Source organism: Winogradskya humida, from assembly GCF_016862215.1.
GTDB lineage: Bacteria > Actinomycetota > Actinomycetes > Mycobacteriales > Micromonosporaceae > Actinoplanes > Actinoplanes humidus.
The window spans coordinates 1-57,406 of the sequence record NZ_BOMN01000130.1 but is presented as its reverse complement, the minus strand read 5'-3'; the positions used below and the strand labels follow the sequence as shown (position 1 = coordinate 57,406).

Sequence of the window (57,406 nt, the reverse complement as noted above, 5' to 3'; positions counted from 1 at the left end):
CGTCGCGGCGGACGGGTCGTCGTCGCGATCAGCCAGCGCCATGCCACCGAGTCCGGCACCTACCAGTGCGGCCAGAACGATGGTAATTGTCAGAATTGGGCGTCCGAAGAGGGCCCGACGGTGCTGCGGGGGGTGGGCATTCATCGATCGGGACGATACCGTCGGGCAGCAAGCTCGACGACCGTCGAATGACTGACTTTCGCTCACCGAGAGCGACAGTTTTCGGCCACCGATGGGCGTAATAGTTACGCTGCGAGATCCAGATCGAGGGGTGCCCGCCCGTTTGTGGCCCGCGTACGCCTAGACTGATGTTGCGCGGCTGAAGCGCGTAGTCGGAGGTACAGCGATGGATGAGGTACTGGCTCGCAGCGGGATCTTCCAGGGCGTTGACCCGGAGGCTGCCGAGGCGCTCGCCAAGGAGATGGAGACGATCGAGTTCCGAAAGGGCGACATCGTCTTCAATGAGGGCGAGGCGGGCGACAGCCTTTACATCGTTCTCTCCGGAAAGATCAAGCTTGGCCGCCGCGCCGCGGACGGCCGGCAGAACCTTGTCTCGATCATGGGTCCGTCGGACATGCTCGGCGAGTTGGCTCTGTTCGACCCGGGCCCGCGGACGGCCACGGCCACCGCGGTGACCGACACGCGGCTCGCACGGCTGAAGAAGTCGTCGCTGCGCCCGTGGCTGAACAACCGGCCGGAGATCGCGGAGCAACTGCTGCGCGTGCTCGCTCGCAGGCTGCGCCGGACGAACGACGCGCTCGCGGACCTGATCTTCACCGACGTGCCCGGCCGGGTGGCGAAGAACCTGCTGCAGATGGCGGGCCGCTTCGGCACTCGTGACGGTGGCGTGCTGCGCGTGACGCACGACCTCACGCAGGAGGAGCTGGCGCAACTCGTCGGCGCTTCCCGCGAGACGGTCAACAAGGCGCTCGCGGACTTCGCGTCCCGGGCCTGGCTGCGGCTCGACGGCAAGAGCGTGATCATCCTCGACCCCGAGCGTCTGGCACGCCGGGCTCGAGTCTGAGCACAGCGGACATACCCGCAAAAAAGAGAATAAGAACACCCGCGAAGGGCCGTCCACACGGACGGCCCTTTAGCGTGCCCGGATAACGGACAAATGCATGATCCGGGTACGAAGCCCGCCCGCAAAGATCCGTGTCGCACCCGGTTCGCCGTTCGTTACGGAGGTGGTCGAGAGGCACTACACGGGCGGAAGGGCGCGGTCTTGAACGAGGTGGCGGGCGTGCAGCACAGCGGGGTGACGACATGACCGTGCTGGACACCGCGATCGACCCGCGTACGCCCTCGTACCTGGCGAACCGCAGCGCGATGCTGGAGCGGCTCGCGGAGCTCGAGGCGGCCCTGGAGGCGGCGCGGGCCGGTGGCGGCGAGAAGTGGGTCACCCGGCACCACGCGCGCGGCAAACTGCTGCCGCGGGAACGGGTCGAGATGCTGCTCGACCAGGACAGTCCGTTCCTGGAGCTCTCCCCCGTCGCGGCGTGGGGCTCGGAGTTCCCTATCGGTGCGAGTGTTGTCACGGGCATCGGCGTGGTCGAGGGCGTGGAGTGTGTCGTGGTCGCCAACGACCCGACCGTCGACGGTGGCGCCGTGAACCCGTACACCGTGGAGAAGATCCGGCGGGCGGCCCGGATCGCCGCGGTCAACCGGCTGCCCCTGGTGAACCTGGTGGAGTCCACCGGCGCCGCGGCACCGGCCGGGCCACCACCGGGCGGGGCGATCGCGCGGGACCTGAGCCAGCTCACCGCCGACCGGGTGCCGACCGTCTGCGTCGTCTTCGGCGCGACGACCGGGGACGCGGCCTACCTCCCGGCGCTCTCCGACTACACGATCATGGTGCGCGGGCACGCCAAGATGCTCACCATCCACCCGCAGCCGGTCCGGGCGTCCGGCGCGAACGGCCGGCCCGCCCCCGAGGTACGCAGCGCGCCCACGGTCCCCGCCGGGGTGACCGGCCCGGCCGACCAGCTGGCCGAGGACGAGCGCGACGGGCTGCGCCTGGCCCGGCAGTGCGTACGCCGTTTCAACTGGCGCAAACGCGGCCCGTTCCCCCGCTCGTTCCCCCCGGCCCCGCCCCGGCACGACGCCGAGGACCTGCTGACGATGGCCGGCACCGGCCCGGGATCGCAGTTCGAACCGCGCGAGGTGCTCGCGCGGATCCTCGACGGCAGCGACTTCGACGAGTTCAAGCCCGCCCAGGGCACCGCGCTGGTGACCGGCTGGGGCGAGCTGCACGGCTACCCGATCGGCGTGCTGGCCAACCTGGGCGGCGCGTTCTCCCCGGCGGAGACGCAGAAGGCGGTGCACTTCATCCAGCTCGCCAACGCGACGTCGACCACGCTGCTGTTCGTGCAGTACACCGGGGCACCCACGGCCGAGCAGCACGAGGCGGCCGACGTACGCCACGGCGCCCCGCTCGTGCACGCCGTCGCCAAGTCCACCGTCCCGCACCTCACACTGATGATCGGCGCGACCCCGGGTGAGGAGGCGGGCGGCATCTACGGGCGCGCGTACGAACCCCGGTTCCTCTTCAGCTGGCCGGCGGAGCGCGCCTCGGACGCCCCGCTCGGCAAGCTCCCGGACGACGGCATCATCGACCCACGCGACACCCGTACGGTCCTCGGCCTCTGCCTGTCCGCGGTTCACAGCGCGGCCGTGGAAGGCGCCGAACACGTCGGCGTCTTCCGCCCCTGACGGCCTGAAAAGTTTCCGGAAAGGTAGAGCAGAGCAGTGATCCGACGTCTTCTGGTGGCCGACCGTGGGGAGATCGCCCGCCGGGTCTTCGCCACGTGCCGCCTCGTCGGCATCGAGACGGTCGCCGTCTACTCCGATGCCGACGCAGATGCCCCCCACGTCACGGAGGCGGACTACGCGGTCCGGCTCAGCGGTGGCTCCGCACCGGCCAACACCTACCTCCGGGGTGACCTGATCCTCGCCGCGGCCAAACGTGCCGGCGCGAACGCCATCCATCCCGGCAACGGGCCGCTCTCCGAGGATCCCGAGTTCGCCGCCGAGGTGGCCGCCGCGGGCATGATCTGGGTCGGTGCGCCGGCCAAGACCCTGGGCACGCTGCACAGCAAGGTTCACACCAAGGCGATCGTCGCCGAGGCGGGCGTACCCGTGCTGGCCACCGCGACCGACCCCACCGAGGTCACCCTCTTCCCGGTGCTGATCAAACCGGCCGGCGGCTCCGGCGGGCAGGGCATGCGGGTCGTCCGCGACCCGGTCACGCTCGCCGAGGCGGTCGCCTCGACCCGGCAGGAGACCGGCGACGACGTCTTCTGCGAGCCCTACCTGGAGAACGTGCGGCACATCGAGGTGCCGATCATCGCCGACACCCACGGCGCGGTCGTGCCGTTCGGCGAGCGCGAGTGCTCGGTCCAGCGGCGCTACCAGAAGATCATCGAAGAGACTCCCTCTCCGGCCGTCGACCCCGCCCTGCGTGAGCAGCTCTGCCGCGCCGCGATTCTCGCTGTACGAGCAGTGGGGTACGTCGGCGTCGGCGCCGTCGAGTTCCTGCTGGACGATCACGGCGATTTCTGGTTCATCGAGCTGACCCCGAGCCTGCAGGTCGAACACGCGGTGACCGAGTGCGTCTCCGGGTACGACCTCGTCCGGCTCCAGCTGCTCGTCTCCGAGGGCGGGACGCTGCCGATGCCCGGCCCGCCGCCGATCCGCGGGCACGCCATCGAGGTGCGGATCTGCGCGGAGGATCCGGCGTACGCGTGGCTGCCCGCCTCCGGCACCCTGCACCGCTTCAAGGTCCCCGACGTGGCAGGCTCGTTCCGGCCCCTGCCCCAGCCCGGACTGCGCCTGGACTCGGGTGTGGTCGACGGCTCGGTGGTGGGCGCGCACCACGACTCGATGCTCGCCAAGCTGGTCGCGTGGGCGCCGACCCGGCAGGAGGCGGCACGGATGCTCGCCTCCGCGCTGACGCGTACCGAACTGCACGGGGTCGTCGCGAACCGTGACCTGCTCGTCCGGGTCCTGCGGCACGGGGCTTTCCGCGCCGGGGACGTCGACACCGGTTTCCTGGACCGGCATCCCGAGGTGTTCGCGCCGCTGCTGTCCTCGGTGGACGCCGTCCGCATCTCCTGCCTCGCCGCTGCCCTCGCCGGCGCCGCTGCCCGCCGGGCGAGTGCCCCGGTGCTGCGGTCGCTGCCGTCGGGGTGGCGCAACGTACCTTCCGGATCACAGACCGCCGTGTACGACGGCCCGGCCGGCCCGGTCGAGGTCGGCTATCGGATGAACCGGCACGGCGAGCTGTCGGGCTGGTGGGTCCGCGCGGTCGACCCGGAGGAGCTGGACCTGGCAGGGCTGGGTCAGGCGCCCACGCTGGACGACCATCCGCCGACGGTGGTCGTGCACGCCGACGGCAGCCGGGTGGATCTGGACGTCAACGGCATCCGGCTGACGCTGAAGGTGCACCGGGTCGGCGAGGTGTCGTACGTGGACAGCCCCGAGGGTTCAGTCGCGCTGCGGGAGCTGTCACGCTTCCCGCTGCCCGCGCCGGAGGCCGCCGAGGGCTCCCTGATCGCGCCGCTGCCGGGTGCCGTGCGCCGTGTGCTGGTCGTGCCGGGTCAGCGGGTACGCGCGGGCGAGCTCCTGCTCACCCTCGAGGCGATGAAGCTGGAGCACCCCGTCCACGCGCCGTCCGCCGGCGTGGTCGCCTCCCTGCCGGTGCATCCGGGCGCCGAGGTCGACACCGGCGAACTGCTCGCGGTGCTCGACCCCGAATAGGCGGGGCCGATTCCGAAGCGGTGCGAGACCCTGAACAGGCGGGGCCGATTCCGAAGCGGTGCGAGACCCCGAACAGTCAGCCCGCCAGCACCGCACCGCTGAGACCGTGCTGACCGGCGAGGCAGCGGAACGTCCTGTTTCCGGTGGTCGGCGGGAGCACCGACAGTGCCCACGCGGCGCTGTCGGTGCGGGTGGTGGTCCGCGTGAACATCGCCGGGCTGCAGACACGCTGCACCCTGGGGTCACTCGTCACCGCCGCGCGGTCAGCCGGGTCGAGACCTGCGGGCAGCGAGCCCACCGCGAAGACCTCCCAGCTGTGCTCCCCCGTGCAGGTGATCTTGTGAGCGGTCCCGCCCTGCGGCGTGTAGCACTCCACCTCACTCGGACAATGCGCCTCCGCATCACCACATCCCGGCAAAAGGGACGCGCTTTGTGATGCCTTCACCCGGGCCGCCAGCGTCCGCACATTCGGCGCCTGGTCCTTGGCGAGCAGGACGCCGCCGGCGGCGATGGCGAGCATCAGGAAGACGCTGAAGCCGCCGAAGAGCCACTTCCGCTTGCCACGTTTCTGATCTCCGGTGTGCACGGTCGGCGTCTCGTCCGCGGTGTCCCTGGTCGGGGTCACCGGCGGAATCGGACGCGGCTGCGGCGAGGGCGCAGGCGGCGTTGACACCGGCCGCGGCGCGGGCGGCACGAAGGTCGACGCGCGGTAGACAGCCGGTGCCGTGCCCGCCGGCGGGTCGATGCGCAGGTCGGCAAGCAGGTCGTGCAGCTGTTCCGCGTTGGGCCGGGCGCGCGGCTCGTTGTGCATGCCGTAGCGCAACACCTCGATGAGCGCCCGCGGGATGTCCGGCAGGTCCGGGATCGGTCGGTTGAACAGGTCCATCAGCGTGATCAGGCTGGGGCTGCGGTCGCTCTCCCAGCGCGGCGGCCGGCCCGCCATCACCGCGTAGAGGGTGGCGCAGAGCGCGTAGACGTCGACGGCCCCGGACGGGTCGGCGTGGGAGAACATCTCCGGTGGCGCGTACGCCGGGGTCAGCACCTCGAGCGTCACCGAGGAGTCACGCATCTCGCCGAGCACCGCCAGCCCGAAGTCCGCCAGCACCGCCGGGTTGAAGTGCGAATACAGGATGTTGGCCGGCTTGACGTCGCGGTGCAGCACCCCGTTGGCGTGCGAGTGCACCAGCGCGTCCGCGATCTTCACACCCAGGTCGCGGGTCTCGGCGGCATTCAGCGGGGAGACCCGCATCCGGTCCAGGTATGACCCGTCGCACAGCTCCATGATGAGGTACGGGTGCTGGTCGACGGTCACGCCGACGTCGAACAGGTCGACGACGTGCGGGTGCGACGACATGCGCCCGGCGGCCTTCGCCTCCCGCAGGAAGCGCGCCTGATCACGAGGGCTGTCCAGGGTCCTGTTCTCGACTTTGATCGCCACGTCACGGCCGACGGAGTCCTGCGTGGCCCGGTAGACGGTGGCGTAACCACCCCGGGCCATGACAGACAAGCCGGACATGCCTGGCACGTAGGGCACGGGCAGTCGGTTCGGCGGGGTATCCGTCACGGGTTAGAAAATACGCGACCGGCGGACCAGATCATCCCGGCACGTCAGACGCGTACGCGACAGATTCCGGACGTTCCACGATGGAGAGAGCCAGAGCGTCCCTGACCTCCTCCGCGGCGACCCGTTCGCTGGACTGTTCCGTAGAGTACGCGAGCAGCACAGCCTCCTCGGCCGAGTCCCGCGCAGCGGCTAGGTCACCACCCGCCGCGTCCACCCTGGCCTGCACCAATGCGACGACCACCGAGCTGCGGACGTCCTCGGCCTTGACCTCGCGCGCCCGCCGGATCCAGACGCCCGCGGACTCCGCCTGACCGTCGGCGAGCAACGCCGAGGCGTACGAAGCGAGCGCCTGCCGCCGCGAGAAAAGCAGCGACGCGCCGGTGTCACCGGCGATCGGGGCGAGCAGCCCCACCGCCGTGGCCGGATCCCCGGCCCGAAGCCGCGCCTCGGCGAGCAGCACCCGCGGTCCGACCTGTGCCGGTGCGAGCGGATTGTGCGGTTCGACCGCCGTCATCACTCTGCGCGCGTCGGCCTCGGCGGCGTCCACCTCGCCGCGCTGCAGCGCCACGAACCCGCGCAAGGTGCCGGCCATGCCGAGCAGCAACGGGTGACCCGTGCGGTCCGCGTAGTCGAGCGCGTCGGTGAGCAGATCGTGCGCGTGGTCGTATTCGCCCAGGCTGCGGGCGATGCCACCCCGCACGACCAGTGCGAGCCCGCGGCCCCAGTCGTCGGCGACCGCGTCGAAGTCCCGGAACGCCCGGCGCGCCTCGCGGTCCGCCTCGGCCAGGTCGCCCAGCTCGGCGGATGCGTACGCCTCGACGGCCCGCAGCGTTCCCACCGCCCAGCCCTCGCCGACCCGGTCACCGAACGGCAGGAAGATCCGGGCCAGCCGGCGTGACTCGTGCAGCCGCCCGGCGAGCAGCCGCGCGAACGCCGTGGTCCCGCGCAGCCAGGAACGGCCGACCGGGTCACCCAGCTCGGCGAAGAGTCGCGCGGCACGCCCGAGCACGGCATCCGTGCCCGCGAAGTCACCTCGCGTGGTGGTCACCCACGCTAGGTTCTGCAGGGCCCAGGCCTGGCCGTGCCGGTCGCCCGCGGAGAGCGTGACCTGATAGGCCGCCGCGAACCGGCTGCTGGCCTGGCTGAGCTTGCCCGAGAGGAAGTCGGCCATGCCCAGCCGGCGCATCGCGTTCGCACGCTCGGGAGCCAGCTCGGCATCGGTGGCGACCTCCAGGGCCTCCTGCCAGGCGGCGACGGCCCGGGTCTGCTCGCCCAGCGCCTCCTGCGCCCGGCCGACGACCAGCAGCGCCTCGGCACGGCACACGGGCTCGTCGACGGAGCTCTGGGCGATCTTCTCGCCGAAGGCCAGCGCCTCGTGCGCCCGGCCCAACCGGAGCAGGGCCCGGGCGTGGACCAGCTGATCGGGCAGGGCCAGGCCGTCCTTGGCGATGGCCGCGGCCCGCTCGGCGTACGCGATGGAAGCGGCCGGTTCGATATTCGCCAACGCCCGCCGCGCCATCCGGCCGAGCGCATCGACCCCCAGCGGCGCGACCTCGCGGGCCGTGGCGTCGGGGCGCAGCCGGACAGCGTCGGCCAGCTCGACCGCGCACTCGGCGTGGGAGGCGACGAACGCGTCCCGCTCGTTCTCGCCGAGGCTCAGTCGCGAGGCGCCGTCGTAGCCGAGCGCCGTGACCGTCTCGGGGGCAGCCCAGCGCGCCAGATAAGCGTGCCGGTCAGCCAGGTCGGCCTTACCGATGCCCGCATACGCCGCCTCGCGCATCAACGGGGTGCTGAACGCGTAACCGCCTCGGACCCGGTGCAGCATGCGGCGTTGCAGCAGCTCGTCGACGGCTCGTTCCAGCTCGACGGCGGCGACCGCGCCGGGCCGGGCGTCACCGGGGGCCCGCCGCTCACGCAGCGCCTCGATCACGCCGGTCGGCACCGTGTCACCGACGACCGCGGCGTCACGCAGCACCGAGCGGGGCTCGCCCGGCAGCGCGTCGATGCGGGCGGCGAGAACCGCGGCCAGGTCGCGGGAGAGCAGCTGACTGCCCATGGAACCGTCGGCGAGCTGCCATCTGCCGGCGGCGTTGGCACCGACGGCCGGCATCAGCGCGCCCCGCTCCATCAGCAGCGTGACCAGCTCGGCGAGGTAGAACGGGTTGCCCTGCGCGGTGGCGAGCAACCGGTCGGCGTCGGACTGCGGAAGCTTTCCCCCATTGAGGTACGACGTGAGCAACCGCGACGCGTCGGCACCCCGCAGCGGGGGCAGCGTGTGGATCTCGGCGTCGGCGAGCCTGGTCAGCGCCCCCGCCGTGCGCACCAGCTCGGGGCGCCCGAGCAGCAGCAGGACAACCGGCCCGTCGAGGCGCGAGAGCACACCGCCGAGCGCGTCGATCGTCTCGGAGCTCGCGTCGTGCAGGTCGTCGACGATGACGACCAGCGGCGCCTCCTTGGCCAGCGCGCTGAGCAGCCCGGCAACAGCCGCGGGGATGGTCTCGGTCTCGGGCAGCGTCCCGCCGGTCGGCTGCCACTCGGCGACCGCGTTGGGGCCGACCGGGTTGGCCGGTGCCTCGCCATAACCGAGCAGCGCGAGCAGCCGGTCCAGGTCGACGTCGGGGGTCTCACCGTCGCGGACCAGCCGGGAGACGACCTTGCGCAGCCGCTCCTCGACCACCGAGCGGGTCATCGTGGCGGCCACGTCCTTGGGCAGGCCGGCGGCCTTGCGGACCAGGTCGGCCAGGGGTGCGAAGCGGCGGCGCTCGCCGAACGCGCGGCAGCGGGCCCGCAGCACCCGTGCGCCCGTGTGGCTGGCGAACCGGCCCGGACCGACGTCGTATCCGGCCGCGAGCCGCTTGACCTCGCCCGCGAACCGGGTCTTGCCGATGCCGGCCTCCGCGGTCATCACCATGACGCGCGGGGAACCGGAGTCGATCACCTCGGCGAGCCGGCCCGCGACGCGGCCCAGCTCGGTCTCGCGGCCCACGAAGGGGGCCTCGTCGCCGAGGCCCGATCGGGTGCCGGGGGCGTCGTGCAGGCCGAGCAGCTCGTACGCCGGGACGGGCTCGCGCTTCCCCTTGAGCCGCAACGCCCGTAACTGTCGCCAGCTGGCGATGTGCCGCGTGCCGGCCGAGGTGCGGGTGCCCGCGTAGACCGCGCCGACCGCGGCGGCGTCGGCCAGCCGGGCAGCGGTGTTCACGGTGTCGCCGATGACGGTGTATTCGATCGAGGCCTGGATGCCCGCGACCACCTCGCCGGTGTTCAGCCCGACGCGCAGGCCCAGCGGCGCGCCGCCTCCACGCTCGTCGTCGAGGACCCGGCGGACTGCACGCTGCATGCTCAGCGCGGCCCGGACGGCCCGCTCGGCGTCGTCCTCATGCGCGACGGGCGCGCCGAAGACGGCCATGATCCCGTCACCGGTGAGCTTGTCGACGTGCCCGCCGAACGTCTTGACCGCGCCGGCCAGGGCGGCGAGCACCCGGTCGGTGACCGCGCCGACCCGCTCGGGGTCAAGATCCTCGGACCAGGACGTGAAGTCGGAGAGGTCGCCGAAGAGCACGGTGACGATGCGCCGCTCCGCCGCCGGGAGTGTTGCCGCAGCGGGCAGCGCCGCACCACAGTTGTGGCAGAAACGGGCACCGGGAACGGCGACGGTCCCGCACACTGGACAGGTCACAGCGGGTCCAACTGTTCAGGGGCCGCCTGTGATTCCCGCCTCAGGTATTCAAGTTGCGCGCGGGCGGACCATTCTGCCGCGAAACGGACACTCGGGTCCACGTCCGGGTAGACCACGTCCACGATCGCCTCGGGCGTGTCGGCCCCGCCCGCCATCGCGGCCCGCACCTGCGCGAGCCTCTGCTCACGGTGGGTCAGATAAGCCGCTGCCAGCTCACCGCAGTCGCTCCGCACCGGGCCGTGACCGGGCAACATCAGAGTTTTGTACGCCCGGAGCGCCCCGAGACTCGCCAGATAGTCCCCGAGATCGCCGTCGGGCCACGCGACAACCGTGGTGCCCCGGCCCAGGATCGTGTCTCCGGTGAAGATCGCGGGAGCCTGCCCGTCGGTGACGGAGAAACACACGGAATCCGCGGTGTGTCCCGGTGTCGGAATCACCTCGACCTCGAGCCCCGCCATCCGCGCCCGCTCCGGCAGAGCATCGCCGTGCTTCGGATCGGCCGCCAGGATCGGGACGCCGCCCAGCATCCGGGACAGCGTCTCGGCACCCTCGACGTGATCGTGGTGGCCGTGCGTGATCAGGATCGCGGCGAGCGGCTGGTGCTCGGCGATCGAGGCGAGGTGGCCGGCGTCATCCGGGCCCGGGTCGATCACCACGGCATCGGGCGAGCCGGGCGCGCGCAGCACCCAGGTATTGGTGCCGTCCAGCGTCATCGGCCCCGCGTTGGGCGCACGCAGCAGCGTGAGCCACCCCGGCAACTGCTCGACCGGCACCGTTTCCACCTGCGACGACACAGACGCCACCCCCCAGCGAATGGTACGTCGCCGAACGCCCCGCAGCCGAGCACGTATTGTGCGACCCGGTCACCCACGGTCACGTCCGGCGACAAAACCCACAGGTCAGGCGATCTCGGCGATGACCTCAACCTCGACGGGAGCACCCAGTGGCAGCTCCGCGACACCGACCGCACTGCGCGCGTGGCGGCCCTGCTCGCCCAGGACGTCACCGAAGAGCTGCGAAGCACCGTTGATCACGGCGGGCTGACCGGTGAAACCCTCGGCGGAGGCGACGAAGCCGGTGACCTTGACGATCTTCACGACCCGGCCGAGCCCGACCAGCGCGTCGATCGCGGCGAGCGCGTTCAGCGCGCAGTTACGGGCCAGCTCGGTGCCCTGCTCGACGGTGACGTCGGCGCCGACCTTGCCCGTGTAGGGCAGCTTCCCGTCGACCATCGGCAGCTGCCCGGAGACGTAGACGTAGTTGCCCGACTGCACAGCCGGAACGTACGCCGCGAGCGGCGGCACCACGCTCGGCAGCGTCAGGCCCATCTCGGCGAGCTTCGCGTAGACCTCCGCGCCACCCTCACCCGCAACCGGCGTCGTCACGATTTGGCCCGCTTCATGTAAGCCACCAACTGGTCCGGGTTCGGCCCCGGCACAACCTGCACGAGCTCCCAGCCGTCCTCGCCCCAGTTGTCGAGGATCTGCTTGGTCGCGTGGACCAGCAAAGGCACCGTCACGTATTCCCACTTCTGCATTGCGCCAGCCTAGTCAGGCAGCCGGAGCTGCCTCGCGGGCATCCGGATTCCATTACGCTCATGGCGGGGAGGTGCGGCCCCCGGGCCTCATCAGGGAGCACGATGACGCAACCGTCGCCAGGCGGGCCCGCGCAGACGACCGCGGGTCTGCCCGAGTGGCCGCCCATGGGCGCATACCCGGGCGAAAACCCCCATCAACCCCCCACGGTCTACCCCGCCGACTATCCGACGGAGGAGTTCGAGCCGCTCATTCCCTGGGCGGCCCAGCACTCGGCCGAGGAGCCGGACGAGGACGAGAATCAGGTCGGCTGGCACCAGCGGCTGTCCGCGGAGCCGTTCCGCGCCAAGCACGAGAAGCCGGGCGAGTGGCACACCCATGCGCCGGACCATCTCGCCTTCGAGCACTCCCCGCCGGCCGAGGTGCAGCCCGGAGTGCAGCACGACGAGCCCGACGAGGCCATCCCGCTCAGCATGCTGCCGCATCCCTGGGAGGTGCCGTTCGATCCGCACGCCACCGAGACGGCGTACGACGACGAGCGGCCGCGGCGGCGTACCGGGCGCTGGATCGTTCTGGCCCTTGTCCTGGTCCTTCTGCTCTTCGCCGGCGGGACGGTCTCGGCCTATCTCCTGCTGCGCGACGCGGACAGCGGCAAGGGCGCGCCCGATCCGGCCACCGCGGTCGACCGCTTCATGACCGCGATCTACACCCAGCAGAACGCGACCGCCGCGGAAAACCTCGTCTGCCGCGAGGCCCGTGATGCCGCCGAGCTGCAGACCAGGGTCAACCAGATCAGGGCGTACGCGACGGAGTACCAGGCGCCGTCCTTCAGCTGGGAGAACCCGTCGGTGTCCGGCCTGAGCACCGAGCGGGCCACCGTCGGCGTCCAGCTGACGATGACCACCGACGACGAGAAGAGCGCCGAACAGCGGCTCACGTTCACCGTCATCCGTAAGACAGGCTGGCTCGTCTGCGACGTCAGCGGCTGACCGGTCTGGTCGTACTCTCGATCTCATGGGGCGAAACGAGTGGCCGGCACGTCTGCACGTCGTGACCGGCAAGGGCGGCACCGGCAAGACCACCGTCGCGGCCGCCCTGGCGCTGGGTCTCGCCGCGGGCGGGCATCGCACCCTGCTGGTCGAGGTCGAGGGCCGGCAGGGCATCGCCCAGCTCTTCGGGCTCGAGCCGCTGCCCTACAAGGAGCTGCGGATCGCCACGCCGCCCAGGGCCGACGGTGAGGTGCGCGCCCTCGCCGTCGACCCCGAGGAGGCGCTGCTCGAATATCTCGACATGTTCTACAAGCTCGGCGCGGCCGGCCGGGCGCTGCGCAAGATCGGCGCGATCGACTTCGCCACCACGATCGCCCCCGGCCTGCGCGACGTGCTGCTCACCGGCAAGGTCAAGGAGGCCACCACGCGCTCCGACAGTGGCCGCCGGGCGTACGACGCGGTGGTGCTGGACGCGCCCCCGACCGGCCGGATCGGGCGGTTCCTCAACGTCACGACCGAGACCGCGCGGCTGGCGAAGATGGGGCCCATCAAGACCCAGAGCGACGGGGTCGCCTCGCTGCTGCGCTCGCCGATCACCTCGGTGCACGTGGTGACGCTGCTCGAGGAGATGCCGGTGCAGGAGAGCCTCGACGCGATCGAGGAGCTCACCGCGCTCAACATCCCGGTGGGCCGGATCATCGTCAACGGCGCCCGGCCGCCGCTGCTGGCCGGCGCACGGCTCACGAAGACCGAGCTCAAACGCGGCCTGATCGCGGCGGGCCTGCCGAGCGACCCGGCATCCGTCGCCGGCCTGCAGTCCGAGGCGAAGGCACATCTGACGCGCCGGGAGCTGGAGGAGTCACTGCGTACCGAGCTCCTCGAGGCCGACTATCCCGTGGTCGAGCTGCCCCTGCTCGACGGCGGCGTCGACCGTGACGGCCTCAACCGGCTCTCCGAACTACTGATGGGTGTCTGACCCGCCACACTCCGCAGCCTCCCACCCCACTTCGGATGCCAAGAGTCAGTACGCTCGAAGCGTGGCTGATCAGACCGCTCCGCTGTTGGACGTCGACGCGCTGCTGGCCGACCCGGCCACCCGCATCGTGGTCTGCTGCGGCGCCGGCGGCGTGGGCAAGACGACCACCGCCGCGGCTCTCGGGCTGCGCGCGGCGGAGGTGCACGGCCGGCGCACGGTCGTGCTGACCATCGACCCGGCCCGCCGGCTCGCCCAGTCGATGGGCCTGACCGAGCTGGACAACACGCCGCGGCAGGTCAAGGGCATCGACACCGAGGCCACCGGCGGTGAGCTGCACGCCATGATGCTCGACATGAAGCGGACCTTCGACGAGGTCGTGCAGACGCACACCTCTCCGCAGCGCGCCGCGGAGATCTTCGCCAACCCGTTCTACCAGGCCATGAGCTCCACGTTCTCCGGCACCCAGGAGTACATGGCCATGGAGAAACTGGGTCAGCTGCGCTCGGCCGACGAGTGGGACCTGATCATCGTCGACACCCCGCCGTCGCGCTCGGCGCTCGACTTCCTCGACGCCCCCGCACGGCTGTCGCGGTTCCTCGACGGCCGGATGCTGCGCCTGCTGATGGCGCCCGCGCGCGGCGGCCGGAGCATGTTCAGCCTGGTCACGGCCTCGTTCGGGGTGTTCTCCCGGGCCGTGCAGAAGATCCTCGGCGCCCAGTTGCTGACCGACCTGTCGGGGTTCGTGGCAGCGCTCGACTCCATGTTCGGTGGCTTCCGGCAGCGCGCCGACGAGACCTACCGCATCCTGCAGGACCCGCAGACCGCGTTCCTGCTGGTCGCGGCCCCGGAGCGGGACGCCGTCCGGGAGGCTGCCTACTTCGCCGAGCGGCTGGTGGCCGAGCGCATGCCGCTGGCCGGTCTGGTGCTCAACCGCACGCACGAGGTCGCGTTCGACTCGATCTCCCTCGCCGAGGCCGAGGCGGCGGCCGCCGAGCTCGACACTGAGGGAGACCAGCAGGTCACCGCGGAGGCGCTGCGGGTACACGCCGGCCTTCTCCGGCAGATCGAGCGCGAGGTGCGCGTGGCCGCCCGCTTCACCGACGCGTTCCCACAGGTCCCGGCGGTGGCGGTCACAGCGCAGCCCGCCGATGTCCATGACGTCGACGGGCTGCGAACGATCGGCACTGCACTCGCGGGATAGGTCAGCGAGTGGAGACCAACACCTTGTCTGCGCCCTTCTCGCGCAGTGCGGCCTCGAACATCTTCCGCCAGCTGGCCACATGCGGGTGCCGTCGCAGCAGCGCGCGGCGCTCCCGTTCGGTCATGCCTCCCCAGACACCGAATTCAATCCGGTTGTCCAGCGCATCCGCGAGGCATTCGTAGCGGACCGGGCAGCTGCGGCAGATTCTCTTGGCCACGTTCTGCTCGGCGCCCTGCACGAAAAGCGCGTCAGGGTCGCCACTCTGACACGCCGCCATGCTGGGCCAGTCGCTGATCATCCCCATCTGTTCACGTCCCCCCTTGCATTCACCCCCTGACGCCCGTTGGCTCATGTCCCCCAAGCCGTACAGACGTCGTGCGATAGCTCGCCGGACCATCATGCTCCGTAGTCGGGCGATTACGCAACGTTGTCCCTCAAATACGTATACCTCGGGAGTTCCGGGCATCCCGTACTGACCGGACGGAGAAAAGTTGCCGTGAATTCTCAGAAATCGTGATGACCTGACGACTGGCGGTACAGACTCATTCTGGGCGAACCGTGACCTTCTCGACGCTTGGTCATCGGCGCCTTTCGCGTACCCTGCTCAGGTGACCTCCTGGATGCGCAGACGCGATCACAACATCTTCGCCAATGCGACCTCGCTGCTGATCTGTGGCCTGCTCGCGGGCGTTGTCGTCGCCGCGGCGGCATTCCCGGCGGTGGCGATGTCAGGCCTTGCGGCAAAGGCGGGCGGCGAAACCTTCGCAAGCCTTCCCAGCGAACTCAAAACGGCCAACACGCCTCAGGTAAGCCGTATCTTCGCTTCTGACAACAAGACGCAGATCGCAGTCTTCTATGACGAGTTCCGCAGCGAAGTGCCGCTGAAGGACATCTCGAAGAACATGCAGAACGCGATCGTCGCGGCGGAGGACCACGAGTTCTTCGAACACAACGGCGTCGACCTCAAGGGCGTCGCCCGCGCGTTCGTCAACAACAAGAGCGGCAAGTCCCAGCAGGGTGCCTCGACGCTCACCATGCAGTACGTCCGAATGTCGCTGGCCTATTCCGCGACAAATCCGCAGGAAGTCGTCGACGCCACCAAGGACACCCCCAAGCGCAAGATCACCGAGATGAAGTACGCCATGCAGGTCGAGAAGGAGCTCTCCAAGGGACAGATCCTGGAGCACTATCTCAACCAGGCGCCCTTCGGAAACGGCTCCTACGGCGTCGCCGCGGCTTCCCAGGTCTACTTCAAGAAGAAGCCCAAGGATCTCTCGGTTGCTGAGGCAGCACTGCTGGCGAGCATGGTGAAGGCGCCCACGGCGTTCAACCCGACCACCGCCAGCGGCTACCCGCAGGCGCTGGACCGGCGCAACTACGTGCTGAACGACATGCAGGAGCTCGGCTTCATCACCCCCGCCGACTACCAGAAGGCGATCGCGGTCAAGATCAGCCGCACGGTCCAGCACGTCGGCAACGGCTGCGTCTCGGTGAAGACGAACAGCTGGGGCTTCTTCTGCGACTACTTCTACCGCTGGTGGCTCAGCCGCGACGAGTTCGGCAGCACCACGTACGACCGCGAGCGCCGGCTCAAGGGCGGCGGCTACCGCATCCAGACCTCGCTCGACATCAAGGCGCAGAACGCGGCCCGCGCGAACATCAGCGACGAGATCAAGGACACCAACAAGAACGCGCTGCTACTCGCCGGCATCCAGCCCGGCACCGGCAAGGTCCGGGCGCTCGCCGCGAACCGTAAGTTCAAGCTCGACGACGCGAACAACAAGATCTCCTCGGACCCCGCCAAGGCGAAGAAGAAGATCAAGAGCACCTACCCGAACACCACCAACCCGCTGCTCAGCGGTGGTGGCGACATCAACGGCTACCAGGCCGGCTCGGTGTTCAAGATGTTCACCATGGTGGCGGCACTCGAGAACGGCTACCCCCTGGCGTATTCGATCAACGCCCCGGCGAAGTACATCTCCAAGTACATCGTCGCGCCCGGCCCGTCGACCTGTAACGGCAAGTACTACTGCCCGTCGAACGCGTCCGCCAGCGAGGCCGGCGTCTTCAACATGTGGACCGGCTTCGGCGCATCAGTGAACACGTACTTCGTGCCGCTGCAGGAGCGGGTCGGCGCCGAGAAGGTCGTCGACGTCGCCAAACGCTTCGGTGTGCAGTTCCGCGCCAAGCAGGACTACGACTTCGCCAACGACGAGGCCTCCGCACACCAGTGGGGCGCGTTCACCCTGGGCGTCTCCTCGTCAACGCCGCTCGACATGGCCAACGCGTACGCAACCCTGGCCGGCGACGGCATGTACTGCACCCCGACCCCGGTCGAGCAGATCACCACGATCAGCGGCGACAAACTCGACGTCGGCAAGCCGCACTGCACCCGGGCCACCTCACCCGACGTGGCCCGCGCCGCGCTCGACGCCGCCCGCTGCCCCGTCGGCGACTCGGCCCAGCTCGGCAACTGCCAGGGCCGCACCGCACCGCAGGCCCACGGCATCATCGACCACCCGATCTACGGCAAGACCGGCACCACCGACCACGACAAGACCGCCGCCCTGATCATCGGCAGCAGCTCGCTCGCCGTCGCGGGCTACCTGGTCAACCCGGACTGGCAGAACCACACGGACCGCATGGACCACTCCATCGTCAACCCCGCGGTGTGGAACACGATGAAGGACTTCCTGAAGGGCAAGCCCAAGGTCCAGTTCAAGCGCCCCGGCAGCAAGAAGATCTCCATCGGCGACCAGCGCTCGATCCCCGACGTCACCTGCGCCACCATCGACAACGCCAAGTCCCGCGTCGAAAGCGCCGGCTTCAGCGCCACGACCGGCCAGGAAGTCGAGTCCGACTGCCCCAAGGGCACAGCCGCGGGCACCAACCCCAGCGGCAGGACCATCAAGAACGGCTTCGTCAGCATCGAAATCAGCAAGGGCAAGAAGGAAGACCCTAAGGACGACAAGGACAAGGACAAGCCGGACGACCCGGCCAAGCCTCCACGTCGTTAGTCGGCACCGACGCCACGAAACGGGCGGGTCACCTTCACCGGTGGCCCGCCCGTTTTCCAGCTCCGTGACTCGTCAGCCGAGCTGACGGCGTACTGATGCTGCGACCCGGCCTCCCTCGGCGCGACCGGCCACTGCGGCCTGGGCCGACTTCATAGCCGGGCCCATCTGTGCCTTGCTGGTGAAACCGCCCGCCGTGAGCGCGTCGGCAACCAGGGTGTCGATCTCCTCATCGGTCAGCTGGGCCGGGAGATAGTGGGCGAGCAGGTCACCCTCGGCGGTCTCCTTCTCAGCCTGCTCGGTCCGGCCGGCGTCCTTGAACGCGGTTGCCGCCTCGCGGCGCTTCTTCGCCTCCTTGGTCAGGACGGCAAGCACCTCGTCGTCTGACAACTCCCGCGCGGCGTTCCCGGAGACCTCGGCGGTGCGGACAGCGGAAAGCGCCATTCGCAGCGTGGACGTGGTGAGCTCGTCCCGGCCCTTCATCGCGGTGTGCAGGTCATCGGTCAGGCGGTCTTTCAGCGTTCCCATGGACGGTCAAACTACTCTTGCCGTCATGCGCAAGCGCCCCCTTATCACCGCAGCCGCCACGCTGACCGCCGCCGGCGCCGCCACTTTCGCGTACGCCGCCCTGGTCGAACGCAACCTTTTCACCCTGCGCCGCTTCGACGTCCCGATGCTGGAACCCGACGCCGAGCCCCTGCGCATCCTGCACATCTCAGACCTGCACATGATGCCTGACCAGCGCCGCAAGCAGGCCTGGGTCGCCGCCCTCGCCGGCACCGACCCCGACCTCGTGGTCGTCACCGGCGACAACATGGCCTCCCCGGACGCCGTCCCGGGCGTCCTGCGCGCCCTGAACCCGCTGCTGGAAATCCCGGGCGTCTTCGTCTTCGGCTCCAACGACTACCGCGGCCCGGTCTGGAAGAACCCCCTGACCTACGTCTTCGGCAAGGGCGAATACGTCCAGGGCGTCGACCTCCCCTCGGAAGACCTCCGGACCGCCCTGACAACCGCGGGCTGGGCCGACCTCAACAACGCCCGCACCACCCTCAAAGCAGGCGGCCGCACCATCGAATTCGCCGGCGTCGACGACCCCCACATCGACCGCGACGACTACCCCTCGGTCGCAGGCCCCGCCTCCCCGGAAACCGACCTGCACATCGGCGTCACCCACACCCCCGCCGCCCGCGTCCTCAACCCCATGGCCGCCGACGGCTTCGGCCTCCTCCTGGCCGGCCACACCCACGGCGGCCAGGTCTGCGTCCCCGCCTACGGCGCCCTGGTCACCAACTGCGACCTCCCCCGAACCATGGCCAAAGGCCTCCACCGCTGGCCCGACTCCAACGCCTTCCTCCACGTCTCCGCCGGCCTCGGCACCCACCCCACCGCCCCCATCCGCTTCGCCTGCCGCCCCGAAGCCTCCCTGCTGACCCTCATCCCCCGCTGAGCCCTTCCGGTGGCCCGCCCCCTCCCCGGGCCACCCCCGCTCACACCTTGAAAATCCCCCGCACCATCACCGCCGCGGTAACCAGCGTCAACCCAGCAATCCCACAGATCACAAACAACCCCGACTGAACCGCCCGATCCCCAATCCCAGCCTGAACAGCAGCAACAAGCGCCGCCGCCGCAGTCCCAGCAAACCCGCCCCCAACCGCAAGCGCCGACTTCGCCACCCCCGCCTGAACCTTCACCTCCCCCAGGCTCCGCCGAGGCCGCTCCACCCTTCCCCCTGGCTCACACATGACCGTTCTCTCCCACTCCGCGGGTGTAGAGGTCGCCGCCAAGCCATCCAGCCCTCACCCTCCGAGGCCCGGTCCCGCCCCACCCAAAGTCATCGAGCAGAGCACTAGCCGGCAGCCACCTGAGTCGTCCCGTGACTACTGGTCTAATGCTTACCGAGCACACGACTAGATGCAACCCCACCCTGCCCGCGCAACGCGCCCACCGACGGCATAGTCACTGGTCAACACCCCTGAAATCCGGGACCAAATTCTTCGCAGACCTGCCACGCCCCACCCGAAACCCGGGCCCCTTGCTCCAACTCCCAGCCACTTGCTCCAAATGTTTGGAGAAACTTGGAGCAAATTTGGAGCAGCCGACAGCATCCTGACCAGCGCCGGACACCAAGAAGAACCGCAGCTCAAGGCCCTTCGAGACGCCGGGGTCAGCGACTCGCCGACTCATCCCAGAGCCATTTGCTCCAAGAACTTGGAGCAACTTGGAGCAAACTTGGTGCAAGCTGTGGCTGGAACGATGTTCGACTTCAACGGCTCTGGGCGCAGCTCGCTTCGACCGACACCAGTCAGCAGGAGATTCGGAGACATGCAGATACCCGTGCCTCCACCGCCGCTGAACGAGCTACTCGCGCGCCTGGAGAGCAAAGACTTCTTCGGCAAGATCGTCCAAGATCTTCCGCACGGGGTTTCTCAGGGCCGATATCTGCACTGGGACTCCATGCGTCACCGGACACCACCGAACGGCCTCACCCACGACCAGTGGTGGGCGGCAACCAAAATCGCCCGGCTGACGGTCCAGCGACGGCTACCCCTGGCCGACGAGCACGGCAAATTCTTCAACTACTGCCTGCCGGATGACGTGATGCGCAACGTCGACTTCGTCATCACCAATACGGGTGGCCGTATCGGGCTGAACGAAGAAGTTGCCAACCCCACCAACAGAGATCAGTATCTCGTCGATTCCCTCATCGAAGAGTCGGTGACCTCCAGCCAAATAGAAGGCGCCTCGACATCCCGGCGGGTGGCACGGGAAATGATCCGCTCGGGAAGGCCACCTCGCGACCGCAGCGAAACAATGATTCTGAACAACTTCCGCGCGATGGAGCGAGTCGGAGAACTGCGGCATGAACCGCTCACCATCGACCTGATCTGCGACCTGCAGCGCATTGTCACGGAAGGCACACTCGACGACCCCGAGTCGGCCGGCAGGTTCCAGACGCCCGCGGAAGCACGGATCGCAGTCTTCGACGACCAGGGAGAACTTCTCCACACTCCGCCACCCGCAGAGACGATCCCCGAACGGATGCAGGCCCTCTGCGACTTCGCCAACGCCAAGTCCAGCACCGACGGGCCATATCTTCCCGGAGTTCTGCGTGCGCTGACGATCCATTTCATGATGGGCTACGAGCACCCTTTCGAGGACGGCAACGGCCGAACAGCGCGCATTCTGTTCTACTGGTCGATGCTCAATCAGGGATTCTGGATCACGGAGTTCATCTCCGTTTCCCGGATCCTGAAGGGTGCGCAGGCGAAGTATGCAAGGTCGTACCTGCTCACCGAGGTGGACGACAACGACCTGACCTATTTTTTCGACTACCACCTCGGCGTCATCCACACCGCCATCGACCACCTGAACCAATACCTCACACGCAAAATGGCGGAGGTCAAGGAGCTTCGCACCAAGCTCCGCAACGAGGCTGACTACCTCAACTCCCGGCAGCTCGCCCTCGTGCAGAACTCGCTGAAGCACCCAGATATCACGTACTCGGTTCTCTCGCACTCGATGTCGCATCGCGTGTCCGGCGAGACCGCGAGGCAGGACCTGGTGGCCCTCGAACAGGCAAACCTGCTGGAACGACGCCGCGTCGGCAAGCGCTTCGTCTATGCCCCGGTGAGCAACCTCGCCGACGCCATCAAAGACCTCAGCGCAACCAGATAGCACATCTGCGGGGGTGCCCGGCCAAATTGCTCCAAACATTTGGAGACTTGGACCAAGCCCTCGAAAAACAGCTCAGGGCCGGTCCCCCTTGCGGAGAACCAGCCCCGACCTGGCGCAACATCTGTCGAGGGTGGCCGGATTTGAACCGACGGCCTCTTCGTCCCAGATTGGGATCGCCGCCTGCGGGCGCCTCTCGATCTATCCAGAACGCCAGGTCACAGCGTCGGCGGATGTCGAGATGCCGGCCAGCTCTTCGAGATCCACTCCCCGATATCCATCAGCGGGCGTAACTGGCTGAACACCTCCCGAGAGGCACGCCGACTGCACGCGGAGACATGAGCGGCCTCACCAGTTGCACCTGCCAGGTCATCAAAGCTAGGTGTGCGTACTCACGTGCTTCTATCGCTTAGGTTGGTAACTTGCCAGGTGGGAAGCGGGGGGACGGTATGGAGACGCAGGTGGATCCGGCGGTCTTGGATGGCGCGGCGGTTCAATGTGACGGCTTGGCGGGGCGGTTGCGTCAGGCGGTCGCCCGCATGGAGCCCGAGAGCCGCGTCGCCATCAACGGGCTGGGCGGTGGGTTCTTGATACGTGCCGCGCTGGAGAGGGTCACCGCTTCGCGTGTTGACGAGTTCGGCAAGTTTGAGCGTTACCTGGGTCAGACCGGGGAGGCGTTGGCAGCTACCGCCGCTGACTATCGCCGGGCCGATGCGGTGAGCGCTGACCGCTTCGCGTTCCTGCGTGAGGGCTAGTTGAGATGGTGAGCTTGCCCGAGCTTCGCGATGCCCGTCTCGACGGCCTCGATACCGCCGGGGATGCCTGGACCACGTTCGGCAAGCACGTCGAGGACCTGGCGGGTGACGCCTCGGCGGACCTGATCGGGCCGTTGCGGTCTTCGCCCTGGGCCGGCCCGGCTGCGGACGCCGCGTTTACGCTGCTCGACAAGGTCGATGACGAGTTCGAGGTCGCGGCCATGCAAACACGCACGATCGGCTCGTTACTCAGCGGTGCCGCCGACGAGCTGCGTGCCTCGCAACGTAGCCTTCGTGCACTGCTCGCCCAGGCTGCGGCTGCGGACTTCGCCATCGGCGACGACGGCAGCGTCACCCCGCCCCAGCTGACGTACGCGGAAATTCACGATCCGGACTCTGCTCTGCTTGTCCAGCAGCGCATGAGCGTCGCGCGGGACTACGCCCAGCAGATCGCTGACATCCTGACTCAGGCCACCGATGCCGACAGCCGGTGCGCACGGGCGCTCGGCGAACTGATCACCGAAACGTTCGGGCAGGAGCCGTACGAGTACGGCGACGCCAAGGACGATGCCCGCGCCGCCGCTGACGCCCTGGGACTGACCGAGGCTGCGATCCCGGCCGGCGGCACCGATCCCCGGCAGGTCAACGCCTGGTGGAAGACCCTCTCCCCCGAGGCGCAGCAGCTGTACCTGACCGCCTACCCCGAACGGCTCGGCAGCCTCGACGGCATGCCCTCCGGGGACAGGGACTTCGCCAACCGTCTCGCTCTGCGCGACTACATCGGCGACAACGTCAACAACCGACTCGATCAGAACAACGCCCAGCAGGACCGGGCGCTGATGCTGCTCGACAAGCTGGAACGCTCAGAACAAGGCCCGGACACCAACCGCTACTTCCTGCTGACGATAGATCCCACCGGCGACGGTCAAGCTGCGGTGTCCATCGGAAACCCCGACACCGCTGACCGTACGGCTGTGCTGGTGCCCGGCGTCGGCACGGAACTCGACGACATCCGCGGTCTCATCAACCGCTCAGCGGACATCAAGACCGCCGCCGGCATCCTCAAGCCGGACGAGCAGGTGGCTGTGATCGGCTGGCTGGGATACGACACCCCGTCACTCAACACCGACATCGTCAGCGCCGCTACCGGCGACAAATCACGAGCCGGCGCCGTCGCACTCGACGGCTTCGTCAACGGACTGCACGCCACCCACGACGGCACCGGACCCGCACACATCACCGCGATCGGACACAGCTACGGCAGCACCGTGCTCGGCGAAGCAGCCAGTCACGGTGACGGTCTCGCCGTGGACGACATCGTCGCGGTCGGCAGCCCTGGCATGCGCGTCACCAACGCCTCCGAGTTCAACGTCCCCACCGACCACGTGTGGGCCGGCGCCGCGGCAGACGACAACTTCGTCGCCCGACCGGAAAACACCGCAGCTAAAATCTCGTTCTGGGGTGATGACATCGGCGAGTTGGCGAACGAACACATCCACGGCCCCGGCCCGCACTACCCCGAGTTCGGCGGCAACGTGCTGACCATCGACACGCACGGCCACTCCGGCTACTGGAACGCGAACTCCACAAGCCTGCGTAATCAAGCCGCCATCGTGGTAGGTAGCTACGACCGCGTCGCGCTTGACTACGGAAAGGCGCCGTCATGACTCGCCTCGGTATCCGACTGCTGACCGCCTGCGTTCTCACCGCGTCCATGCTGGTTGCCTCGTGCAGCAACAGCGACCAGCCCGCAGAGAAGGAGGCCACGTTGCAGGCCAAACCCAAGGCCGAGGTCTCGGCAGCCGTACGCGACCAGGCCCAAGCAATCGCCGATGCCGCAGGCGGTCAGCTCACAGACTTCACGGACCGCAGCGCCCCCTGCGAAGGCCCGAACGGAGAGACCACCGACGACGGCCGCTGGAACCTGTCCGGCTTCGCCGCAATCCCCCTCGTCGCCGACAAACACGCAGCCGCACTCCAGGCCATCCACGACGCGTGGCAGAGCCAAGGCTGGGACATCACCGAGAACCGAACCTTCAAGGACGGCGGCGGATCCGTCGCCGGCCGGAACCCGCAGAACGGACTGAACGCCACCATCACCAGCAGCGACCCACCGAAGCAACTCGCCGTCATCATCGGCTCCGCCTGCTACCGCCCCGCCCAAGGCGAAGACCCCGCCAACGACTAACCACTGCTTGAACAGCGCGAACGTCCCGCTCCGAGCCCGAAACCTAAGGCCTCCGGCGCAAACGGCATTGGGTCACCCCTCGGCCGGCGGCCTGCCGACGTCACCCAGGGAGTCCAGGAGACGTTCGCGAGCGGCGCCCAGACGAGTGCTGTAGTCAGGCATGAAGACCTCGGCGAGTGACGTCTCCAGCGCTCCGGAGATCGCGTACATCGGCGACCACACCGCGCGGTCCTGGTTCACGAGATCGTTGAACTCAGGGCTGTTCATCATCATCTCGTAGAGCCAGTCCGACAGGACGAGCGCCTGATCTCTGGTGAGCTTGATCGTGAACCCGTCATCAGCCACGCCCGAAGGCTACGCACTGGCTGCTGAACCTCGTCGATCAACCTTCGACGGAAGCGGATGTACGCAGTCACCCGGCCGCCCCCTCCAGCGATCCCGGAAGCCGGAGCGCTCCCACCGGAGGTATCTCTATGGCAGGGCACCCACTCCAGCATCGGCCGGTGCGCCGCTCCTCGCCGAGCGTGCCGCGCTGTTGTCCGGCCGAGATGGCGCTCCGAAGAAACTACAAGATGACCGCATGGGCCACACGGATGGATCAGTGCAGGCGCGCTATTCGCACCCCACAGCAATCATGCGCCGACGCCTTATGGATGATTTGAGCGAACTGTGGATGGGCGCCTATGTGCGCGCAACTCAAAGTCCTTAAGATCACCCGTTGTGACCCTTGACCAGCTTCTACGACGACTCTAAATTACCGCGAAATAAAAGAGCTCTCACGCCGAGCCGGGTAATGCAAATAATCGACGAAGTTCAGAACAACGGATCCTGTCGAGAATTTAACACTTCCTCGGCAATAAAATCGCTTTCCACACCTTCAATAATCTCTAGATTCGAAGGATTGTAAACCCAGAACATACGGCCCTCTTTCTCTAGGGTTCCATCAAGCTTAAGGCTCGCTTCCTGCCTGTGCGCATCCATAGCAATTTCGTATTGTTCAGCCGAAAGTCGGATACGAGCTTTCCGAATATCCGCACCGTCTTCAACATTTAGTCGGATAACTCGATCACCGCTATCAGTTGAACGACTGAGGAGCGTAACCTCGCCAATCAAACTCACCCGCAATGGTTCAGGATTTCTCGCAAGCTCATGGGAAGCGCGGTCCAAGACCGGAACATCAGCTGGCGTGAATGCAAACTCCCTTGGGGTGATCCGCCCTTCTTCACTGGACAACCGTGCTATCTCGACGGCTGCTTCACTACCTTGTGCCAGATCCCGGAGCGCTTTTGTAAATTCGTAGGAAACACCTTGGGGAACGGCTTCAAGGAAGACCTCCATGCGAGATGATCGCCGAAACTCGTCCAAGCATTCTCGGGTAACGGAGAGGGCCCGCTCAAAAGTGTCTAGAATCTGCCTTCCCGAATAAGATTCTCCGCCGTAATCTTCACTGAGAAGGCTTTCTTCAAAGTACCGGCTCGCCGGGAAAATTTGTCGCGCCGGTGTAAGTGCGGTGATTACGAAGCTACCGACTTCAGTTTGACCCATAAAGCTTTTCTCAAGAAAACGCTTCGCTACGTACGCGCTGGCATTCCCGTGGTATCTTCGAGCCTCTCGCGTAGCCTTTGCCGAGGCTCCAAGTTGCGCGCGGGCCGAGGCGTAGAGCCTCTCACCATCTTCCCATGCGATAATCGCAGCTTCGGATGGCGTTGACTTCTTCCATCGCGTTGCCTCAAGCGAAGAAGAAGCTCGCATCTCCAATGTTTGGGAAAGCTTGCGAGCCTCACGGCCATACTGGCTATATATTCGACGCTGAGCCTTAGTCACGAGACTCAGGTAATCATTTCGACTTGGGTCGAGGGGAATAAGTAGCTCTGCGTCACCCTCATCTTCATCTTCGTCCGGGCGCCAAACTTCGTACAACCCGGGCTCCCGCGAGACTGGCGTCCAATCGAAGTGCCTCAGAAGAGCCGTAATACGCTCCGCAAGTAGCACGTCACTGCCAGTATCAAAATCGGCCGGGGACTGCCAGTCACTCATGGCGCTTCCCCTTTCCCGATTCTCTCCATCATCGCACAGAGCGCAATGTCATCAAAGACCTGGGTAAGAGGCGCGTTGACTGCGACATAACCAGAAGCTGAGGAGGTTTCACCCGAAAGGTTCACCCAGTAACACGCATGGTGGAGAGTTAGACCCTTTTTGCGAACATAGGTCCAGTGCGCTGGATCTACGGGCTGCTTCATGATCACGACAATTTTGTGGACGCTCAACGGCGCTGGCGCGGCGTAATAATCAAAACGATCGCGGCGCATTTTCGTCGAAATTTCTTTTTCCGAAATGTTGGCTTGGCTAGCGGTAGATTTAAGCTGAATTTCTAGCCGTGCAGTATTGTCTGTGAAATTCACATGCGCCGAATGTCGTTGCCGGAGTTCAATATCTATTCCGTCATCGATTTCCGGCTGAGTAACAACACATCCCGCCGCAGCAGCAATCGCCCGGATATAGCTCAGCTGTAGCTGCTCCATGAAATCAGTGGTCCGCTTGGAGTGAAGTCCTCGGATTGCCGCATTCCTACTCGACTGAGCTCCAGGAGGCGCCGACATTCAGCCAGGATAGCGGAAGTACTTCGGCCGAGGACAGTGTCGCGCGTTATCGCGCGTCAAGCATGAACTCAGACCGCATCCAAGCCGTTTCGAGGCGACACCGAGAACCCTGTTACCGCGGAAGCAGCGACTTCTCAAAGCCAGGTACCGCTAGGGTCATTGCAAGCGCCTGGCTACCGGGCGTCGTCAGCCGCCCTTCATCCGTTACGCGGTTGTCTGCTCCGCGGCCCCAACAACGAGGCTGACGCGGACTCTGCCGGTGATGTTACCCAACTCACGCTCTGACCCCCGACTTGAGTTATAAACCCTGACCGCCAAGTTGCACTCAGCCAAGGCGGCGATGCTCAAAAGGCTACTAGAAACAAGATCATCTCCAGGATTTTCTCCAGAACAGGGGTGGAGAACGAGGCAGGCCCGGTCCTCCGTGATGGAGAACCGGGCCTGACCTGCACCTTCTCGGTCGGGGTGGCCGGATTTGAACCGACGGCCTCTTCGTCCCGAACGAAGCGCGCTACCAAGCTGCGCCACACCCCGATGCGTGCTGGACAATAGTATCCGACACCCACCCGGACGCGAAATCGGTATACCCCCCACCGTAAAGCCGCAGCTCAGCCGCGCTGTCAGCTCGTGGTCAGGGCCTGCTTGTAGAAGTCGGCGGGGTCGGCGGCGAGGGAGGCCTTGACCATCGCGCTCCAGTCGTCGGCGAGAGCCTCCAGTTTCCCGGCCTCCAGGGCGTCGAGGCCGGCGGCCACCACCGTGGTGGGGGCGACCTTGGGGCCGTCGTAGAAGGCGGCCATGTCGGTGTCGGCGGCGCCGAGGAAGAGGCCGGTGACCAGGGTGTTCTGGGCGGCCAGCTCGAGGCGGACGCCGTTGGTCATGTTCCAGGCCGCTGCCTTGGCCGCCGCGTAGGCGTTCGAGCCGTCGTACGCGAACCAGGACAGCGCCGACAGCACGTTGAGGATCGCGCCGCCTGCGAGTTGCGGGGCGAAGGCTCGGATCATGTTGAGGGTGCCCCAGAAGTGGGTGTCCAGTTCCCGGCGGATGTCGTTCAGGTCTCCCGTGACGAGGCTGACGCCGGTGGAGATGCCCGCGTTGTTGATCAGGATGGTGACGTCGGGGGCGGCGAGGGCTGCTGCGGCGATGGAAGCCTGGTCGGTGATGTCGAGTTCGAGGGGCGTTACGCCGGGGATGTCGATGCTGGAGGCGCGGCGGGCCGTTGCGTAGACCTTGGCTGCCCCTCGGTCGAGGAGGGACTGGGTGAACTGGCGGCCGAGGCCTCGGTTGGCGCCGGTGACGAGGATGGTTGCTCCGCTGATCTGCATGGCGGTTACGCTAGAACCTGACGTTGACGTCAGAGGCAAGGGTTGCGACGGGAGTCACTGTGCGGAGGTGTCACTGTGCGGATCGGTGAGTTGGCGGAGAGAGCGGGCGTGAGTGTCCGGGCGTTGCGCTACTACGAGGAGCAGGAGTTGCTGGCCTCGGAGCGCAGTGCGAGCGGGCAGCGTCACTATCGCGAGGATGCCGTCGATCGGGTGCAGCTGATCCAGATGCTCTATGGGGCCGGCCTGTCCAGCAAGACGGTCGCTGAGCTGCTGCCGTGCGTCGATGCCAAGGTCAACACGCCGGAGTCGCGGGCCCGGCTCGCTGACGAGCGGGAGCGGATCAATCAGCAGATCATCGATCTCACCCGTACGAGGGACCGCCTCGACGCCGTCATCGAGCTCTCCCAGAGCCCTGCCAGCGGCTGCACGATCGTCGAGGAAGCGCTCTACGCATGACGCCGGTGTGCGAGGTCGTGATCACGGCCGCCGACGCCGAATGGCTGGCCGGGTTTACGAGGCGGTTGGTGGAGGATCGGCTGGCCGCGTGCGGGCATCAGATCACCCCGATCCGGTCGATCTACCGGTGGGACAACGCGGTTCACGACGAGGCCGAGGCGCGGGTAGCCCTGCACACCCGCGCCTCGCTCGTACCCGAAATCATTGCCCGGGCTGACGCCGAGCACGCGTACGACGTGCCCTGCGTCCTGGCTCTGCCGATCACTGACGGCAACCCGGCCTACCTGGAGTGGATCATCCAGGAGACCGGGACGACGGCTTAGGCCGCGGCCTCGAGGGCGGCGCGGGTCAGGAGGGCGCGGAGGGTGATGCCGGCCTCGGACAGGGCCTCGCTGCCACCCTCCTGGCGGTCGATGACGCAGAGGGCGTGGTCGACGTGGGCGCCGAGCTTGCGGAGCTCTTCGGTGGAGATGACGACCTGGCCGCCTGAGGTGACGACGTCCTCGATGATCAGGACGCGGCGGCCGGCGACCTCGGCGCCTTCGGAGAGGCGGGCGGTGCCGTACTGCTTGGCCTGCTTGCGGACGAAGGCGGTGGGGAGTTTGGCGTGGCGGGCGACCGCGGTGACGACCGCGATGCCGCCCATCTCCAGGCCGGCCAGGACCTCGGTGCCCTCGGGGATGAGGACGGCCATCTGTTCCGCGAGCTGGTCGAGCAGGACCGGGTCGGCCTCGAACTGGTACTTGTCGAAGTATTCGGTCGCGGTGCGGCCGGAGCGCAGGACGAACTCGCCGGTCAGGCGGCTCACGTCGCGGACCTGCCGCGCAAGGTCTGAGTCAGTCACGAGGTAACAGCCTAGGAGGTCTCTCAGCGAACTCTCGAACCGGTCGATCAGAAGATCATGCAGAGTCTCACGGACCGGTGGTTCGGGGTCGGGCACAGTGTGGCGCCGGATTCCGCCAAGGCGGGGGCGGAGGCCACGGCGGCTGCGCTGTCCGGGCGTACGCCAAAGGCCGTCTTTGTCTTCTGCTCGGTCAACCATGCCGTGCCCGCGTTGCTCGACGCCGTCCGGGCCGAGGCCGGGCCTGGGGTGACGGTCGTGGGCGGCAGCAGCCTCGGCGAGATCTCCTCGGAGGCCGGGGCGACAACCGACGGCGTGGTGGTCACGGCCCTGGGTGGGGACGGGTTCGATGTCCGTACGCGCATCGCGTACGTCGGCGGCAACGGTCACCGCGAAGCCGGCGCCGACGTGGCCCACGCGCTGGACGGGATGGACCGGCCGCACACCGCGCTGATGATGATCTGCGAGGGCATGTCCGGCAACCCGCACGAGATAGTCCGGGGCGCCTACTCGGTGGTCGGCGCCGCCGTGCCGCTGGTCGGCGGGCTGGCGGCCAACGACACCGGGAAGCGCTCGTTCCAGTTCCACGACGACCGGGTGGTCTCCGGCGCGGTTGTCGGTGTCGCGATCGGCTCGGACGCGCCGATGGGGGTGGGTATCGCGCACGGCTGGCACCGGGTCGAACCGCCCATGGTGATCACCGGCAGCGACCAGACCCGGATCCTGGAGCTGGACGGCGAACCCGCGCTGGACGTGCTGCTGCGCCGCCGGGGCATGACAGAGCCGGCGGAGCTGTTCGCGAACAACACCCGGTTGCAGGCGATCGGGCTGTCCCGGCGCAGTGGCGAGGACATCCGGATCATCGTCGCGGCGGACGAGGCGGACCGTTCGCTGATCGGGCTGGCCACGATGCCGCAGGGGGCCATCTGCTGGCTGATGGACAGCGACCACGAGTCGCTGGTCGCCGGGGCCACCACGTCGTGCGAGGAGGCGGTCGCGGGGCTCGACGGGCGGCCGCCGATCGGGGTCTTCACGTTCGACTGCGGTGGGCGGCGGGGCGCGCTGGGCGATGAGGGCATCCGCGCCGAGGCTGCGACGATCACCGCCGCGCTGCCCGGTGTGCCGTTCGGCGGGCCGTACACGATGGGGGAGATCGCCCGGATCCGTGGTTCGCTCGGGACCCATGCCCTGACCCTCGTCACGCTTGCGCTGGCCTGACGCATGTATACGTGGTCAACGCATCAGCTCACCGAGTATTTCACCGCCGTGAACGCGTCGGCGGACGAGACCGCGGCCATCTCGCTGGCGGTCGAGCGCGCCTGCGAGATGGTCGAGGCCGAGGCCGGCGCGGTGGTGCTCGGCGATCGGGTGCACGGCGCGTGGGGGTTCGGGTCGGACGTACCCACCAAGGGAATTCTCTCGATCGCCAGGGCGCCGGGCACGTTGCCGGTCCCTGCTTTAGGCGATTTGTACGCGGTCCCGAGCGCCCTCGGCGAAGCGATCGAAGGCGCGCTGATCGTGGGCCGCCTCGACGAGCCGTTCACCCCCGAGGAACGCCAGATGCTCCAGGGCATGGCCCAGGTCCTCGGCGTCGCCCTGCGCAGCATCCGGGTGCTGATCGACGAGCGCACCCTGCGTGCCGAGCGGGAACGCGAGGCCACCGAGCGGCTGATCCTGCTGGAGCAGGCGCAGACCCGGCAGCGGCTGGTCGAGACGCTGCTGACGATCCAGCGCGCGATCTCCAACCGTAAGCCGCTGCCCGAGATCCTGGACGCGGTCACCAGCGGGACGGCGGCGCTGCTCGGCGGTGCCCCGGTGGCGTTGATCCTGGCCGAGGGGGGCCGGGGCCGGCGGCTGAGCGTGGCGTCGACCTCGGGCCCGGAAGGCTACGACTTCGCCGACCCGGACAGCTCGCATACCGAGGCGCGGGAGGCCATGGCCACTGCCCAGGTGATCGTCCGGGCCGTCGATCCGCACGATCCGGCCTGGGGCACGATCGTCGCCACCCCCGTACGCGTGACCGGCGAGATGGCCGGCGCCCTCGTCGCGCAGCTCCCCGGATCTGTGGACCAGTACTCGGAGCAGCGCGAGCAGCTAGCGGCGTTCGCTCAGCAGGTGAGCCTGGCGCTCACGGATGCTCGTACGGTCGAAGCCGTCCGCGAGGCCCACCACGACCCGGTCACCGGCCTGCCCAACCGTGGGCTGTTCCTGAAGATCTTCAACCGGGTGCTGGCGTCGCGGGCCGCGCTCACCGAGCCGACCAGCGTGCTCTTCATCGACCTGGACAGGTTCAAGGCCGTCAACGACAGCCTCGGCCACGAAGCCGGCGATCAGTTGCTGGCCGCGGTCGCGGGACGGATCCGGGCATGTGTACGCGCGAGCGACACCACGGCACGCCTCGGCGGCGACGAGTTCGCCGTCCTGCTGCACAACTCGCCCGTGGACGCGGCGACCGCCGTGGGCGAACGGGTGATCGAGACGGTCAAGGAGCCGTTCAACATCGCCGGGCGGGACATCTTCATCGGCGCCAGCGTCGGGGTCGCGATCACCCGGGCCGCGGCCGCGAACTCGGACACCCTGCTGAGCAACGCGGATCTGGCGATGTACCGGGCGAAGAAGGAGGGTCCCGGCAAGGTCGTCGTCTACGAGCCGCACATGCACACCGAGGCGATCAACTACCTGAGCCTGCGTACGGACCTGCAGCGCGCACTCCAGGAGCATGAGTTCCGGTTGCAATACCAGCCACTCGTACGCCTCGACACCGGCGAGACCGCGGGCGTGGAGGCGTTGATCCGCTGGCACAACCCCGCGCGGGGGCTGGTGTCGCCCGTGGACTTCATCCCGATCGCCGAGGAGTCCGGGCTGATCGTCGAGCTCGGACAGTGGGTGCTGGAGACGTCGGCGGCGCAGGTCGCGGCGTGGCGGCGTACCCATCCGGATCTGACCTTGAATGTGAATGTCTCGGGTCATCAGCTTGTGCACCCGAGGTTCGCGGCGAACGTGACCCGCGCGCTCGCGGTGGCCGGCCTGCCCTCGGGGGCGGTGACGCTGGAACTGACCGAGTCGGTGCTGATGAGCGACCCGGATGCGGCCGTCGCGTCCCTGGCCAGCCTGCGTGAGCTGGGCGTCCAACTGTCCATCGACGACTTCGGGACGGGTTACTCGTCCCTGGCCTACCTGCGGGAACTGCCGGTGGACGAGCTGAAGATCGACCGCGCCTTCATCGCGCGGGCCGAGCTCACCGGCGAAGATCTCGCATTGGTACGCACCATTGTCGAACTGGGCCACATCCTGGGACTGCGCGTGGTGGCCGAAGGCATCGAGAACGCCGCCCAGCTCGAGGCGCTCCGCCGGCTGGGTTGCTCCTACGGTCAGGGATACCACCTGTGCCGCCCGAGCAACCCCGCGGACATCCCGCAGGTCCTCGCGCGACGGTCGCTCACCGCTGTTCACCCGTAAGCGTAATTGATCAGCAGCTTGGGTAGAGGGATGTCCTGTTTCGGCTACTTTGCGAATTAGCCAATACCTCTGAGAGGTTCGTCGTGACCCCCTTCGCGCTGCTCTTCCTGATCGCTCTCGCCGGCTCTTCCTGTTTCGCCATCGGCCGCGCACTCGGCCGCGGCGAACGATACGAAAAGGGCTACCGTGAGGGCTTCCGCGACGGTGAGACCGGATCCCTGGCCCGCGCCGCACGCCTGATCCAGCTCAACGACCGCCGCTCGATCGCACCGGCCGTGGAATCCATGCTGGTGCCCGGCCCGGTGCCCTATCTGCTGCCGCAGCGCGGGACGGCACCCGTGGTCGTCGGAGTGCCGGCCCGCCCGCAGCTCGCAGTGTGACAATCAGCAGTAGAGATTGGCTCCCGGGCTGACCCCGAGAATCGCGGTGAACCGGTTGTACGCGTCCACCCGGCTCTGCACCTGCGCGGGATTACGCCCGTCGCACTCGAGCGAACCGTTGATGCTCCGGATCGTCTGACCGAAACCAGCGCTGTTGACCATGGCGTCGTGCGGCGTCATCGTGCCCGGCCCGCGCTGCGTCATCCAGTACCAGACAGCGGTCTGATAGGCCACCGACGCCTCGTTCTTGACCCGGTCAGGATTGTTCAGCAGGTCGATCCCGAGCGCGTCCCCGGCAGCCTTGTAGTTGAAATTCCAGCTCAGCTGAATAGGCCCACGCCCGTGGTACGCGGACTGCCCCGCCGGACACCCGTACGACTGGCTGGTGTCACAGTAGAGCGGCCAGTTCGCCTGGTTCTGCTCCTCGACGTACACCAGACCACCGGACTCGTGGTTCACGTTCGCGAGGAAAGCCGCGGCTTCCTGCTTCTTCACCGTGTCACTGCCGGTCGTGGTGAACGCCGGATACTTCTTCACGGCGTCGACCAGGCCCGCGTACGAGTAGAAGCCGATCCGGCTCGGGAACATCTGGTTGAACTGCGCCTCGGTCACCGGGAAGCTGGAGTTTCCCGGCGGCTGCGTCGTCGGCGGCGTGGTGCCACCGGAGCAGGAGTACGGCTCCCAGTACCAGGTGCTGATGATCGGGTCATAGCCCGGGTTCTCGTTCTTCGCCCGGTAGTAGCCCCCGTTCGAGTACTTCACAATCGAACCGGCCGGATACCACGTCCCCGCCACCCAGTTCGGGTAGCTGCACCCACCGGGCGGCGTCGTCGGGTCGCTCCCGCCACCACAGGCCCCGTTGTCGGTCCACACCCCGGACCCACCGGTACTGGGCGTCTCCCCCTGCGTCCACCACTTCGCGGTCCAGTTGTGCGCACTGTAGGAAGCCCGCTGCCCACCGGTGTAAACCGTCGAGCTGCCGTACGCCGCCACGCAGGCCTCGGCCGCATTGGAAGCGGTCATCGGAACAATCGCCGTCGCGACACCGGCCAGCACCACACCAACTATCGCCATGAGCCGTCTTCTGGGCATGGATCACCTTTTTCGCGTGGGGATGAGGGGGAACACATAGATTGAACTAGATGGCCTGCTTCGCGGCAATATCTATTAGGAAACTTCAGAGATTAAAACAATTCCCCCACCGATTGACCGGCCGCAGCTGCCGCTCCCGAGACCACCACGGCGGCGGCAGCTCCCGCCGTCAAGAAGACCACCGCCGCACCTGCGAAGAAGGCGGCGCCCGGCTTCGGCGATCCCGTGCGCGACGGCAAGTTCGAATTCACGGTCAGCAAGATGGACTGCTCGAAGTCCGAGGTCGGCAGCTCGTTCCTCAACAAGAAGGCACAGGGCAAGTTCTGCCAGATCACGGTGAAGGTAGAGAACATCGGCAAGGAGGCTCAGTATTTCGACGGTTCGTCGCAGAAAGCGCTGGATGCCAAGGGCACCGAGTTCTCGAACGACGGGGCTGCCGAGATCTACGCCAACGAGAACAGCGAGACGTTCCTCAACGAGATCAACCCCGGCAACAGCGCGAGAGGCAAGCTGATCTTCGACGTTCCGGACTCGGCCAAGCTCACCAAGCTCGTCCTGCACGACAGCATGTTCTCGGGCGGCGTCGAGGTGGCGTTGTCCTAGCTTCTGTCGTGCCCGAGCAGGTGGGCGAGTTGCTCGGTCGGGGAGGTGGTGGCGGCTGCAGGGACCGGGTCGGCGTACATGACGCCGCGGAGGCGGTCCGGGATGACGGTGGCTGCGTGGTGGAGGCATCGGTCGGCGATCCCGTCGGGTGCCTCGCTCGGCTGGCCGGTTGCGACGGCCAGGTCCCAGCCGTGGGTGACGGTTTCGACGGTGAAGCCGCGGGCGGCGTTCAACGCCGTGCATGGACCCCACGGTGCGGTGACCTGGTCGTCGGGGGTGAGTTCGAGCCAGGCGGCGCGGATCTCGGCGGCCAGCTCGGCGTAGGTGGCGGCCGGGCCGGCGTCGGGGACGTCCGTGATCACGTGGGGGATGGCTCGGGTGGAGATGCCGCGGGCCGTGCCGAGGCCTCGATGGGCCGTGCCCAGGAGGTGGCCCTGCAGGGTTCGGACGGTGAAGTCCTTGCAGGGGGTCGGGCGATCCAGGTCAGCGGCGCTGGTCGCGTGCATGAGGGCGGTTACCCAATTGAGGGCGGTGAAGTAGTCCTGGCCGAATTCCACGGCTCTTGATATCAGGACCTGGCGATCTCGGCGGCGAGCATCTCGGCGATCTGGACCGTGTTGAGGGCGGCGCCCTTGCGCATGTTGTCGCCGGTGATGAAGAGGTCAAGGGCCCGGGGGTCGTCCATGGCCCGGCGGATGCGGCCGACCCAGGACGGGTCGGTGCCGACCGCGTCGATGGGCATGGGGAATTCGCCGGCCTCGGGGTCGTCGACGAGGATGACGCCGGGGGCGTTGCGGAGGACCTGGCGGGCCTCGTCGGCGGTGATCTCGGAGCCGAAGACGGCGTGGACCGCGACGGAGTGGCCGGTGACGACGGGGACCTGGACGCAGGTGGCGGAGACCTTGAGGTCGGGCAGGGCGAGGATCTTGCGGGACTCGTCGCGGAGTTTGAGCTCGTCGGAGGACCAGCCGAGCGGGCCGAAGTCGCCGGCCCAGGGGACCACGTTGAGGGCGAGCGGGGCCGGGAAGGGGCCGAGGTCGTCGCCGACCGCCTGGCGGACGTTGCCGGGGCGGGAGCCGAGGGTGCGGTCGCCCGCGACCTTGCTGAGCTGGTCGTGCAGGATGTCGACGCCGATCTGGCCGGCGCCCGAGACCGACTGGTAGGAGGCGACGACCAGCTCGCGCAACTCGTACTCGTGGTGGAGCGGGGCGATCGCCATGAGCATGGTCATGGTGGTGCAGTTGGCGTTGGCCACGATGCCGCGCGGGCGGTAACGCAGAGCCTCGCCGTTGATCTCCGGCACGACCAGGGGGACGTCGCGCTCCATCCGCCAGGCGGGGGAGTTGTCGACGACGGTGACGCCGCGGCCGGCGGCGATGGGTGCCCATTCGCGGGAGAGCTCGTCGGGGATGTCGAACATCGCGACGTCGACGCCGTCGAAGACCTCGGGGGTCAGCTCCTGGACGGTCAGCTGCTCACCGCGGCAGGGCAGCTCCTTGCCGGCCGAGCGGGCCGACGCGATCAGCCTGATCTCGCCCCACACGTTGCGGCGGGAGGTCAGCAGCTCACGCATCACCGTGCCGACGGAGCCGGTGGCTCCGACGACCGCGAGGGTGGGCTGCCGACCCATGGCCGGCTTTACCGGCCGGTCCCCGCGTAGACGACGGCAGTCTCGGTCCCACCGAGCTCGAACGTGTCGTGGACCGCGCGGACGGCGGTGTCGAGGTCGCTGTCGCGGCAGACCACCGAGACGCGGATCTCCGAGGTGGAGATCATCTCGATGTTGACGCCGGCCTCGCCGATGCAGGCGAAGAAGGAGGCCGCGACGCCCGGGTGCGAGCGCATCCCGGCGCCGATCAGCGACACCTTGCCGACGTGGTCGTCGAAGAGCAGGCTCTTGAACTTGATCTGTTCCTTGATCTTGTCCAGCGCCGCCATCGCGGTCGGGCCGTCGGCCTTCGGCAGCGTGAACGAGATGTCGGTGCGCCCGGTGCCCTCGGTCGACACGTTCTGCACGATCATGTCGATGTTGATCTCGGCCTTGGCGACCGTCTCGAAGATCCGGCCGGCCGAGCCGGGCTCGTCGGGCACGCCGACGATCGTGATCTTCGCTTCGCTGCGGTCGTGGGCGACCCCGGTGATCAGTGCTTGTTCCACGCCAGGGTCCTCCATCGAGCCGGTGACGAACGTGCCTTCTTTGTTCGAGTACGAAGAGCGTACGTGGATCGGCACCTTGAAGCGCCGCGCGTATTCCACGCATCGCAACATCAGCACCTTCGCCCCGCCGGCGGCGAGCTCCAGCATCTCCTCGTAAGTGATCTTCTTGATGTGCTGGGCGTCCGGCACGATCCGCGGGTCGGCGGTGAAGACGCCGTCGACGTCGGTGTAGATCTCGCAGACGTCGGCGTGCAGCGCCGCGGCCAGCGCGACGGCGGTCGTGTCCGAGCCACCGCGGCCCAGGGTGGTGATGTCCTTGGTGTCCTGCGAGACGCCCTGGAACCCGGCGACGATCGCGATCGCGCCCTCGTCGAGCGCGGTGCGCAGCCGGCCCGGTGTCACGTCGATGATCCGCGCCTTGCCGTGCCGCGACGTCGTCAGCACCCCCGCCTGCGAGCCCGTGTAGGACCGGGCCTCGTAGCCGAGGTTGTGGATCGCCATCGCGAGCAGCGCCATCGAGATGCGCTCGCCCGCGGTCAGCAGCATGTCCAGCTCGCGGCCGGGCGGCAGCGGGGTCACCTGATTGGCCAGGTCGAGCAGGTTGTCGGTGGTGTCACCCATCGCGGACACCACGACCACCACGTCATGACCGGCCTTGCGGGCATCCACGACGCGCTCCGCCACACGCTTGATGCGCTCGGCGTCGGCGACGGACGAACCGCCGTACTTCTGCACCACCACGGCCACGGCAGCCGGCCCCTTCCACATGAAGCTCGACAAAAAGTCTGAAGAGCGCGTCAATCGCTGACCAGACTAGCCGCGACCCGGCTCGGCCCCCGCATGCGATCCCAGAATCCGGCCGGTTGACCACAACACGCTGTGAACGGACGACGGCACCGCGACACGCCGACGCGGGGTTCCGGGGCGGCAACGGCCGCTTCGCGCACGGGGAGGCGAGAATGTCTCGATGCGCTCCCGCCCCCTCTCGCGCGTTTTGTCCGCCCTGGCCGCCACCATGCTGACCGCCGGGCTCTCGGCGTGCGGCGATGAGCCCGCGGAGCCGACCGCCGGCCCCTCGCCGTCGGCCAGCGCACCCGAGGAGGACGTCACCGATGCCCGCGTCGAGCTGGCCGCCCGCGCTGCCCGGGCGGAGGATCACCGGTTCACCGCGCTCTACACGTTCGACGTGCCGGGTGAGTCCCAGCGCTCGGTGATGGCCACGATGGCGACCGACGGGAGCTGGCGGGTGGACATCCCGCGTGGCGCGCTCGGGGACACCGCGGATGTCGCGATCGCCGAGACCGAGGCCGGGTTGTTCCAGTGCGCGGTCTCGTCGGCGACCTACCAGGTGGTGCCGTCCTGCGTACGCGTGGCCGACCGGGGCGACCGCGTCCCGAAGAAGTACGACCCGAAGGCCGAACGGGTCTTCCGGCAGTGGCTCCCGGTCTTCACCGACCGCCAGTCCCCGCTGTCGGTGACCGCCGCACAGCCGCTGCCCGGGTCGACGGGTAACTGTTACTCCATCGACTCGATCTCCGCTTCGCTCTCCGCGCCGGTCGACGTCGGCATCTACTGCTACGCCGAGGACGGCCTGCTCACCGCGGCCCGCGTCGGCTTCGGAACCCTGACCATCGCGGGTACGCCCGCCGCGCCCCCTTCCACCATCGATCTCCCCGGCCCCGTGACCGGCGGCGACCCGATGGGACTGGACGCGCCCCCACCGCCGCCGGTCGAGCCGGCCACCACGCCGTCGGACAATCTCGTGGTGCCGTCCCCGTCCGCGTGACGCTCGCCGCGTGCCCTTCTGTTCCCACGATCCGGGCGTAGAGTTAGCCGCGGCCGTTCGGTTCACGTAGGGTTGATCTCGACATGCTGCACGCGTTTCTTCTCCTTCGCTGCCGCGACGAGGCCCCATCACAGGCCGGCACCTCGTCGCGGAGTTGATGCGCGCCGGTCGTTCCTCGTGAACTGACCACACCCATCAGGAGCTCGCATGTCCAGCGACGTAAGCACTGACCCCATCGCACAGCAAGACCCCTTTGGTCGGCAGGCCCCCAGTGGCATGCCTTTCCAGCGATACGAAGCCTTCCAGAAGCAGTTCGCCGTCGACCTGCCCGACCGCCAGTGGCCCGCCAAGCGCACGGAGCAGGCCCCGCGCTGGTGCGCCGTCGACCTGCGCGACGGCAACCAGGCGCTGATCGACCCGATGTCCCCCGAGCGCAAGCGGCGCATGTTCAGCCTGCTGGTCGCGATGGGCTACAAGGAGATCGAGGTCGGCTTCCCGGCCGCCAGCCAGACCGACTTCGACTTCGTCCGCCAGCTCATCGAGCAGGACCTGATCCCCGACGACGTGACGATCCAGGTGCTGGTGCAGTGCCGCGAGCACCTGATCGACCGCACCTTCGAGTCGATCCGCGGTGCGAAGCGCGCGATCGTGCACTTCTACAACTCGACCTCGACGTTGCAGCGCCGGGTCGTCTTCGGCCTGGACAAGGCCGGCATCACCGACATCGCCACCACCGGGGCCCGGCTCTGTCAGAAGTATGCGGAGATCCACACCCCGGACACCGAGATCTACTACGAGTACTCGCCGGAGTCCTACACGGGCACCGAGCTGGAGTACGCCCTCGAGATCTGCTCGGCCGTGATCGACGTGATCGACCCCACCCCGGACCGCCCGCTGATCATCAACCTGCCGGCGACCGTCGAGATGGCCACCCCCAACGTGTACGCGGACAGCATCGAATGGATGCACCGCCACCTGCCCCGCCGCGAGAGCGTGATCCTCAGCCTGCACCCGCACAACGACCGCGGCACCGCCGTCGCCGCCGCCGAGCTGGGCATGCTGGCCGGCGCCGACCGCGTCGAGGGCTGCCTGTTCGGCAACGGCGAGCGCACCGGCAACGTCGACCTGGTCACCCTGGGGCTGAACCTGTTCTCCCAGGGCATCGACCCGATGATCAATTTCTCGCAGATCGACGAGATCAAGCGCGCCGTCGAGTACTGCAACCAGCTGCCCGTGCACGAGCGCCACCCGTACGTAGGCGATCTGGTCTACACCGCGTTCTCCGGCTCGCACCAGGACGCGATCAAGAAGGGCCTGGCAGCGCTCAACGAGGACGCCAAGGCAGCCGGCAAGGACGTCGACGAGTTCACGTGGGGCGTGCCCTACCTGCCGATCGACCCGAAGGACCTGGGCCGCACCTACGAGGCCGTGATCCGGGTCAACTCGCAGTCCGGCAAGGGCGGCGTGGCGTACATCATGAAGGAGGAGCACAAGTTCGACCTGCCGCGACGGCTGCAGATCGAGTTCTCCGGCGTGGTGCAGCACGTGACCGACGCCGAGGGTGGCGAGGTCGGCCCGCAGCAGATGTGGGACATCTTCGCCAACGAGTACCTCATCGACCACCAGCAGTTCGGCATCATCGACCTGGAGCGCTACTCCACGGCGACGGTGGACGGCAAGGTCGAGATCGACGCGGAGATCCGGCACCGCAACACCCGCCGCCCGCTCGTCGGCGTCGGCAACGGCCCGATCGACGCGTACGTGCAGGCACTGGAGCCGCTGGACATCCACGTCCGCGTCCTCGACTACGCGGAGCACGCGCTCACCTCCGGCGAGGACGCCCGCGCGGCGGCCTATGTGGAATGTGAGATCAACGGCCGCACGGTCTGGGGCGTCGGCGTCGACGCCAACATCGTCACCGCCTCCATCAAGGCCGTGACCAGCGCTGTCAACCGGGTGCGCTGAGTCCCTGCAGCCTTCCCGCTGCTTTCCCGCTGCTTTCCTGCTGCTTTCCCGCGCGTCGACCGGTGACCCCGGCGGCGCGCGGGAGATACCCGGCACGGATGACTTGCCGCGCGAATCGGGCGTACGTTTCGTACGCTTTGGAACGTGCCCCCTCGTTTCGCCCTTCCCCTCGCCGCTGCCCTCCTCACCCTGACCGCAGCCGCCGGCTGTGACGTCACCACCACCGACGGCTCAGGCTCCCCCGGAGCCACCACGACGAGCGACTCCGGCGGCCAGAGCGCCGGTGACGCCAACGCCCAGCTCAGCAAGCTGACCGTCGCCAAGGAAAGCTCGATGAGCGGCTACAGCCGGGAAAAGTTCCCCCACTGGCGCAGCGCGGGCTCCAACTGCGACACCCGCGACAAGGTCCTCCAGCGCGACGGCACCAAGGTCAAGCTCTCCGGTTGCAACGTGGTCGCCGGCACGTGGACCAGCTTCTACGACGGCGACAAGATCACCGACCCGTCCAAGGTCGACATCGACCACATGGTCCCGCTCGCCAACGCCTGGCGTTCCGGCGCCGCCAAGTGGGACACCGACAAGCGCGGCGACTTCGCCAACGATCTCAACGATCCCCAGCTCATCGCGGTTTCAGCGTCGTCCAACCGGTCAAAGGGTGACCAGGACCCGTCAACCTGGAAACCTGAACTGACCAGCTCCTGGTGCGAATACGCCAAAGACTGGATCTCGGTGAAGACCACCTGGAAACTGACGGTGACCGACAAAGAGAAGACCGCCCTGGACGACATGCTGAGGAAGTGCTGATGAGCGACCCCGCAACGACGCCGGCCGCCCCAACAGACCCGGCCAAGCCCGCTGCCGCCGAAGCGCCTGCTGCCACCGAAGCGCCTCCTACCGCCGAAGCGCCCGCCGCTGAGCAGCCAGCCGCGGCGGGGGACAGCAAGAGCACCGACATCGTTGCTGGTCAGGGCGGGGTGATGACCGACGAGGTCGGCGTCGTCACCGGCGATCTCACCCTGCGCAGCGAGCTCTCCGCCGGCACCGTCGTGGTCAAGGTCCAATACAAGGACGCCGACGAGTGGTACGCCGTGACGGGCGCCAAAGCCACCCTCAAGGACCCCGCCGACCTCGAAGCGGTCCACGCGATCGCCGTCGGCATCCTGAACCGGCCCGAGGGCTGACCGGCAGGCTCCTTTACAGATCGACGATAGGCTATGTAGCGTCCGCACATGGCCATCCCCGTCATGTCCCGCCTACTCGCCACGGCGGCGCTGACCCTCCCCCTGTTCGCCATCCCCCACCCAGCCGCCGCAGCACCGGCCCGATCCGGCCCGACAGACGCAACGCAGACCACATCAACGTTGAACAAATCAATGTTGACTGAATCAATGTTGACCGGCTCAACGCTCGCCGCCCCGACGCTGACCAAATCAACGCTGACCAAATCAACGCTGACCACATCAACGCTGACCACATCGACGTTGACCAGATCGATGCTCGCCGGGCCCACTGGGCCGATGCTCTCGAGCGTCATCCCGGCGCCCGTTGAGGTCAGGCCCGATCCGGGAGCGACGTTCCGGCTCGGGGCGTTGACCGTGATTCGGACGCAGCCGGGGTCGGACGCTGCCCGCTCGGTGGGTGATCTGCTTGCCCGTGAGCTGCGGCCGGCCACGGGATTCGGGTTGCCCGTGCTACCCGTCGCACCGCGGGCTTTGCCGACGATCTCATTGATGCTCGGTGCGCGCGACAACCGGCTGGGCGATGAGGGCTATCGGCTGGCGGTGAGCCCGACGAGCGTGACGATCAGGGCGAACAAGGCGGCCGGGCTGTTCGCGGGGACGCGTACGTTGCTTCAGCTCCTGCCCGCGGAGATCGACTCGCCGCGAGTGGTGCGCCGGGTGTGGACGGTGGCGGGGGGCGACATCGTGGACTATCCGCGGTTCGCCTATCGGGGCGCGATGCTTGATGAGGCTCGGCACTTCCACACGCCGAGGGAGGTCAGGGCGTATATCGACGAGATCAGCCGGTTCAAGGTCAACTACCTGCACCTGCATCTCTCCGACGACCAGGGCTGGCGGATCCAGATCGACAGCTGGCCGCGGCTCACCTCGGTCAGCGGCGGGGCCGGCACGGGCGTCGACGGCGAGGGGCCCGGATTCCTGACCAAAGCCCAATACAAGGACATCGTTGCGTACGCCGCCAAGCGCTACGTCACGATCGTGCCCGAGATCGACATGCCGGGTCATGTGAACGCGGCTCAGGTGGCGTACCCGTCGCTGACGTGTGACGGCGTGGCGCCGGCGCCGCGGACGGACACCGAGGTCGGTTACAGCTCGCTGTGCATCGGGTCGGACACCACCTACCGGTTCGTCGAGGACGTGATCCGGGAGTTGGCGGCGATTACGCCGGGGCCGTACCTCCACATCGGTGGCGACGAGGCGCAGGCCACCAGCGACGCCGACTACGTCGCATTCCAGCAGCGGGTGCTGCCGTTGGTCGCGAAATACGGCAAGACCGCCTACGGCTGGAACGAGATCGCCAAAGCGCCCGCGGCGTCCACCGCCGTCGCGCAGTTCTGGGGCACCGACACCACCGAACCCGACCTGGCAGCGGCCGTCACGACCGGTACGAAGGTGGTCATGTCCCCGGCGAACAAGGCGTACCTGGACATGAAGTACAACCCGTCCACGCCGCTGGGCCAGGACTGGGCCGCCCTGATCGAGGTGCGCGACGCCTACGGCTGGGATCCGGCGACGCGCGTGGCCGGTGTCGGCGAGAACGCGGTCATCGGCGTGGAGGCCCCGCTCTGGTCCGAGACATTGCGCGACCTGGACGACATCGAGTTCATGGCGTTCCCGCGCCTGCCGGCGATCGCCGAACTCGGCTGGTCACCGCGGTCGACCCACGACTGGGACTCGTTCGCCGCCCGCCTCGGCGCCTACGGCCCCCGCTGGACCCAGCAGGGCGTCAACTTCTACCCGTCACCCCAGATCGCCTGGTCTTAGGTTTTCGGAGCTCAGCCACTCACGCACAAAGAAGGGCCCGGAGATCCGTTCTGGAGCGCTGGCGCTCTGTTACTACCCAAGCCTGGACTATCAGTCGGCGGAGCTTGGATCTCCGGGCCCGGCCTCGACGGGAGTTGCGGTCAGCACCACCCACCGAGCTACGACATCTGCATTTAGCTCTTACGCATTTGAACTTGCCGGCCGACGACCCGCGACAACCTCATCTTCGGCGACCGGGAAATGGCATGCCGTCTGGTGGGATGCCGGGTCGCCGAGGCGGGCGGTCAGAGCCGGATCCTCGGTGGCGCAGATGTCCTGGGCCTTCCAGCAGCGCGTGCGGAAACGGCAACCCGAGGGCGGGTTGATCGGGCTCGGAACGTCACCGGTGAGCAGGACCCGGTTGCGCTGTGCACTGTTGCGACGGGCCGGGTCGGGCGTCGGGACCGCGGACATCAGCGCGACCGTGTACGGGTGTCGGGGGTTGCTGTAGAGCTGGTCGCGGTCGGCGATCTCCACGATCTTGCCGAGGTACATGACGGCGACGCGGTCCGAGATGTGCCGGACCACCGACAGGTCGTGCGCGATGAAGACATAGGTCAGGTCGAACTCTTTTTGCAGGTCGTCGAGGAGGTTGACGACCTGCGCCTGGATCGACACGTCGAGCGCGCTGACCGGTTCGTCCGCGACGATCAGCTTCGGGCGCAGGGCCAGCGCGCGGGCGATGCCGATGCGCTGGCGCTGGCCGCCGGAGAACTCGTGCGGGTAGCGGTTGTAGTGCTCGGGGTTGAGGCCGACCAGCTTGAGCAGGTCCTGGACCGCGGCCTTGACGCCCTTCGGGGTCGGGATCTTCTGGATCTGCAGCGGCGCCGCGATGATCGAGCCGACCGTGTGCCGCGGGTTCAACGACGAGTACGGGTCCTGGAAGATCATCTGCACGTCGCGGCGCAGCGGGCGCAGACCCTTGTTGCCGACATGGCTGACGTCGCGTCCCTCGAAGACCACCTTGCCGGCGGTCGGCTCGAGGATGCGGGTCATCAGCCGGCCCGTCGTCGACTTGCCGCAGCCGGACTCGCCGACCAGGCCGACGGTCTCGCCCTTCGCCACGGTCAGGTCGATGCCGTCGACCGCCCGCACCGCGCCGACCTTGCGCTTGAAGACGCCCCGGGTGATCGGGAAGTGCATCTGCAAACCGCTGATCTCGAGCAGGTTCTCGCGCTCGCCCCGAGCCGCTTCAGTCATGCTCTCCTGGCCCTTCACTCGTTCCTCGCTCCGGTGCAGTCGATCATGACGCTTTTGTCTCACTCCAGCTGGCGCTCACAGGTTCGGAGCGACTTCCTGCTCGTAGATCTTCTGGCGGTCTTCGGCCGGAAGGTGACAGGCGACGGCGTGGACGCCTCCGCGCAGCTCGGGCGTCTCGGTGAAGGACCGGTCGCCGTTGCGGCCCGCGTACGGGCAGCGGGGGTGGAACGCGCAGCCGGACGGCAGGTTGATGAGGCTCGGCGGGGAGCCCTTGACCGGGGTGAGCCGATCGCGCAGCTCCCGGTCGAGGCGGGGCATGGAACCGAGCAGGCCCCAGGTGTACGGGTGCTGCGGCTCGTGGAAGACGTCCGCGGCCGGTCCCCGCTCGATGACCTTGCCGCCGTACATGACGAGCACGTCGTCGGCGAGCTCGGCGACCACGCCCAGGTCATGCGTGATCATGATGACCGCGGAGCCGAACTCCTGTTGCAGGTCCCGGATCAGGTCGAGGATCTGGGCCTGCACGGTGACGTCGAGCGCCGTGGTCGGTTCGTCGGCGATCAGCAGCTTCGGGTCGTTGACCAGCGCCATCGCGATCATCGCGCGCTGGCGCATGCCGCCGGAGAACTGGTGGCCGTACTCGTTGAAGCGCTTCTCGGGCTGCGGGATGCCGACCCGCGCGAGCATGTCGATGGCCCGGACCCGGGCCTCCTTCTTCGACACCTTGTGGTGCACCCGGTACGCCTCGACGATCTGCGCACCGACCGTGTAGTAGGGGTGCATCGCGCTCAGCGGGTCCTGGAAGATCATCGCCATCTTGCCGCCACGCAGCTTGCGCACCTCCTCGTCGGAGGCGGTGACGAGCTCCTTGTCGTCCAGCCAGATCTCGCCGGAGACCGTGGCGTTGCTGCGGGTGCGGTGCAGACCCAGCACGGCGAGCGAGGTCACGCTCTTACCGGAACCGGATTCGCCCACGATGCCCAGTGTCTTGCCACGCTCGACGGCGAACGACGAGCCGGACACGGCCTTGACCACGCCGTCGTCGGTGTTGAACCGGACGGTCAGATCCTTGACCTCGAGGAACGGGCGCTTGGCGGGACCGGCCGGCGTGGTGAGGCCCGCGAGGGAGTCAGTCGACATGGTTCTCTCCTCAGCCCAGCCGTACGCGTGGGTCGATCACGCTGTAGAGCAGGTCGACGATGAGGTTGATGACGACGATGAAGATCGCCGCGATGAGCGTGACGCCGAGGATCACCGGCAGGTCGTTCTGGCGGATCGCCGTCAGCGCCTGATATCCCAGGCCGCGCAGGTTGAACACCTGCTCGGTGAGGATGGCGCCGGCCAGCAGGGTGCCGAAGTCCAGACCGAAGACCGTGACCAGCGGTGTCAGCACGGCGCGCAGGCCATGCTTACCGATGACCGTACGCTCGGGAAGTCCCTTGGACCGCGCCGTACGGATGTAGTCCTCGCCCAGCGTCTCCAGCATGTTGGCGCGGGTGAGCCGGGCGTACGTCGCCGCGAACAGGAACGCCAGCGTGACCCACGGCAGGATCAGACCGGTGAACCAGCCCGCCGGATCCTCCAGGAACGGGGTGTACGCGGCATCCGGTAACCACCCCAGCTCATGGATGAAGATCAGCAGAGCCAGCTGACCGGTGAAGTAGATGGGTAGCGAGACACCGGCCAACGCCCCTGTCATCGCCGCTCTGTCGAGGAAGGTCCCCCGTTTCAGTGCGGAGAGTACGCCGGTGGCCACGCCGAACAGGACCCACAGGATCGCCGCCCCGATCGCCAGAGACAGCGTCACCGGGATGTCGCTGATCAGCAGGGGGGTCACCTCCTGCTCGGTCTTGAACGAGTAGCCGAGGCAGGGCGCGTCGCAGTGCGTCACGTCCGCGCCGTTGGCGTAGTCGCGGCCGGCGACGAGGCCCTTCAGGAACTTGCCGTACTGCACCGGGATCGGGTCGTCGAGTCCGAGCTTGGTACGGATGCCTTCGAGCGAAGCAGGGTCGGCGGTCTTGCCGATGTAGAGCAGCGCCGGATCGCTCCCCGTGATGGTGGGGACCGCGAAGAAGATGCCGAAGGTCACCATCGTGACCACCAGCAACGTGATCACGGCGTTGACGATCCGCCGAATGAGGTAAGACAGCACGACTATCGGCCGTACAACGAGCGGGCGCCGATTCCTCGCGGAACCGGCGCCCGCCCACTGCGGGCGGCCTTCACCTGCCCTTCGATCTACCCGTTACTCAAGTGCGGGCGAGGTTTGTTACTTGCCGTCGCTGACGCCGAGGGCCTGGAAGTCAACCATGCCGAAGCCGTCGTGGATGTAGACGTTCGTGAGCCGCGGGTTGCGGTAGTTGAGCGCCTTGTCGAACACGAAGGGCAGGTAGTACGCGCCCTCCATGACCTTCTCGTTGATCTGCTTGTACAGGTCGGCAGCCTTTGCCGGGTCGGTCTCGAGCGCGGCCTGGTCGAACAGCGCGTCGATCGACGGGTCCGCGATCTCCGGCAGGTTGTAGTTGCCGTTGTCCTGGATGTACCGGCTGTCGACGAGCGCCTGCAGGTAGCCGGTGCCGGTCTGCCAGTCGGCACCCCAGCCGCCGATGATGATGCCGTAGCCGTTCTTCAGGACGTTCGAGGGCGAACCGGTCACCGAGGCGACCTGCGAACCGTCGTACTGGTCGATCGTCGCCTTGATGCCGACCTCGCCCAGCGCGGCCTGCAGCGCCTCAGCGGTCTTGACCTCGGCCGGCCGGTTGTTACGGACGGCGATCTTGGTGCTGAAGCCGTTCGGCTGGCCACAGGCGGCGAGCGCCTGCTTGGCCTTGTCGACCTGCGGCTTGCCCTGCGCGCGACCGTACGGGTCGTACGACGGGTCCGAGCCGGCGATGTTCGGGGGCAGCATGTTCGTGCCGATGTCGCCACCGGCCACCGGGCCACCACGAGCGGTCTGCAGCGTGGTCGGGTCGGAGGCGTAGATGACGGCCTTGCGGCAGTCGACCTTGTCGAACGGCGCGACCTTGGTGACCAGGCCGGCGTACCGGATGAAGCCGGTGACCGGCGCGTCGGCGTAAGCCTTCTTCGCCGGGTCCTGCAGGATCTCGGCGCGAGCCTTGGCCTGCACACCGGTCTGGCCGACGTCGATGTCCGCGGTCCCGGCCTCGAGGCGGGAGTCGAGGTCCTCGGCGTTGGTCGTGATGGTCAGGTTGATCGCGTCCGGCAGCGCCTTACGGATCGTGTCCGTGCTCTGGTCCCAGTTGGGGTTGCGCACGAACTTGAGGCTCTTGCCCGGGGAGTACTCGGAGATCATGTACGGGCCGGAAGCCACCGGCTTCTCGCCGTACTTGGCGCCGGTGTCCTTGGCGGCCGGGACGGGGCCCGCGCCCGGCATGGCCAGCAGGTAGGGCAGGTCAGCGAACGGCTTGGCCAGCTTGAAGACGATGGTCGAGTCGTCCGGCGTCTCGACCGACTTCAGGCCCAGCTTGTTCGGGTCGGTGTCCTTGTAGGGGCCGGGGTACTTCTGGCCCTGGTCCAGCTGCTCGATCAGGTAGGTCGGGCCGCCGGGCACGGTGTCCTGCGCGAAGACGCGCTCGATGCCGTACTTGACGTCCTTCGACGTGATCGGGGTGCCGTCGTCGAACTTGATGCCCGACTTGAGCTTGAAGGTGTACGTCTTCTTGTCCGCGCTGATCTCCGGCTCGGCCGACGCGAGGTCGGGCGTGAGCTTGAGGCCGTCCTTGCCGGGTGCACCGGCGTAGTCCATCAGCTTGCGGGTGTAGAGACGGTTCAGGTCCCACACGAACGCGTAGTAACCGCGCACCGGGTCCCACGAGTCGGCATCCTGGGAGGACCAGAGGTTCAGGGTCCCGCCCTTCTTGTCGCTCGCGTTGACTACCGACGTGACCGCCGCGTTGTAAGCGCTCTTGCCGGAGGTGCTGCTGTCACTGTCGCTGTCGGACTTGCCACCGCACGCGGCGGTGAGCCCCAAAGCGACGGCAACTCCTGCAGCCGCCACCGCCCTCGTTTTGCTGACCACCAGTTCTCCTACCTCCTTGAAACGGAACCAACCGGTTCCGTGGACCATGCGATGGTGCACCGGGCACCGCGGTCACACGCTCACGCGTGATCTAGCGGGCCTTCGGGTCGAGCGCATCCCGCAGACCATCACCGAAGAGGTTGAAGGCCAGCACGGTAATGAAGATCATGGAACCCGGAATGATCATGTACATGGGGTCGAACGTGTAATACGTCAAAGCGTCCGACAACATGCCGCCCCAGGACGGGTTCGGTGGGGGGATGCCCACGCCGAGGAAGCTCAGTGCGGCGTCCGTGAGGATGTTGGTGGGGATGATCAGCGTCGTGTAGACGAGGATCGGCGCGGCCAGGTTCGGCAGCAACTCCTTGAAGAGAATGCGGCCCGAGCGGGCACCGAGGCTCTTCGAAGCCTCGACGAACTCCCGCTCCCGCAGCGAGAGCGTCTGACCGCGGACAATGCGCCCGATGTACGGCCAGCCGAAGAAACCGATGACGCCGATCAGCACGATGACCCGCGACCAGCGGCCGTCCAACCCGAACAAGTCGTCCGGCAGGACCGAGACCAGCGCGATCGCGAACAGCAGCTGGGGGAAGGCGAGCAGGAAGTCCATGACCCGGCTGATCACCGAGTCGACCCAGCCGCCGAGATAACCGGCCGCGAGACCCAGCAGACCACCGAGGATCGTGGAGACGAGCGCGGAGAGAATCGCGACGACGAGGGTGGTCTGCGCGCCGTACAGGATCCGGCTGAAGATGTCGCGACCCGAGCCGGGCTCGACACCGAGCAGGAAGTCCTTGCTGATGCCGCCGTACGCACCGAGCGGGGTCTGGATCGTCGGATCGATCTGGTCGCCGTGGAACTCGTTGATCGGGTAACCCCAGAGCCGGGTCAGCACCGGAGCGAGGATCGCCATGATCACGAGCAGGATCACGACGACGGCGCCGGCAAGCGCGACCTTGTCCCTCTTGAGCCGCCGCCAGGCGATCTGCTTCAGGGAACGGCCGGCGATCGCCTTCTCGCCGGAACCACGCTCCGCGGCGGGGTCGTCGGTGGGCGCCGACCTCTCGTCGGTAATCGACGCCTCTGGGCCGATCGACATCTATCCGCCGGTCCTTTCCCCGGCCACCGACGCACGGTCGTCCACGGCCTCAGGCCGGGTAACGAACTCCCGCCGAGGCAATGGCTCCCGCAGCGCCCCGGCAACCGATCGGTTAACGCAAGCCTCGAGTGCCGTCCCCCGGGAACCGGCCGAGTCTGGCCGAGCCACGGAGGGACACGACAGCGGGTTTGCCGCCATCGCTAGGAACATTCACCTATGGCGGGGGGTCGGTCAAGGCCACCACGACTTCACGACTGCTATCCGTGTCTCGCTCGTGATGAGACCGTGACCTCAGCCCCCGTTCAGACCGAAAACTACCGGCTACGAGACGGCGAAGTGGGAGGAACCGGGCAAATATCCCGCGTTTACGGGGCCGAAACACGATGGGGTGGTCGGGGAGCCGTGCGGCCGAAGGGGGATCATCCATGTGATGGATGCCCGGCTAGCCCAGGCCGGATACCCGGACGATGCTTTCCGGCCCCTTCGGCGGCGCGATGAACCCCGTCAGACGGCGCGACGGCCCTCGAAGGCGCGGCCCAGCGTGATCTCATCGGCGTATTCCAGGTCGCCGCCGACCGGGAGGCCACTCGCCAGCCGGGTCACCGAGATGCCCATCGGCTTGATCATCAGCGCGAGGTAGGTGGCGGTCGCCTCCCCCTCGGTGTTGGGGTCGGTCGCGAGGATCAGCTCCTTCACCTCGCCGGTGCCCAAGCGCATCAGCAACTCACGGATCCGCAGATTGTCCGGGCCGATGCCCTCGAGCGGATTGATGGCGCCACCCAGGACGTGATAGCGGCCCCGGAACTCACCGGTGCGCTCGACAGCGACGATGTCCTTGGGCTCCTCGACAACGCAGAGCACCTCATTGGTACGCCGGGTGTCGCGGCAGACGCGGCACTGCTCCGACTCGGCCACGTTGAAGCAGGTCGTGCAGAAGCGGACCAGCTCCTTCACCTTGCGCAGGGTGGTGGCCAGCCGGTTCACGTCGGCCGGGTCCGCGGACAGGACGTGGAACGCGATCCGCTGGGCGCTCTTCGGGCCGACACCCGGCAACCGCCCCAGCTCGTCGATCAGGTCCTGGATGGCACCTTCATACACGGGCTCAGAACCCCGGCAGGGAGAGGCCGCCGAGACCGCCGGTGGCCGGACCCATCTTCTTCTCGGTCAGCTCCCGCTGCGCCTCGGCCGCGTTGTGGATCGCGGCGAGCACGAGGTCCTCCAGCGTCTCGACGTCGTCGGCGTCGACCGCCTTGGGGTCGATCTTCACGGACTTGAACTCGCCCAGCCCGGTCACCACCACCGTGACCAGTCCACCGCCCGCGGTGCCGGTCAGCTCAGCCTCGGCCAGCTCGGCCTGCGCCTGAGCGACCTGCTGCTGCATCTTCTGCGCCTGCTTCATGATCTGCTGCATGTTCGGCTGTCCACCGGGGCGCATCACATAACTCCTCTGAGAAGGGCTGTTGTAGCCATTGTCCCGCGTACCCATTCTCCCGCGCGAAGTCACCTGCGCGCGGAGCCAGGGTCAGGACTCGCTGATCGTCTCCGCGCCGAAGGCATCCCGGAGCAACTGCATCGCCTGCTGCTCGGAGCTCTGCCGCGCGGTCTTCTCGTCGATGACCTCGTCGAGCGGCTCATCACCGGGATCGAACCCCTCGATGGTCGCCTTCGGATCGGCATGCCGCGGCGGACCGTCGTACTCGGGGTCGTAAGGCGCTTCCTCGGTCGGCGACCCGTCCGCCCACGCGCCACTGTTATTGCCGGCGCTGCCGCCGCCGCGGTTCGCTGCGGCTTTGAGCGCCGCGGCTTGGGCCGCGCTGCGAACGGGGCTTGCCGCCGCGGGCGCCGCGTTACCGGCTGCTGCCCCGCCACTGTCTCCGGCGTTGCCGCGGGTTGCGGCGCCGGGCCGGTTGGTGGGGGCGCCTCCTCGGGCCGCGGCGGCGCGGGCGGCGGCGATCGCGCTGCTGGCCGCGGGCGCCCTGGCCGGAGCTGGCGGGTCGGCGGGCCTGGCCTGTGCGGGCTTGGCAGGGACCGGCGCGGCAGGCGCGGCGCCCGACACCGGGTGGGCCGACGTTGGGTGCGCTGATGCTGGGTGCGCTGATGCTGGGTGCGCTGATGCGGTGGGGGCGACGGCGGGTTCCACGTCCCACGGCGGGTTGTCCGAGTCGTCGGGTGACGCAGTCGGCACGACGGTCACGGGCGCCTCCGGACCCCCGCCCGGCGCCAAGCCGGTGCCCATCGACGCGCCTTCCGGCCCGACCGGTGCCCCTGCCGCAGCGGGCGCGGACCGCAGAGCGGCCACATCCCCGGGATCCGCGCTCTGCCCGCCGAGTGTGGCCGTCTCTGGCCACTCGTTGTCGTCGTCTTCTTCTTCCACGGACTCCGGAACCACGCTCCGGGCCGAACCACCCGGACGAACCGGCTCAGGCCACCCACCGTCATCATCCTCAGCCGCTGCGGCCTGGGCCGGCGCAGGCTCCCGTCCCCGGCTCTGCGCCTGCACGGACGCGACCTGGCCACTCCCACCGCCACGCTCAGCCTGGAAACTCCCACCCGCACGCGCGGACTCCGCACTCCCACCGCCACGCTCAGCCTGGGCACTTCCACCCGCCCGCACGGACTCCGCACTCCCGCCCGCACGCGCGGACTCTGGGCTACCGCCTGCACGCGCGGACTCCGCACTCCCACCGCCACGCACGGGATCCGGACTCCCGCCTGCACGCGCGGGTTCTGGGCTCCCGCCTGCACGCGCGGGTTCTGGGCTCCCGCCTGCACGTGCGGCCGGCGCCGGAGGTCCTGCCGGTGCGGGTTCGCGGGCGCCGCCGCCGTTGTCTCGCGGCGACGGACCCTGCGGACGACGCGGAGCGGAGCCACCACCGCCACCGCCGCCATCGCCCGCGACGTCACAGCGGATCGACCAGCGCGCGCCGAACTCCTCGTAGAGCGCGTCCGCGATCAGCTGAGGCTCTGCCGCGACCATCCGGGCGTGCGCGGGGAATCGGAACGTGAGCACCAGCGTCTGACCGTCGAAGTCCCGCACCGTGGCGCCCTGTGCCAGTGCCGCGATTTTCTTGCTCTGCCGCCCCACCGCGACCATGACCTCGGGCCACCGCTCGCGGATGGAGGCGGCGGTGAGCTGCCCCGGAACCGCAGCAACCCCCAGATCAACGTCATCCTCGGGCGCATCCGGCATGATCCCCGCAGGCTCAGCCCACCCGGACCCGCCCGACACCGGCCCACCGGAAACACCCGCCCCCGACACCGGCGCACTCGAACCCGGCGCCCCAGACACCGGCAAACCCGAGACCGGCGAACCCGACACCGGCGAACCCGAGACCGGCGCATTCGAAGCCGGCACGCTCGACACCGGCGAACTTGAGACCGGCGCGGTCCTGGAAGCCGGCGAGGTCGGCGCAGCCGAAACCGGCTCGGCAGCGGGAGGTGCGGACACCGGAGCAGGGGCCGTAGGAGCAGGGGCCGTAGGAGCAGGGGCCGTAGGAGCAGAAACAGGCGCAACAGCAGGCGCCGCCGAGACCGGATCCGACGCTCCCACCGGCGTGGCAGAAACCGGAGCAGCTGCCGAGCCACCCGCAGCCGGAGCTCCTCCACGCCGGCCCGCAGCAGCCAGAGCCGCGCGAGCAGCCGAGATCCCGCCACCCCCAGAAGCAACAGCATCACCGGCACCAACCGCCCCGCCCGCAGCCACACCGGGTGCCTGTGCGGGAGGCGCTGCCGCCAGGTCGATGGCGCCGGAGCCCGTGAAGCGGCGTTCCATGCGTTCGAGGCGCTGGAGGAGGGCGTTGCTGGAGTCGTCCGCGCCGGGCAGGAGCATGCGGGCGGTGATCAGCTCGAGCAGGAGGCGGGGTGCGGTGGTGCCGCGCATCTCGACCAGGCCGTTGTGCACGATGTCGGCGCAGCGGGAGAGGGTGGCCGGGCCGAGCCGGGTGGCCTGGGCGGTCATCTGGTCGAGCTGGTCGGCCGGGCCGTCGATCAAGCCCTTGGCGACGGCGTCCGGGACCTGTTGGAGGACGATCAGGTCACGGAAGCGTTCGAGCAGGTCGGAGGCGAAGCGGCGCGGGTCGTGGCCGGCTTCGGCGACCCGGTCGATCGTCTGGTAGGCCGCCGCTCCGTCGCCCGCGGCCAGCGCGTCACACATCTCGTCGAGGAGCGTGACGTCGGTGACGCCGAGCAGCGCCACCGCCCGGGGGTAGCTGACGCCTTCCGGCCCGGCGCCGGCGATGAGCTGGTCGAGCACCGAGAGGGTGTCCCGCGCGCTGCCACCGCCCGCACGCACGACCAGCGGGAAGACCGCCGGGTCGACGTGGACGCCCTCGGCCTCGGTGAGCTGCTGGAGGTAGGGGCGCAGGGTGGCGGGCGGGATCAGCCGGAAGGGGTAGTGGTGGGTCCGCGACCGGATCGTGCCGAGCACCTTCTCGGGCTCGGTGGTGGCGAAGATGAACTTGACGTATTCCGGCGGCTCCTCGACGAGCTTGAGCAGCGCGTTGAAGCCGGCCGACGAGACCATGTGCGCCTCGTCGATGACGTAGATCTTGTAACGGCTGTTGGCGGGGGCGAAGAACGCCTTCTCCCGCAGCTCACGAGCGTCGTCGACACCACCGTGGCTGGCCGCGTCGATCTCGATGACGTCGATCGACCCGGCGCCGTCGTTGGCCAGTGATTTACAGGAACCACAGACGCCACACGGCTCGGGCGTGGGACCCTGCTCACAGTTGAGCGAACGGGCCAGGATCCGGGCGCTGGACGTCTTTCCGCAGCCACGCGGCCCGGAGAACAGATAAGCATGGTTCAGCCGCCCGCTGCGCAGCGCCTGCGACAGCGGCTCGGTAACGTGTTCCTGCCCGATGACCTCGGCAAACGTGCGAGGCCGATACTTGCGGTAGAGGGCCAGTGCCACTCCTGCCTCCTCTGGACGACCGCGCCATTCTCCGTCGAGGGTGTGACAACAACAAACGCGATGCCCCAGAAGTGAAGGACCCCCCGTGCACCCGCCAGAGCCCGCTTATCCTTGCTGCCTTCCGGCCCTGGGGAGGTTCACGAGATAACGCCGCACGAGGGGCTGTGCACAGCGTACCCAACGCTTCTGACACCCCACCGGGCGGTCCCGGCGAAACCCGCTCGAGGGGTTCTGTATTCTGGCGCACGGAGGATTCGCCTAGTGGCCTAGGGCGCACGCTTGGAAAGCGTGTTGGGGGAAACCCCTCACGAGTTCGAATCTCGTATCCTCCGCCAGCAAGACCCAGCAAGACCCAGCAAGACCCAGCAAGACCCAGCAAGACCCAGCACCACCTGCACGACGTTGAAGGCCGGCCCCATCGGGACCGGCCTTCAGTCATGTCCGGGCACAAGAGCGGGAAAGGTGGCCTCGAGCTGCCAGCCGGCCGGGTGGCGGGACCCGAACGTGAGCTCCCCTCCGTACCCGTGGATGTCGGCAGTGAGGCTGACCAGCCCGAAGCCGCCGCCCGCGCGCTGAGATCCGGAAGCGGAGCCGCCAGGTTCGGTGGTGAGCCGCACGGTCAGCGTCCCGTCGCCCGGCACCGTGGTGATCGTCAGGAGCGTGCCCGGGCCGTCGTGGCGGAGTGCGTTGGTGGCAGCCTCGGCGATCAGGCGGTCGGTGATGTCCTGCAGCGGGGCCGGGAGCCGGGCCGGTGGGTGTCCCGAGATTCTCAGCCCGGCACCGCGCAGCATCTCCAGTCGCGGGCCCAGGGCGGGACCGGAGCCGGCGGCGGCCAATGCCTCCCGGACCTCCGCCAAGGCCGACCGGCCCGCGCCCAGCACGGTGTCGATGCGCTGCTCGGCGGCGCTGTCCAGGGACGTTGTCGCGCGTAGGGCCTCGGTCTGCAACAGCATCACGGTGACCGTGCGGGCGAGCGAGTCGTGCACCCGGCGGGCAAGGCGCTCGCGGTCCTCGGCTGCTGCCCGTTCCACCCGTTGCCGCAGGTGCTCGCTGCGTTCCATGCCTGCCAGCCACGCGACCGTCACCGTCACGATGGCCATCAGCAGGCCCTCGACCGGGCCGTGGCGGACAGCGCTGGCGGCCGCCATGGCCACTCCGACCGCCGGGCACAGCACCCATTTGACCTTGGGTGATCCGTGGGTGGCGGCGGTGTACAGCGCGATCGTCGCCGGGAAGAAGCCGATCGCGCGGGCCATCCCCAGGACCGTGTGCGCCGCCGTCGCGCTGCCTACGATCACAAGGACCGCGGATGGGAAGCGTCGCCGCCAGAAGAGCGGGAGCAGTTGGGCCACCGCGAGGGGGAGCGACACCGCCGTCCCCGAAAGAGCAAAGAGGACGGTCATCGCCGCGCCCAGGGCCAGGTCCCAGAAGCGGGCCCGGAACGCGTTCAGCATGGTCCTGAATACCATGGCCGGATGATCCGGCTCGTGATCGTCGACGACCAGGCGCTGGTCCGCGAGGGCCTGAGCCTGATCCTGGGTGCGCAACCGGATCTCGACGTGGTCGCGGAGCTGCCCGACGGCGCGGCCCTGCTGGAGCTGCTGAACGACGAGCCCGGAATCGCAGACGTGATCCTGCTGGATCTCTATCTGCCGGGCGAGGACGGCGTGCAGATCCTCCGGCGCGTGAGAGATGTGAAGGTGCTGATGCTGACCACCGTGGGCCGGGCGGTGGATGTGCAGCGGGCGCTGGCCGCGGGCGCTGACGGGTTCGTGCTCAAGGATGCGAGCGGGCTGGAGCTGGCGGCTGCGGTGCGGAGTGCGTACGCCGGAATGACCGCCCTGAGCTCGTCCGCGGCGCAGCTGCTCTGGCCGTCGCAAGCCGGACCACCGCCTGACGCCGGCGCTCGGCTACGCGGTCTCACACTGCGCGAGCGTGAGGTGCTCACCCTGCTGGGGCGTGGCCTGTCGAACCAGGACATAGCGCGTGACCTGGTGCTTGCCGAGCGTACGGTCAAAGTGCATGTCAGCAACGTGCTCGCGAAACTGGCGGTCTCCAGCCGGACACAAGCTGCTCTGGTCGCTCGTGACTGGTCCTGAAGAACTAGTAGGACTTTGTTAGGT

At 68.0% G+C, this 57,406-nt stretch carries 50 protein-coding genes, 2 tRNA genes and 1 other RNA gene (1 of these 53 cut by a window edge); 25 read left to right on the top strand and 28 right to left on the bottom strand.

Translation table 11 applies throughout. From position 1 onward, the window contains the following. On the bottom strand, positions 1-144 hold the beginning of the coding sequence (locus tag Ahu01nite_RS44615; protein ID WP_203842834.1) for a CapA family protein. The gene continues 1,050 nt to the left of window position 1, outside the view; the window shows 144 of its 1,194 coding nt (coding positions 1-144); its start codon is at positions 142-144; the stop codon falls past the left edge of the window. A 202-nt stretch (positions 145-346) separates the two neighbouring features. Here Ahu01nite_RS44615 and Ahu01nite_RS44610 point away from each other — a divergent pair, with 202 nt between their 5' ends. From Ahu01nite_RS44610 to Ahu01nite_RS44600, 3 genes are all read left to right on the top strand, one after another. After that, positions 347-1,024: a Crp/Fnr family transcriptional regulator gene (locus Ahu01nite_RS44610; protein ID WP_067509198.1), complete on the top strand. Its 678-nt coding sequence runs from the start codon at positions 347-349 to the stop codon at positions 1,022-1,024. A 242-nt stretch (positions 1,025-1,266) separates the two neighbouring features. Next, positions 1,267-2,712 carry a carboxyl transferase domain-containing protein gene (locus Ahu01nite_RS44605; RefSeq protein ID WP_203842833.1) on the top strand — a complete coding sequence of 482 codons (1,446 nt, stop codon included), beginning with the start codon at positions 1,267-1,269 and terminating at the stop codon, positions 2,710-2,712. A gap of 36 nt (positions 2,713-2,748) precedes the next feature. Continuing rightward, entirely contained in the window at positions 2,749-4,758 is a 2,010-nt protein-coding gene (locus tag Ahu01nite_RS44600) for an ATP-binding protein (protein ID WP_203842832.1), read from the top strand. A 76-nt stretch (positions 4,759-4,834) separates the two neighbouring features. On the opposite strand, the gene Ahu01nite_RS44595 is transcribed toward Ahu01nite_RS44600, so the two are convergent. The 5 genes from Ahu01nite_RS44595 to sp36 form a co-directional block, all read right to left on the bottom strand. Further along, positions 4,835-6,274, bottom strand: coding sequence for a serine/threonine-protein kinase (locus Ahu01nite_RS44595; RefSeq protein ID WP_239159642.1), 1,440 nt, complete (start codon positions 6,272-6,274; stop codon positions 4,835-4,837). Between the two features lie 79 nt (positions 6,275-6,353). Then, positions 6,354-9,998, bottom strand: coding sequence for an adenylate/guanylate cyclase domain-containing protein (locus tag Ahu01nite_RS44590; protein WP_203842830.1), 3,645 nt, complete (start codon positions 9,996-9,998; stop codon positions 6,354-6,356). Then, positions 9,995-10,711 (bottom strand): MBL fold metallo-hydrolase, encoded by a 717-nt coding sequence (locus Ahu01nite_RS44585; RefSeq protein ID WP_203842881.1) that lies wholly within the window; start codon positions 10,709-10,711, stop codon positions 9,995-9,997. Before Ahu01nite_RS44585 ends, Ahu01nite_RS44590 begins: the two co-directional genes overlap by 4 nt. A gap of 186 nt (positions 10,712-10,897) precedes the next feature. Beyond that, positions 10,898-11,326: a RidA family protein gene (locus tag Ahu01nite_RS44580; protein ID WP_203842880.1), complete on the bottom strand. Its 429-nt coding sequence runs from the start codon at positions 11,324-11,326 to the stop codon at positions 10,898-10,900. A 53-nt stretch (positions 11,327-11,379) separates the two neighbouring features. Further along, positions 11,380-11,535, bottom strand: coding sequence for a Sp36 family protein (gene sp36, locus Ahu01nite_RS44575; protein WP_015625975.1), 156 nt, complete (start codon positions 11,533-11,535; stop codon positions 11,380-11,382). 102 nt (positions 11,536-11,637) lie between these two features. On the opposite strand from sp36, the gene Ahu01nite_RS44570 reads away from it, so the two are divergent. The 3 genes from Ahu01nite_RS44570 (at position 11,638) to bagB (ending at position 14,699) form a co-directional block, all read left to right on the top strand. Then, entirely contained in the window at positions 11,638-12,522 is an 885-nt protein-coding gene (locus Ahu01nite_RS44570) for an Rv0361 family membrane protein (RefSeq protein WP_203842829.1), read from the top strand. A 25-nt stretch (positions 12,523-12,547) separates the two neighbouring features. After that, positions 12,548-13,498: an ATPase BagA gene (bagA, locus tag Ahu01nite_RS44565; RefSeq protein ID WP_203842828.1), complete on the top strand. Its 951-nt coding sequence runs from the start codon at positions 12,548-12,550 to the stop codon at positions 13,496-13,498. Positions 13,499-13,559: 61 nt separating this feature from the next. Further along, on the top strand, positions 13,560-14,699 hold the full coding sequence (bagB, locus tag Ahu01nite_RS44560) for an ArsA family ATPase (RefSeq protein ID WP_203842827.1): 1,140 nt from the start codon (positions 13,560-13,562) through the stop codon (positions 14,697-14,699). A gap of 1 nt (position 14,700) precedes the next feature. Here bagB and Ahu01nite_RS44555 read toward each other — a convergent pair whose 3' ends face one another. Beyond that, positions 14,701-15,003 (bottom strand): WhiB family transcriptional regulator, encoded by a 303-nt coding sequence (locus Ahu01nite_RS44555; RefSeq protein ID WP_041832981.1) that lies wholly within the window; start codon positions 15,001-15,003, stop codon positions 14,701-14,703. A 316-nt stretch (positions 15,004-15,319) separates the two neighbouring features. Between Ahu01nite_RS44555 and Ahu01nite_RS44550 the strand changes: the two genes are divergently transcribed. Beyond that, positions 15,320-17,716 carry a transglycosylase domain-containing protein gene (locus tag Ahu01nite_RS44550; protein ID WP_203842879.1) on the top strand — a complete coding sequence of 799 codons (2,397 nt, stop codon included), beginning with the start codon at positions 15,320-15,322 and terminating at the stop codon, positions 17,714-17,716. A gap of 72 nt (positions 17,717-17,788) precedes the next feature. Here Ahu01nite_RS44550 and Ahu01nite_RS44545 read toward each other — a convergent pair whose 3' ends face one another. Further along, entirely contained in the window at positions 17,789-18,241 is a 453-nt protein-coding gene (locus tag Ahu01nite_RS44545) for a GatB/YqeY domain-containing protein (protein ID WP_203842826.1), read from the bottom strand. A gap of 25 nt (positions 18,242-18,266) precedes the next feature. Between Ahu01nite_RS44545 and Ahu01nite_RS44540 the strand changes: the two genes are divergently transcribed. The 5 genes from Ahu01nite_RS44540 to Ahu01nite_RS51060 all read left to right on the top strand — a co-directional run bounded on the left by Ahu01nite_RS44540 (position 18,267) and on the right by Ahu01nite_RS51060 (position 24,328). After that, complete coding sequence (locus Ahu01nite_RS44540; RefSeq protein ID WP_203842825.1) at positions 18,267-19,160, top strand: metallophosphoesterase; 894 nt, start codon at positions 18,267-18,269, stop codon at positions 19,158-19,160. 875 nt (positions 19,161-20,035) lie between these two features. After that, complete coding sequence (locus Ahu01nite_RS44535; RefSeq protein ID WP_203842824.1) at positions 20,036-21,388, top strand: Fic family protein; 1,353 nt, start codon at positions 20,036-20,038, stop codon at positions 21,386-21,388. A gap of 446 nt (positions 21,389-21,834) precedes the next feature. Continuing rightward, the gene (locus tag Ahu01nite_RS44530) at positions 21,835-22,140 is read left to right on the top strand and encodes a hypothetical protein (RefSeq protein ID WP_203842823.1); all 306 of its coding nucleotides are present in this window, start codon (positions 21,835-21,837) and stop codon (positions 22,138-22,140) included. A gap of 5 nt (positions 22,141-22,145) precedes the next feature. After that, a complete protein-coding gene (locus Ahu01nite_RS44525; RefSeq protein ID WP_203842822.1) occupies positions 22,146-23,807 on the top strand; it encodes an alpha/beta hydrolase in 1,662 nt (553 codons plus the stop codon). After that, positions 23,804-24,328: a hypothetical protein gene (locus tag Ahu01nite_RS51060; RefSeq protein WP_239159640.1), complete on the top strand. Its 525-nt coding sequence runs from the start codon at positions 23,804-23,806 to the stop codon at positions 24,326-24,328. The genes Ahu01nite_RS44525 and Ahu01nite_RS51060 overlap by 4 nt, the downstream gene beginning before the upstream one ends. Before the next feature lie 72 nt (positions 24,329-24,400). On the opposite strand, the gene Ahu01nite_RS44515 is transcribed toward Ahu01nite_RS51060, so the two are convergent. The 5 genes from Ahu01nite_RS44515 to Ahu01nite_RS44495 all read right to left on the bottom strand — a co-directional run bounded on the left by Ahu01nite_RS44515 (position 24,401) and on the right by Ahu01nite_RS44495 (position 28,250). Beyond that, positions 24,401-24,673 (bottom strand): hypothetical protein, encoded by a 273-nt coding sequence (locus Ahu01nite_RS44515; protein WP_203842821.1) that lies wholly within the window; start codon positions 24,671-24,673, stop codon positions 24,401-24,403. A 468-nt stretch (positions 24,674-25,141) separates the two neighbouring features. After that, on the bottom strand, positions 25,142-26,365 hold the full coding sequence (locus Ahu01nite_RS44510; protein ID WP_203842820.1) for a hypothetical protein: 1,224 nt from the start codon (positions 26,363-26,365) through the stop codon (positions 25,142-25,144). Further along, positions 26,362-26,850 (bottom strand): DUF4365 domain-containing protein, encoded by a 489-nt coding sequence (locus tag Ahu01nite_RS44505; RefSeq protein WP_203842819.1) that lies wholly within the window; start codon positions 26,848-26,850, stop codon positions 26,362-26,364. The genes Ahu01nite_RS44510 and Ahu01nite_RS44505 overlap by 4 nt, the downstream gene beginning before the upstream one ends. 538 nt (positions 26,851-27,388) lie before the next feature. Beyond that, positions 27,389-27,462: transfer RNA gene (locus tag Ahu01nite_RS44500), tRNA-Pro, on the bottom strand. Positions 27,463-27,548: 86 nt separating this feature from the next. Further along, entirely contained in the window at positions 27,549-28,250 is a 702-nt protein-coding gene (locus Ahu01nite_RS44495) for an SDR family oxidoreductase (RefSeq protein ID WP_203842818.1), read from the bottom strand. 75 nt (positions 28,251-28,325) lie between these two features. Between Ahu01nite_RS44495 and Ahu01nite_RS44490 the strand changes: the two genes are divergently transcribed. Next, positions 28,326-28,706 (top strand): MerR family transcriptional regulator, encoded by a 381-nt coding sequence (locus tag Ahu01nite_RS44490; RefSeq protein ID WP_203842817.1) that lies wholly within the window; start codon positions 28,326-28,328, stop codon positions 28,704-28,706. Beyond that, positions 28,703-29,029, top strand: coding sequence for a divalent-cation tolerance protein CutA (gene cutA / locus Ahu01nite_RS44485; RefSeq protein ID WP_203842816.1), 327 nt, complete (start codon positions 28,703-28,705; stop codon positions 29,027-29,029). The genes Ahu01nite_RS44490 and cutA overlap by 4 nt, the downstream gene beginning before the upstream one ends. Here cutA and pyrE read toward each other — a convergent pair. Further along, positions 29,026-29,550 carry an orotate phosphoribosyltransferase gene (gene pyrE, locus Ahu01nite_RS44480; protein ID WP_203842815.1) on the bottom strand — a complete coding sequence of 175 codons (525 nt, stop codon included), beginning with the start codon at positions 29,548-29,550 and terminating at the stop codon, positions 29,026-29,028. The genes cutA and pyrE overlap by 4 nt on opposite strands. 57 nt (positions 29,551-29,607) lie before the next feature. On the opposite strand from pyrE, the gene Ahu01nite_RS44475 reads away from it, so the two are divergent. The 3 genes from Ahu01nite_RS44475 (at position 29,608) to Ahu01nite_RS44465 (ending at position 33,386) form a co-directional block, all read left to right on the top strand. After that, positions 29,608-30,765: an FIST signal transduction protein gene (locus Ahu01nite_RS44475; RefSeq protein WP_203842814.1), complete on the top strand. Its 1,158-nt coding sequence runs from the start codon at positions 29,608-29,610 to the stop codon at positions 30,763-30,765. 3 nt (positions 30,766-30,768) lie between these two features. Next, positions 30,769-33,006 carry a putative bifunctional diguanylate cyclase/phosphodiesterase gene (locus tag Ahu01nite_RS44470; RefSeq protein ID WP_203842813.1) on the top strand — a complete coding sequence of 746 codons (2,238 nt, stop codon included), beginning with the start codon at positions 30,769-30,771 and terminating at the stop codon, positions 33,004-33,006. Positions 33,007-33,089: 83 nt separating this feature from the next. Continuing rightward, a complete protein-coding gene (locus Ahu01nite_RS44465) occupies positions 33,090-33,386 on the top strand; it encodes a hypothetical protein (protein ID WP_203842812.1) in 297 nt (98 codons plus the stop codon). A 3-nt stretch (positions 33,387-33,389) separates the two neighbouring features. On the opposite strand, the gene Ahu01nite_RS44460 is transcribed toward Ahu01nite_RS44465, so the two are convergent. Beyond that, positions 33,390-34,460, bottom strand: coding sequence for a glycoside hydrolase family 19 protein (locus Ahu01nite_RS44460; protein WP_438874869.1), 1,071 nt, complete (start codon positions 34,458-34,460; stop codon positions 33,390-33,392). Positions 34,461-34,703: 243 nt separating this feature from the next. Between Ahu01nite_RS44460 and Ahu01nite_RS44455 the strand changes: the two genes are divergently transcribed. Further along, positions 34,704-35,081 carry a DUF4352 domain-containing protein gene (locus Ahu01nite_RS44455; RefSeq protein ID WP_203842810.1) on the top strand — a complete coding sequence of 126 codons (378 nt, stop codon included), beginning with the start codon at positions 34,704-34,706 and terminating at the stop codon, positions 35,079-35,081. Here Ahu01nite_RS44455 and Ahu01nite_RS44450 read toward each other — a convergent pair. The 3 genes from Ahu01nite_RS44450 to Ahu01nite_RS44440 are packed head-to-tail and all read right to left on the bottom strand — an operon-like array spanning position 35,078 to position 37,985. Further along, on the bottom strand, positions 35,078-35,638 hold the full coding sequence (locus tag Ahu01nite_RS44450; protein ID WP_239159639.1) for a TIGR03086 family metal-binding protein: 561 nt from the start codon (positions 35,636-35,638) through the stop codon (positions 35,078-35,080). The two genes, Ahu01nite_RS44455 and Ahu01nite_RS44450, sit on opposite strands and share 4 nt — an antisense overlap. Positions 35,639-35,649: 11 nt before the next feature. After that, positions 35,650-36,711: an aspartate-semialdehyde dehydrogenase gene (locus tag Ahu01nite_RS44445; RefSeq protein ID WP_203842809.1), complete on the bottom strand. Its 1,062-nt coding sequence runs from the start codon at positions 36,709-36,711 to the stop codon at positions 35,650-35,652. Between the two features lie 8 nt (positions 36,712-36,719). After that, positions 36,720-37,985: an aspartate kinase gene (locus Ahu01nite_RS44440; protein ID WP_203842808.1), complete on the bottom strand. Its 1,266-nt coding sequence runs from the start codon at positions 37,983-37,985 to the stop codon at positions 36,720-36,722. Between the two features lie 220 nt (positions 37,986-38,205). On the opposite strand from Ahu01nite_RS44440, the gene Ahu01nite_RS44435 reads away from it, so the two are divergent. The 5 genes from Ahu01nite_RS44435 (at position 38,206) to Ahu01nite_RS44415 (ending at position 43,994) form a co-directional block, all read left to right on the top strand. Further along, positions 38,206-39,024 (top strand): hypothetical protein, encoded by an 819-nt coding sequence (locus Ahu01nite_RS44435; RefSeq protein ID WP_203842807.1) that lies wholly within the window; start codon positions 38,206-38,208, stop codon positions 39,022-39,024. A 207-nt stretch (positions 39,025-39,231) separates the two neighbouring features. After that, on the top strand, positions 39,232-40,989 hold the full coding sequence (gene leuA, locus Ahu01nite_RS44430) for a 2-isopropylmalate synthase (protein ID WP_203842806.1): 1,758 nt from the start codon (positions 39,232-39,234) through the stop codon (positions 40,987-40,989). Between the two features lie 144 nt (positions 40,990-41,133). Beyond that, positions 41,134-41,793, top strand: a complete 660-nt coding sequence (locus tag Ahu01nite_RS44425; RefSeq protein ID WP_203842805.1) for an HNH endonuclease family protein — start codon at positions 41,134-41,136, stop codon at positions 41,791-41,793. Continuing rightward, a complete protein-coding gene (locus Ahu01nite_RS44420; RefSeq protein WP_203842804.1) occupies positions 41,793-42,170 on the top strand; it encodes a hypothetical protein in 378 nt (125 codons plus the stop codon). Before Ahu01nite_RS44425 ends, Ahu01nite_RS44420 begins: the two co-directional genes overlap by 1 nt. A gap of 207 nt (positions 42,171-42,377) precedes the next feature. Next, positions 42,378-43,994, top strand: a complete 1,617-nt coding sequence (locus tag Ahu01nite_RS44415; protein WP_239159638.1) for a beta-N-acetylhexosaminidase — start codon at positions 42,378-42,380, stop codon at positions 43,992-43,994. Positions 43,995-44,174: 180 nt separating this feature from the next. On the opposite strand, the gene Ahu01nite_RS44410 is transcribed toward Ahu01nite_RS44415, so the two are convergent. The 9 genes from Ahu01nite_RS44410 to ffs form a co-directional block, all read right to left on the bottom strand. Then, entirely contained in the window at positions 44,175-45,233 is a 1,059-nt protein-coding gene (locus Ahu01nite_RS44410; RefSeq protein ID WP_203842803.1) for an ABC transporter ATP-binding protein, read from the bottom strand. A 75-nt stretch (positions 45,234-45,308) separates the two neighbouring features. Then, a complete protein-coding gene (locus tag Ahu01nite_RS44405; protein WP_203842802.1) occupies positions 45,309-46,373 on the bottom strand; it encodes an ABC transporter ATP-binding protein in 1,065 nt (354 codons plus the stop codon). Positions 46,374-46,383: 10 nt separating this feature from the next. Further along, positions 46,384-47,385 carry an ABC transporter permease gene (locus tag Ahu01nite_RS44400; RefSeq protein ID WP_203842801.1) on the bottom strand — a complete coding sequence of 334 codons (1,002 nt, stop codon included), beginning with the start codon at positions 47,383-47,385 and terminating at the stop codon, positions 46,384-46,386. A 117-nt stretch (positions 47,386-47,502) separates the two neighbouring features. Continuing rightward, positions 47,503-49,272, bottom strand: a complete 1,770-nt coding sequence (locus Ahu01nite_RS44395) for an ABC transporter substrate-binding protein (protein WP_203842800.1) — start codon at positions 49,270-49,272, stop codon at positions 47,503-47,505. 91 nt (positions 49,273-49,363) lie between these two features. Continuing rightward, entirely contained in the window at positions 49,364-50,371 is a 1,008-nt protein-coding gene (locus tag Ahu01nite_RS44390) for an ABC transporter permease (RefSeq protein WP_203842799.1), read from the bottom strand. Between the two features lie 504 nt (positions 50,372-50,875). Then, positions 50,876-51,469 carry a recombination mediator RecR gene (recR, locus tag Ahu01nite_RS44385; protein ID WP_203842798.1) on the bottom strand — a complete coding sequence of 198 codons (594 nt, stop codon included), beginning with the start codon at positions 51,467-51,469 and terminating at the stop codon, positions 50,876-50,878. A gap of 4 nt (positions 51,470-51,473) precedes the next feature. After that, positions 51,474-51,806 carry a YbaB/EbfC family nucleoid-associated protein gene (locus tag Ahu01nite_RS44380; protein ID WP_203842797.1) on the bottom strand — a complete coding sequence of 111 codons (333 nt, stop codon included), beginning with the start codon at positions 51,804-51,806 and terminating at the stop codon, positions 51,474-51,476. 87 nt (positions 51,807-51,893) lie between these two features. Then, positions 51,894-55,283 carry a DNA polymerase III subunit gamma and tau gene (locus Ahu01nite_RS44375; RefSeq protein ID WP_203842796.1) on the bottom strand — a complete coding sequence of 1,130 codons (3,390 nt, stop codon included), beginning with the start codon at positions 55,281-55,283 and terminating at the stop codon, positions 51,894-51,896. A gap of 71 nt (positions 55,284-55,354) precedes the next feature. Beyond that, positions 55,355-55,450, bottom strand: an RNA gene (ffs, locus tag Ahu01nite_RS44370) — signal recognition particle sRNA small type. An 80-nt stretch (positions 55,451-55,530) separates the two neighbouring features. Here ffs and Ahu01nite_RS44365 point away from each other — a divergent pair. Beyond that, positions 55,531-55,618, top strand: a tRNA-Ser gene (locus Ahu01nite_RS44365). Positions 55,619-55,714: 96 nt separating this feature from the next. Here the strand turns inward: Ahu01nite_RS44365 and Ahu01nite_RS44360 are convergent. After that, positions 55,715-56,752, bottom strand: a complete 1,038-nt coding sequence (locus tag Ahu01nite_RS44360; RefSeq protein WP_203842795.1) for a sensor histidine kinase — start codon at positions 56,750-56,752, stop codon at positions 55,715-55,717. Positions 56,753-56,758: 6 nt separating this feature from the next. On the opposite strand from Ahu01nite_RS44360, the gene Ahu01nite_RS44355 reads away from it, so the two are divergent. Then, positions 56,759-57,382, top strand: a complete 624-nt coding sequence (locus Ahu01nite_RS44355) for a response regulator (protein WP_203842794.1) — start codon at positions 56,759-56,761, stop codon at positions 57,380-57,382. The last annotated feature ends 24 nt before the right edge of the window (positions 57,383-57,406 follow it).

Bases quoted from the DNA above. Each gene is read 5' to 3' on its own strand.
- Ahu01nite_RS44610 (WP_067509198.1), top strand. From the start codon at position 347: ATGGATGAGGTACTGGCTCGCAGCGGGATCTTCCAGGGCGTTGACCCG.
- Ahu01nite_RS44605 (WP_203842833.1), top strand. From the start codon at position 1,267: ATGACCGTGCTGGACACCGCGATCGACCCGCGTACGCCCTCGTACCTG.
- Ahu01nite_RS44595 (WP_239159642.1), bottom strand. From the start codon at position 6,274: ATGTCCGGCTTGTCTGTCATGGCCCGGGGTGGTTACGCCACCGTCTAC.
- Ahu01nite_RS44585 (WP_203842881.1), bottom strand. From the start codon at position 10,711: ATGACGCTGGACGGCACCAATACCTGGGTGCTGCGCGCGCCCGGCTCG.
- Ahu01nite_RS44580 (WP_203842880.1), bottom strand. From the start codon at position 11,326: ATGGGCCTGACGCTGCCGAGCGTGGTGCCGCCGCTCGCGGCGTACGTT.
- sp36 (WP_015625975.1), bottom strand. From the start codon at position 11,535: ATGCAGAAGTGGGAATACGTGACGGTGCCTTTGCTGGTCCACGCGACC.
- Ahu01nite_RS44570 (WP_203842829.1), top strand. From the start codon at position 11,638: ATGACGCAACCGTCGCCAGGCGGGCCCGCGCAGACGACCGCGGGTCTG.
- bagA (WP_203842828.1), top strand. From the start codon at position 12,548: ATGGGGCGAAACGAGTGGCCGGCACGTCTGCACGTCGTGACCGGCAAG.
- Ahu01nite_RS44555 (WP_041832981.1), bottom strand. From the start codon at position 15,003: ATGGGGATGATCAGCGACTGGCCCAGCATGGCGGCGTGTCAGAGTGGC.
- Ahu01nite_RS44550 (WP_203842879.1), top strand. From the start codon at position 15,320: ATGCGCAGACGCGATCACAACATCTTCGCCAATGCGACCTCGCTGCTG.
- Ahu01nite_RS44545 (WP_203842826.1), bottom strand. From the start codon at position 18,241: ATGGGAACGCTGAAAGACCGCCTGACCGATGACCTGCACACCGCGATG.
- Ahu01nite_RS44540 (WP_203842825.1), top strand. From the start codon at position 18,267: ATGCGCAAGCGCCCCCTTATCACCGCAGCCGCCACGCTGACCGCCGCC.
- Ahu01nite_RS44535 (WP_203842824.1), top strand. From the start codon at position 20,036: ATGCAGATACCCGTGCCTCCACCGCCGCTGAACGAGCTACTCGCGCGC.
- Ahu01nite_RS44530 (WP_203842823.1), top strand. From the start codon at position 21,835: ATGGAGACGCAGGTGGATCCGGCGGTCTTGGATGGCGCGGCGGTTCAA.
- Ahu01nite_RS44525 (WP_203842822.1), top strand. From the start codon at position 22,146: ATGGTGAGCTTGCCCGAGCTTCGCGATGCCCGTCTCGACGGCCTCGAT.
- Ahu01nite_RS51060 (WP_239159640.1), top strand. From the start codon at position 23,804: ATGACTCGCCTCGGTATCCGACTGCTGACCGCCTGCGTTCTCACCGCG.
- Ahu01nite_RS44510 (WP_203842820.1), bottom strand. From the start codon at position 26,365: ATGAGTGACTGGCAGTCCCCGGCCGATTTTGATACTGGCAGTGACGTG.
- Ahu01nite_RS44505 (WP_203842819.1), bottom strand. From the start codon at position 26,850: ATGGAGCAGCTACAGCTGAGCTATATCCGGGCGATTGCTGCTGCGGCG.
- Ahu01nite_RS44495 (WP_203842818.1), bottom strand. From the start codon at position 28,250: ATGCAGATCAGCGGAGCAACCATCCTCGTCACCGGCGCCAACCGAGGC.
- cutA (WP_203842816.1), top strand. From the start codon at position 28,703: ATGACGCCGGTGTGCGAGGTCGTGATCACGGCCGCCGACGCCGAATGG.
- Ahu01nite_RS44475 (WP_203842814.1), top strand. From the start codon at position 29,608: ATGCAGAGTCTCACGGACCGGTGGTTCGGGGTCGGGCACAGTGTGGCG.
- Ahu01nite_RS44470 (WP_203842813.1), top strand. From the start codon at position 30,769: ATGTATACGTGGTCAACGCATCAGCTCACCGAGTATTTCACCGCCGTG.
- Ahu01nite_RS44460 (WP_438874869.1), bottom strand. From the start codon at position 34,460: ATGGCGATAGTTGGTGTGGTGCTGGCCGGTGTCGCGACGGCGATTGTT.
- Ahu01nite_RS44445 (WP_203842809.1), bottom strand. From the start codon at position 36,711: ATGGGTCGGCAGCCCACCCTCGCGGTCGTCGGAGCCACCGGCTCCGTC.
- Ahu01nite_RS44435 (WP_203842807.1), top strand. From the start codon at position 38,206: ATGCGCTCCCGCCCCCTCTCGCGCGTTTTGTCCGCCCTGGCCGCCACC.
- leuA (WP_203842806.1), top strand. From the start codon at position 39,232: ATGTCCAGCGACGTAAGCACTGACCCCATCGCACAGCAAGACCCCTTT.
- Ahu01nite_RS44420 (WP_203842804.1), top strand. From the start codon at position 41,793: ATGAGCGACCCCGCAACGACGCCGGCCGCCCCAACAGACCCGGCCAAG.
- Ahu01nite_RS44415 (WP_239159638.1), top strand. From the start codon at position 42,378: ATGTTGACCGGCTCAACGCTCGCCGCCCCGACGCTGACCAAATCAACG.
- Ahu01nite_RS44410 (WP_203842803.1), bottom strand. From the start codon at position 45,233: ATGACTGAAGCGGCTCGGGGCGAGCGCGAGAACCTGCTCGAGATCAGC.
- Ahu01nite_RS44405 (WP_203842802.1), bottom strand. From the start codon at position 46,373: ATGTCGACTGACTCCCTCGCGGGCCTCACCACGCCGGCCGGTCCCGCC.
- Ahu01nite_RS44390 (WP_203842799.1), bottom strand. From the start codon at position 50,371: ATGTCGATCGGCCCAGAGGCGTCGATTACCGACGAGAGGTCGGCGCCC.
- Ahu01nite_RS44380 (WP_203842797.1), bottom strand. From the start codon at position 51,806: ATGCGCCCCGGTGGACAGCCGAACATGCAGCAGATCATGAAGCAGGCG.
- Ahu01nite_RS44360 (WP_203842795.1), bottom strand. From the start codon at position 56,752: ATGGTATTCAGGACCATGCTGAACGCGTTCCGGGCCCGCTTCTGGGAC.
- Ahu01nite_RS44355 (WP_203842794.1), top strand. From the start codon at position 56,759: ATGATCCGGCTCGTGATCGTCGACGACCAGGCGCTGGTCCGCGAGGGC.